General features: G+C 71.1%; 51 protein-coding genes and 4 pseudogenes. 31 read left to right on the top strand and 24 right to left on the bottom strand.

Going from position 1 to position 55,260, the window contains the following annotated elements:
* Positions 1-1,277 (bottom strand): serine/threonine-protein kinase (locus ACWBNA_RS42105; protein ID WP_482709874.1); only part of this gene is annotated, 1,277 nt, incomplete at its 3' end.
* A gap of 94 nt (positions 1,278-1,371) precedes the next feature.
* Complete coding sequence (locus ACWBNA_RS42100) at positions 1,372-2,802, bottom strand: DUF6986 family protein (protein ID WP_482709873.1); 1,431 nt, start codon at positions 2,800-2,802, stop codon at positions 1,372-1,374.
* Positions 2,803-2,994: 192 nt separating this feature from the next.
* Between ACWBNA_RS42100 and ACWBNA_RS42095 the strand changes: the two genes are divergently transcribed.
* Positions 2,995-3,885, top strand: a complete 891-nt coding sequence (locus tag ACWBNA_RS42095) for an endonuclease/exonuclease/phosphatase family protein (protein WP_482709872.1) — start codon at positions 2,995-2,997, stop codon at positions 3,883-3,885.
* A 70-nt stretch (positions 3,886-3,955) separates the two neighbouring features.
* Here the strand turns inward: ACWBNA_RS42095 and ACWBNA_RS42090 are convergent, their stop codons facing one another.
* From ACWBNA_RS42090 to ACWBNA_RS42075, 4 genes are all read right to left on the bottom strand, one after another.
* Entirely contained in the window at positions 3,956-4,918 is a 963-nt protein-coding gene (locus ACWBNA_RS42090; protein WP_482709871.1) for an electron transfer flavoprotein subunit alpha/FixB family protein, read from the bottom strand.
* 51 nt (positions 4,919-4,969) lie between these two features.
* The gene (locus ACWBNA_RS42085; RefSeq protein WP_482709870.1) at positions 4,970-5,758 is read right to left on the bottom strand and encodes an electron transfer flavoprotein subunit beta/FixA family protein; all 789 of its coding nucleotides are present in this window, start codon (positions 5,756-5,758) and stop codon (positions 4,970-4,972) included.
* Between the two features lie 219 nt (positions 5,759-5,977).
* Positions 5,978-6,487 (bottom strand): flavin reductase family protein, encoded by a 510-nt coding sequence (locus ACWBNA_RS42080; protein WP_482709869.1) that lies wholly within the window; start codon positions 6,485-6,487, stop codon positions 5,978-5,980.
* A 229-nt stretch (positions 6,488-6,716) separates the two neighbouring features.
* Positions 6,717-7,130 (bottom strand): TlpA family protein disulfide reductase, encoded by a 414-nt coding sequence (locus ACWBNA_RS42075; RefSeq protein WP_482709868.1) that lies wholly within the window; start codon positions 7,128-7,130, stop codon positions 6,717-6,719.
* Between the two features lie 77 nt (positions 7,131-7,207).
* Here ACWBNA_RS42075 and ACWBNA_RS42070 point away from each other — a divergent pair, with 77 nt between their 5' ends.
* Both ACWBNA_RS42070 and ACWBNA_RS42065 read left to right on the top strand, forming a co-directional pair.
* Complete coding sequence (locus tag ACWBNA_RS42070) at positions 7,208-7,624, top strand: DUF4395 domain-containing protein (protein WP_482709867.1); 417 nt, start codon at positions 7,208-7,210, stop codon at positions 7,622-7,624.
* A gap of 192 nt (positions 7,625-7,816) precedes the next feature.
* Positions 7,817-8,545: a lysophospholipid acyltransferase family protein gene (locus ACWBNA_RS42065; protein ID WP_482709866.1), complete on the top strand. Its 729-nt coding sequence runs from the start codon at positions 7,817-7,819 to the stop codon at positions 8,543-8,545.
* A 24-nt stretch (positions 8,546-8,569) separates the two neighbouring features.
* Here the strand turns inward: ACWBNA_RS42065 and ACWBNA_RS42060 are convergent, their stop codons facing one another.
* The 5 genes from ACWBNA_RS42060 to ACWBNA_RS42040 all read right to left on the bottom strand — a co-directional run bounded on the left by ACWBNA_RS42060 (position 8,570) and on the right by ACWBNA_RS42040 (position 13,231).
* Positions 8,570-9,265 carry a B3/B4 domain-containing protein gene (locus tag ACWBNA_RS42060; protein ID WP_482709865.1) on the bottom strand — a complete coding sequence of 232 codons (696 nt, stop codon included), beginning with the start codon at positions 9,263-9,265 and terminating at the stop codon, positions 8,570-8,572.
* Positions 9,266-9,273: 8 nt separating this feature from the next.
* Positions 9,274-9,846 carry a transglutaminase domain-containing protein gene (locus ACWBNA_RS42055; RefSeq protein ID WP_482709864.1) on the bottom strand — a complete coding sequence of 191 codons (573 nt, stop codon included), beginning with the start codon at positions 9,844-9,846 and terminating at the stop codon, positions 9,274-9,276.
* A 99-nt stretch (positions 9,847-9,945) separates the two neighbouring features.
* On the bottom strand, positions 9,946-11,016 hold the full coding sequence (locus ACWBNA_RS42050) for a threonine aldolase family protein (RefSeq protein WP_482709863.1): 1,071 nt from the start codon (positions 11,014-11,016) through the stop codon (positions 9,946-9,948).
* An 11-nt stretch (positions 11,017-11,027) separates the two neighbouring features.
* Positions 11,028-11,783, bottom strand: a complete 756-nt coding sequence (locus tag ACWBNA_RS42045) for an SDR family NAD(P)-dependent oxidoreductase (RefSeq protein WP_482709862.1) — start codon at positions 11,781-11,783, stop codon at positions 11,028-11,030.
* 50 nt (positions 11,784-11,833) lie between these two features.
* Complete coding sequence (locus tag ACWBNA_RS42040; RefSeq protein ID WP_482709861.1) at positions 11,834-13,231, bottom strand: DUF6421 family protein; 1,398 nt, start codon at positions 13,229-13,231, stop codon at positions 11,834-11,836.
* Between the two features lie 287 nt (positions 13,232-13,518).
* On the opposite strand from ACWBNA_RS42040, the gene ACWBNA_RS42035 reads away from it, so the two are divergent.
* A complete protein-coding gene (locus ACWBNA_RS42035; RefSeq protein WP_482709860.1) occupies positions 13,519-14,202 on the top strand; it encodes a glycerophosphodiester phosphodiesterase in 684 nt (227 codons plus the stop codon).
* Positions 14,203-14,205: 3 nt separating this feature from the next.
* Here ACWBNA_RS42035 and ACWBNA_RS42030 read toward each other — a convergent pair whose 3' ends face one another.
* On the bottom strand, positions 14,206-14,736 hold the full coding sequence (locus tag ACWBNA_RS42030) for a GNAT family N-acetyltransferase (protein WP_482709859.1): 531 nt from the start codon (positions 14,734-14,736) through the stop codon (positions 14,206-14,208).
* 71 nt (positions 14,737-14,807) lie between these two features.
* On the opposite strand from ACWBNA_RS42030, the gene ACWBNA_RS42025 reads away from it, so the two are divergent.
* The gene (locus tag ACWBNA_RS42025) at positions 14,808-15,200 is read left to right on the top strand and encodes a VOC family protein (RefSeq protein ID WP_482709858.1); all 393 of its coding nucleotides are present in this window, start codon (positions 14,808-14,810) and stop codon (positions 15,198-15,200) included.
* 200 nt (positions 15,201-15,400) lie between these two features.
* Here the strand turns inward: ACWBNA_RS42025 and ACWBNA_RS42020 are convergent, their stop codons facing one another.
* Both ACWBNA_RS42020 and ACWBNA_RS42015 read right to left on the bottom strand, forming a co-directional pair.
* Positions 15,401-15,943, bottom strand: a complete 543-nt coding sequence (locus tag ACWBNA_RS42020; RefSeq protein ID WP_482709857.1) for a MarR family winged helix-turn-helix transcriptional regulator — start codon at positions 15,941-15,943, stop codon at positions 15,401-15,403.
* On the bottom strand, positions 15,940-17,634 hold the full coding sequence (locus ACWBNA_RS42015; RefSeq protein WP_482709856.1) for an FUSC family protein: 1,695 nt from the start codon (positions 17,632-17,634) through the stop codon (positions 15,940-15,942). The genes ACWBNA_RS42020 and ACWBNA_RS42015 overlap by 4 nt, the downstream gene beginning before the upstream one ends.
* A gap of 185 nt (positions 17,635-17,819) precedes the next feature.
* Here ACWBNA_RS42015 and ACWBNA_RS42010 point away from each other — a divergent pair, with 185 nt between their 5' ends.
* The 5 genes from ACWBNA_RS42010 (at position 17,820) to ACWBNA_RS41990 (ending at position 22,514) form a co-directional block, all read left to right on the top strand.
* A complete protein-coding gene (locus tag ACWBNA_RS42010) occupies positions 17,820-18,368 on the top strand; it encodes a DUF5134 domain-containing protein (protein ID WP_482709855.1) in 549 nt (182 codons plus the stop codon).
* A 120-nt stretch (positions 18,369-18,488) separates the two neighbouring features.
* Positions 18,489-19,424: a M56 family metallopeptidase gene (locus ACWBNA_RS42005; protein WP_482709854.1), complete on the top strand. Its 936-nt coding sequence runs from the start codon at positions 18,489-18,491 to the stop codon at positions 19,422-19,424.
* A gap of 68 nt (positions 19,425-19,492) precedes the next feature.
* Positions 19,493-20,164, top strand: a complete 672-nt coding sequence (locus ACWBNA_RS42000; protein WP_482709853.1) for a phosphatase PAP2 family protein — start codon at positions 19,493-19,495, stop codon at positions 20,162-20,164.
* A 766-nt stretch (positions 20,165-20,930) separates the two neighbouring features.
* Entirely contained in the window at positions 20,931-21,623 is a 693-nt protein-coding gene (locus ACWBNA_RS41995; protein WP_482709852.1) for an HAD family hydrolase, read from the top strand.
* 189 nt (positions 21,624-21,812) lie between these two features.
* The gene (locus ACWBNA_RS41990; RefSeq protein WP_482709851.1) at positions 21,813-22,514 is read left to right on the top strand and encodes a TetR/AcrR family transcriptional regulator; all 702 of its coding nucleotides are present in this window, start codon (positions 21,813-21,815) and stop codon (positions 22,512-22,514) included.
* Here ACWBNA_RS41990 and ACWBNA_RS41985 read toward each other — a convergent pair.
* Complete coding sequence (locus ACWBNA_RS41985) at positions 22,502-24,004, bottom strand: LVIVD repeat-containing protein (protein WP_482709876.1); 1,503 nt, start codon at positions 24,002-24,004, stop codon at positions 22,502-22,504. The two genes, ACWBNA_RS41990 and ACWBNA_RS41985, sit on opposite strands and share 13 nt — an antisense overlap.
* A 192-nt stretch (positions 24,005-24,196) precedes the next feature.
* On the opposite strand from ACWBNA_RS41985, the gene ACWBNA_RS41980 reads away from it, so the two are divergent.
* Positions 24,197-24,850 carry a DUF305 domain-containing protein gene (locus ACWBNA_RS41980; RefSeq protein WP_482709850.1) on the top strand — a complete coding sequence of 218 codons (654 nt, stop codon included), beginning with the start codon at positions 24,197-24,199 and terminating at the stop codon, positions 24,848-24,850.
* 116 nt (positions 24,851-24,966) lie between these two features.
* Here ACWBNA_RS41980 and ACWBNA_RS41975 read toward each other — a convergent pair whose 3' ends face one another.
* Positions 24,967-25,431, bottom strand: coding sequence for a DUF6214 family protein (locus ACWBNA_RS41975; RefSeq protein WP_482709849.1), 465 nt, complete (start codon positions 25,429-25,431; stop codon positions 24,967-24,969).
* Positions 25,432-25,640: 209 nt separating this feature from the next.
* Here ACWBNA_RS41975 and ACWBNA_RS41970 point away from each other — a divergent pair, with 209 nt between their 5' ends.
* Together ACWBNA_RS41970 and ACWBNA_RS41965 are read left to right on the top strand one after the other, a co-directional pair.
* The gene (locus ACWBNA_RS41970) at positions 25,641-26,987 is read left to right on the top strand and encodes an FAD-dependent oxidoreductase (RefSeq protein WP_482709848.1); all 1,347 of its coding nucleotides are present in this window, start codon (positions 25,641-25,643) and stop codon (positions 26,985-26,987) included.
* 139 nt (positions 26,988-27,126) lie between these two features.
* The gene (locus tag ACWBNA_RS41965; protein ID WP_482709847.1) at positions 27,127-28,512 is read left to right on the top strand and encodes a nucleobase:cation symporter-2 family protein; all 1,386 of its coding nucleotides are present in this window, start codon (positions 27,127-27,129) and stop codon (positions 28,510-28,512) included.
* Here the strand turns inward: ACWBNA_RS41965 and ACWBNA_RS41960 are convergent.
* Entirely contained in the window at positions 28,435-28,785 is a 351-nt protein-coding gene (locus tag ACWBNA_RS41960; RefSeq protein ID WP_482709846.1) for an ArsR/SmtB family transcription factor, read from the bottom strand. The two genes, ACWBNA_RS41965 and ACWBNA_RS41960, sit on opposite strands and share 78 nt — an antisense overlap.
* 124 nt (positions 28,786-28,909) lie before the next feature.
* On the opposite strand from ACWBNA_RS41960, the gene ACWBNA_RS41955 reads away from it, so the two are divergent.
* Positions 28,910-29,974: an NADH:flavin oxidoreductase/NADH oxidase gene (locus ACWBNA_RS41955; protein WP_482709845.1), complete on the top strand. Its 1,065-nt coding sequence runs from the start codon at positions 28,910-28,912 to the stop codon at positions 29,972-29,974.
* A gap of 92 nt (positions 29,975-30,066) precedes the next feature.
* On the opposite strand, the gene ACWBNA_RS41950 is transcribed toward ACWBNA_RS41955, so the two are convergent.
* Both ACWBNA_RS41950 and ACWBNA_RS41945 read right to left on the bottom strand, forming a co-directional pair.
* Positions 30,067-31,344, bottom strand: a complete 1,278-nt coding sequence (locus tag ACWBNA_RS41950; RefSeq protein WP_482709844.1) for an extracellular catalytic domain type 1 short-chain-length polyhydroxyalkanoate depolymerase — start codon at positions 31,342-31,344, stop codon at positions 30,067-30,069.
* Positions 31,345-31,463: 119 nt separating this feature from the next.
* The gene (locus tag ACWBNA_RS41945) at positions 31,464-32,561 is read right to left on the bottom strand and encodes a glycoside hydrolase family 62 protein (protein ID WP_482709843.1); all 1,098 of its coding nucleotides are present in this window, start codon (positions 32,559-32,561) and stop codon (positions 31,464-31,466) included.
* Between the two features lie 296 nt (positions 32,562-32,857).
* Here ACWBNA_RS41945 and ACWBNA_RS41940 point away from each other — a divergent pair, with 296 nt between their 5' ends.
* Together ACWBNA_RS41940 and ACWBNA_RS41935 are read left to right on the top strand one after the other, a co-directional pair.
* A complete protein-coding gene (locus ACWBNA_RS41940; protein WP_482709842.1) occupies positions 32,858-33,835 on the top strand; it encodes a pectate lyase family protein in 978 nt (325 codons plus the stop codon).
* A gap of 33 nt (positions 33,836-33,868) precedes the next feature.
* The gene (locus ACWBNA_RS41935) at positions 33,869-34,672 is read left to right on the top strand and encodes a pectate lyase (protein WP_482709841.1); all 804 of its coding nucleotides are present in this window, start codon (positions 33,869-33,871) and stop codon (positions 34,670-34,672) included.
* A gap of 66 nt (positions 34,673-34,738) precedes the next feature.
* Here ACWBNA_RS41935 and ACWBNA_RS41930 read toward each other — a convergent pair whose 3' ends face one another.
* Positions 34,739-35,500, bottom strand: a complete 762-nt coding sequence (locus ACWBNA_RS41930) for a PaaX family transcriptional regulator C-terminal domain-containing protein (RefSeq protein ID WP_482709840.1) — start codon at positions 35,498-35,500, stop codon at positions 34,739-34,741.
* 73 nt (positions 35,501-35,573) lie between these two features.
* On the opposite strand from ACWBNA_RS41930, the gene ACWBNA_RS41925 reads away from it, so the two are divergent.
* Together ACWBNA_RS41925 and ACWBNA_RS41920 are read left to right on the top strand one after the other, a co-directional pair.
* The gene (locus ACWBNA_RS41925) at positions 35,574-37,229 is read left to right on the top strand and encodes an acyl-CoA dehydrogenase family protein (protein WP_482709839.1); all 1,656 of its coding nucleotides are present in this window, start codon (positions 35,574-35,576) and stop codon (positions 37,227-37,229) included.
* 119 nt (positions 37,230-37,348) lie between these two features.
* Positions 37,349-39,415 (top strand): HEAT repeat domain-containing protein, encoded by a 2,067-nt coding sequence (locus ACWBNA_RS41920; protein WP_482709838.1) that lies wholly within the window; start codon positions 37,349-37,351, stop codon positions 39,413-39,415.
* 299 nt (positions 39,416-39,714) lie between these two features.
* Here ACWBNA_RS41920 and ACWBNA_RS41915 read toward each other — a convergent pair whose 3' ends face one another.
* Positions 39,715-40,299 (bottom strand): Rv1733c family protein, encoded by a 585-nt coding sequence (locus tag ACWBNA_RS41915; RefSeq protein ID WP_482709837.1) that lies wholly within the window; start codon positions 40,297-40,299, stop codon positions 39,715-39,717.
* 288 nt (positions 40,300-40,587) lie between these two features.
* On the opposite strand from ACWBNA_RS41915, the gene ACWBNA_RS41910 reads away from it, so the two are divergent.
* Both ACWBNA_RS41910 and ACWBNA_RS41905 read left to right on the top strand, forming a co-directional pair.
* Positions 40,588-41,673 carry a WD40/YVTN/BNR-like repeat-containing protein gene (locus tag ACWBNA_RS41910; protein WP_482709836.1) on the top strand — a complete coding sequence of 362 codons (1,086 nt, stop codon included), beginning with the start codon at positions 40,588-40,590 and terminating at the stop codon, positions 41,671-41,673.
* Positions 41,670-41,995, top strand: a pseudogene (locus ACWBNA_RS41905) (hypothetical protein); the annotation flags it as partial. The gene ACWBNA_RS41910 and the pseudogene ACWBNA_RS41905, both read left to right, overlap by 4 nt.
* Here the strand turns inward: ACWBNA_RS41905 and ACWBNA_RS41900 are convergent.
* The 3 pseudogenes from ACWBNA_RS41900 to ACWBNA_RS41890 form a co-directional block, all read right to left on the bottom strand.
* Positions 41,969-42,244: pseudogene (locus ACWBNA_RS41900) on the bottom strand (hydroxyisourate hydrolase); the annotation flags it as partial. The pseudogenes ACWBNA_RS41905 and ACWBNA_RS41900 overlap by 27 nt on opposite strands.
* 1 nt (position 42,245) lies before the next feature.
* Positions 42,246-42,559, bottom strand: a pseudogene (locus ACWBNA_RS41895) (2-oxo-4-hydroxy-4-carboxy-5-ureidoimidazoline decarboxylase); the annotation flags it as partial.
* A 43-nt stretch (positions 42,560-42,602) separates the two neighbouring features.
* Positions 42,603-42,842, bottom strand: a pseudogene (locus ACWBNA_RS41890) (hypothetical protein); the annotation flags it as partial.
* A 217-nt stretch (positions 42,843-43,059) separates the two neighbouring features.
* Between ACWBNA_RS41890 and ACWBNA_RS41885 the strand changes: the two are divergent.
* The 11 genes from ACWBNA_RS41885 to ACWBNA_RS41835 all read left to right on the top strand — a co-directional run bounded on the left by ACWBNA_RS41885 (position 43,060) and on the right by ACWBNA_RS41835 (position 55,106).
* Positions 43,060-44,130, top strand: a complete 1,071-nt coding sequence (locus ACWBNA_RS41885) for a lytic transglycosylase domain-containing protein (RefSeq protein WP_482709835.1) — start codon at positions 43,060-43,062, stop codon at positions 44,128-44,130.
* A gap of 121 nt (positions 44,131-44,251) precedes the next feature.
* Positions 44,252-45,328: an RNA polymerase sigma factor gene (locus tag ACWBNA_RS41880; protein WP_482709834.1), complete on the top strand. Its 1,077-nt coding sequence runs from the start codon at positions 44,252-44,254 to the stop codon at positions 45,326-45,328.
* A 112-nt stretch (positions 45,329-45,440) separates the two neighbouring features.
* Positions 45,441-46,385 carry an ABC transporter ATP-binding protein gene (locus ACWBNA_RS41875; RefSeq protein WP_482709833.1) on the top strand — a complete coding sequence of 315 codons (945 nt, stop codon included), beginning with the start codon at positions 45,441-45,443 and terminating at the stop codon, positions 46,383-46,385.
* Positions 46,382-47,152 carry an MlaE family ABC transporter permease gene (locus ACWBNA_RS41870; protein ID WP_482709832.1) on the top strand — a complete coding sequence of 257 codons (771 nt, stop codon included), beginning with the start codon at positions 46,382-46,384 and terminating at the stop codon, positions 47,150-47,152. The genes ACWBNA_RS41875 and ACWBNA_RS41870 overlap by 4 nt, the downstream gene beginning before the upstream one ends.
* Before the next feature lie 4 nt (positions 47,153-47,156).
* A complete protein-coding gene (locus tag ACWBNA_RS41865) occupies positions 47,157-47,960 on the top strand; it encodes an MlaE family ABC transporter permease (RefSeq protein ID WP_482709831.1) in 804 nt (267 codons plus the stop codon).
* 14 nt (positions 47,961-47,974) lie between these two features.
* Entirely contained in the window at positions 47,975-49,231 is a 1,257-nt protein-coding gene (locus tag ACWBNA_RS41860; RefSeq protein ID WP_482709830.1) for an MCE family protein, read from the top strand.
* Positions 49,228-50,265, top strand: coding sequence for an MCE family protein (locus ACWBNA_RS41855; RefSeq protein WP_482709829.1), 1,038 nt, complete (start codon positions 49,228-49,230; stop codon positions 50,263-50,265). Before ACWBNA_RS41860 ends, ACWBNA_RS41855 begins: the two co-directional genes overlap by 4 nt.
* 179 nt (positions 50,266-50,444) lie before the next feature.
* Entirely contained in the window at positions 50,445-51,422 is a 978-nt protein-coding gene (locus tag ACWBNA_RS41850) for an MCE family protein (protein WP_482709875.1), read from the top strand.
* The gene (locus ACWBNA_RS41845) at positions 51,422-52,552 is read left to right on the top strand and encodes an MCE family protein (protein WP_482709828.1); all 1,131 of its coding nucleotides are present in this window, start codon (positions 51,422-51,424) and stop codon (positions 52,550-52,552) included. Before ACWBNA_RS41850 ends, ACWBNA_RS41845 begins: the two co-directional genes overlap by 1 nt.
* Positions 52,549-53,832: an MCE family protein gene (locus ACWBNA_RS41840; protein ID WP_482709827.1), complete on the top strand. Its 1,284-nt coding sequence runs from the start codon at positions 52,549-52,551 to the stop codon at positions 53,830-53,832. Before ACWBNA_RS41845 ends, ACWBNA_RS41840 begins: the two co-directional genes overlap by 4 nt.
* Positions 53,829-55,106, top strand: coding sequence for an MCE family protein (locus ACWBNA_RS41835; RefSeq protein WP_482709826.1), 1,278 nt, complete (start codon positions 53,829-53,831; stop codon positions 55,104-55,106). The genes ACWBNA_RS41840 and ACWBNA_RS41835 overlap by 4 nt, the downstream gene beginning before the upstream one ends.
* The last annotated feature ends 154 nt before the right edge of the window (positions 55,107-55,260 follow it).

The raw sequence follows: 55,260 nt of genomic DNA, 5'->3' as shown, positions 1-55,260 counted from the left end.
GGACCGCCCGTGCGGCCGGCCGCGGCCCGGTCCGCCGCCGAGGAGGCGCCGGCCGAGCCGGCCGACGCGGTGGGCCGCGCACCGGCGTCGGTGTCTTCCTGGCCGTTCAGCAGAGCGAGGGTGGCCCCGGCCGTGGCCAGGACAACCGCGACGGCCGCGGCGGCGAGAAGGGCGGCGCGGCCCTTGCGGCGAGGTCCGGTGGTGGCGGACATGTGGCCGGTGGGAGGGGAGGCTCCGGGTGGCACGGGAGCCGCCACGGGTACGGGAGCAGGTGCGGGCGAAGCCGCGGCTTCGGGCCCGGCGGCCTGCTCGGACGCCGGCGGTACCGGGACGCTTCGCTTCGTCTCCCCCGTCGTCGGCTGCGCGGCCCCCGTCGCGACCGCCGCCCCCCGCAGCGTCGTCGTCGGAGTGTCCGTCCCGCCCGAGTCCGCCACGGCCTGCAGCAACTCTCGCGCCTCGTCCGCTTGCGGGCGTGACTCGGGCTGCTTGTCCAGCAGGCGTTGCAGGACCGGGCCCAGGCGCCCGGCGCGGCGGGCTTCGGGGAGGGGCTCGCTGACGATGGCGGTCAGGGTGGAGAAGGTGGACGTACGGCGGAAGGGCGAGGCGCCCTCGACGGCCGCGAACAGCGTGGCGCCCAGCGCCCAGATGTCGGAGGCGGGGCCGGGGTCGGCGCCCTGCGCGCGTTCGGGCGCCAAGTAGTCCAGGGAGCCGACGAGTTCGCCGCTGCGCGTGAGGTGGGTGGCCGAGCCGTCGCCCGGGTCCTCCATGGTGGCGATGCCGAAGTCGGTCAGGACGACCCGGCCCGAGCGGTCGAGCAGGATGTTGCCGGGCTTCACGTCGCGGTGCAGGACGCCGGCGCGGTGGGCGGCGGCCAGCGCGTCCATGACCTTGGCGCCTATCCCGGCCGCCTCGTGGGCGTCGAGGGTGCCGCGCTCGCGCAGGACGTCGTCCAGGGACGGCCCGTCCACCAGTTCCATCACGATCAGCGGGCGGCCGTCGACCTCGGTGACGTCGTGGACGGCCACGACCCCGGGATGCCGCACCCGGGCCGCCGCACGGGCCTCGCGCTGCATCCGCAGTCGCAGGCCGTCGAGTTCGGGCCCGTAGGCGTCCGTGTACGTCCGCAGCTCCTTGACGGCGACCTCACGTCCGAGGACCTCGTCGACGGCCCGCCACACGACACCCATACCGCCGCGCCCGAGCCGGCCCACCACTCGGTAACGCCCGGCCAGCATCCGCCCGGCCCCGTCCGCCTGTGCGTTCTCCCCCGAAGACACTGCCGCCCCGTTCCTGTGACCCGTCCGTGGTGGCGTACAGACTACGGGGCGGGGGTGACAACGTCGGCCGACGGTGACCGTTGTGACAGGCCCGCTACTTCCCGAAGGCCGTGAGGTCGCCCCGCCTGGGTGCCGCGAAGCCCTCGAGGTCGGCCCGGGTCAGGCCGGCGAGGCGGGCGACCTCGGCGATGTCGAGGGCGCCGCAGTCGAGGCCGCGCAGGAGGTAGCCGCTGAGGGCCTTGGCGGTGGCGGGCTCGTCCATGACGTCGCCGCCGGTGCGGTTGGCGTAGCGGGACAGGCGGGCGGCGGCCTGTGCGAAGCCCTCGCGGTAGAAGGCGAAGACGGCCGCGTAGCGGGTCGGGATGTGGCGCGGGTGCATGTCCCAGCCCTGGTAGTAGGCGCGGGCCAGGGCGCGGCGGGTGAGGCCGTAGTGCAGGCGCCAGGCGTCGTGGACCTTGGCGGTCGGGCCGACCGGGAGCACGTTCGTCGAGCCGTCCGACACGCGTACGCCCGTCCCCGCGGCCGCGACCTGCATGATCGCCTTGGCGTGGTCGGCGGCCGGATGGTCGCTCGCCTGGTAGGCGGCGGACACGCCCAGACAGGCGCTGTAGTCGAAGGTGCCGTAGTGCAGCCCGGTGGCGCGGCCCTCCGCCGCCTGGATCATGCGGGCGACCGTGGCGGTGCCGTCGGTGGCGAGGATGGACTGGCTGGTCTCGATCTGGATCTCGAAGCCGATCCGGCCGGGCTCCAGGCCGTGCGCCTTCTCGAATGCCTCCAGGAGCCGGACCATGGCGCCGACCTGCTCGGGATAGGTCACCTTGGGCAGCGTCAGGACGAGTCCNATCTGGATCTCGAAGCCGATCCGGCCGGGCTCCAGGCCGTGCGCCTTCTCGAATGCCTCCAGGAGCCGGACCATGGCGCCGACCTGCTCGGGATAGGTCACCTTGGGCAGCGTCAGGACGAGTCCGCCGGGCAGGCCGCCGGCCTCCATCAGGCCGGTGAGGAAGATGTCGAGGGTGCGGATGCCCCGGTCGCGGACGGCCGCCTCCATGCACTTCATGCGGATCCCCATGTACGGCGCCGCCGTGCCGTTCTGGTAGGCCTCGGCGATCAGCCGTGCGGCGCGGGCGGCCGTCTCGTCCTCCTCGGCGTCCGGGCGGGGGCCGTAGCCGTCCTCGAAGTCGACGCGCAGGTCCTCGACGGGCTCGTGCTCCAGCTTGGCGCGGACGCGGGCGTAGACCGGTCCGGCGAGTTCGTCGGACAGGCCGAGGACCGCGGCGAAGGAGGCGGCGTCCGGGGCGTGTTCGTCGAGGGCGGCGAGGGCCTGGTCGCCCCAGGACCGGATGGTGTCGGCGGCGAAGACGTCGCCGGGGACGTACACGGTGTGGACGGGCTGGCGGGTACCGGGGTCTCCGGGATAGCGGCGCTCCAGCTCGGCGTCGACCGGGGCGAGGGAGGCGCTGATCTCCTCGCTCACGGCGCCCGCGAGGCTCGTCGCGACCTGCTCCTGCTGACCCTGACCCATCCCACACCCTCCAGTTTTCCGCTCTACGGAATCAACAATCCGTAGAGCGAAGCTATCGGTGGAGCTTCCCGCCGGTCAACACCCGTCCGCAGCGTGATCCGCCGGGCCACTCCAGCCCCTAAGCCTTTCTCACGCCTTCTTCCGCACGACAGGGCTCATCCCTCATCCTGACTCGCGGGGGAAGGGGATCGCGTGTCGGACGTGAAGAGAGTGACCCGTCGGGCGGGCCTGCGGACGGTGGTGGCCGCCGCCCTGGCCGTGCCCCTGTTCACCACGTCGTCCGTCTCCGCCCTGCGCCGAGGCAACCGCAGGCTGGAGGTGATGACCCTCAACCTCCGCTTCGCGAGCACCCGGGAACCCAACAGCTGGGCAGCCCGGCGTCCGGTCCTGCGCGAGCTGTTACGCCGTGAGGCCCCGGCGGTCATCGGCACCCAGGAGGGGCTCTACCAGCAGCTGCGTGACATCAGGTCCGACCTCGGACCGCACTACGACTGGATCGGCACCGGCCGCGCCGGCGGCAGCCGCGACGAGTTCATGGCCGTCTTCTACGACACCCGCCGGCTGGTCCCGCGGGAGTACGACCACTTCTGGCTCTCCGACACTCCGGACGTGATCGGCTCGAACACCTGGGGCGGCGCCTCCATCCGGATGGTGACCTGGGTCCGCTTCTGTGATCTGCGCGACGGGGGCCGGGAGTTCCACGTCCTGAACACGCACCTCGACAACGCCAGTCAGTACGCACGCACGCGTGCCGCGTCGCTGATCACCCAGTGGATCGCCGGACTCGACCGGCTCCCGCTGCTGATGACCGGCGACTTCAACGTGGCCGCCCACCAGAACGCCGTCTACGACACGATGCTGGGCGCGGGTCTGGTCGACACGTGGGACGGCGCGGCCGAGCGGAGCAGGCTGTTCGGCACCTTCCACGGCTACCAGCCGCTGATTCCCGACGGCGAGCGCATCGACTGGATCCTCGCCTCGTCGGGCGTCACGACCCACCGCGCCTGGGTCAACACCTTCGCGCCGGGCGGGCAGTTCCCGAGCGACCACCTGCCGGTGCAGGCGTCCGTGACCCTGGGATGACAGGGGATGACGAAGGCCCCCGTGACCGCCGCGGAAGCGGTCACGGGGGCCTCGTACACCCGGAGCGGGATCAGCCCTTGCGGGTCTTGATCTCCTCGGTGAGCTGCGGGACGACGTCGAAGAGGTCGCCGACCACGCCGTAGTCGACCAGGTCGAAGATCGGGGCCTCGGCGTCCTTGTTGATCGCCACGATCGTCTTCGAGGTCTGCATGCCGGCGCGGTGCTGGATCGCGCCGGAGATGCCGGAGGCGATGTACAGCTGCGGCGAGACCGACTTGCCGGTCTGGCCGACCTGGTTGGTGTGCGGGTACCAGCCGGCGTCGACGGCGGCGCGCGAGGCGCCGACGGCCGCGCCGAGGGAGTCGGCCAGCGCCTCGATGACCGAGAAGTTCTCGGCGCCGTTGACGCCACGGCCACCGGAGACCACGATCGCTGCCTCGGTCAGCTCCGGACGGCCGCTCGACTCACGCGGCGTGCGCGCGGTGACCTTGGTGCCGGTCGCCTGGGCGGAGAACGTGACGCTCAGGGCCTCGACGGCGGCGTTGGCCGGGGCGGCCTCGACCGCGGCCGAGTTCGGCTTGACGGTGATGACCGGGGTGCCCTTGGCGACACGGGACTTGGTGGTGAAGGAGGCGGCGAACACCGACTGGGTGGCCACCGGGCCCTCGTCGCCGGCCTCGAGGTCGACGGCGTCGGTGATGATGCCGGAGCCGATGCGCAGCGCCAGACGGGCGGCGATCTCCTTGCCCTCGGCGGAGGACGGCACGAGCACGGCGGCCGGGGAGACGGCCTCGTACGCGGCCTGGAGGGCGTCCACCTTCGGGACGACCAGGTAGTCGGCGTACTCGGCGGCGTCGTGGGTGAGGACCTTGACCGCGCCGTGCTCGCCGAGGACGGCGGCGGTGTCGGCGGCGCCGCTGCCGAGGGCGACGGCGACCGGCTCGCCGATGCGGCGGGCCAGGGTCAGCAGCTCCAGGGTGGGCTTGCGGACGGCGCCGTCCACGTGGTCGACGTAGACGAGAACTTCAGCCATGGGAATGCTCTCCTGCGTTGCGAAGTCTGAGGGGCGGTAAGGGGGTCGGACCTAGATGAACTTCTGGCCCGCGAGGAACTCGGCGAGCTGCTTGCCGCCCTCGCCCTCGTCCTTGACGATCGTGCCGGCGGTGCGCGCCGGGCGCTCGGCCGCGGAGTCGACGACCGTGTAGGCGCCCTCCAGGCCGACTTCCGCGGCCTCGATGTCGAGGTCGGACAGGTCCCAGGACTGAACCGGCTTCTTCTTGGCCGCCATGATGCCCTTGAAGGACGGGTAACGCGCCTCGCCCGACTGGTCGGTGACCGACACGACGGCCGGCAGGGCGGCCTCGAGCTGCTCGGAGGCGGAGTCGCCGTCGCGGCGGCCCTTGACCGTGCCGTCCTCGACCGAGACCTCGGACAGCAGGGTCACCTGCGGCACGCCGAGGCGCTCGGCGACCAGCGCGGGCACGACGCCCATGGTGCCGTCGGTGGACGCCATGCCGGAGATCACCAGGTCGTAGCCGGCCTTCTCGATCGCCTTGGCCAGCACCAGGGAGGTGCCGATGGCGTCGGTGCCGTGCAGGTCGTCGTCCTCGACGTGGACCGCCTTGTCGGCGCCCATGGACAGCGCCTTGCGCAGCGCGTCCTTGGCGTCCTCGGGGCCGATGGTCAGGACGGTGACCTCGACGTCGTCGTCGGAGTTCTCCGAGATCTGCAGCGCCTGCTCGACCGCGTACTCGTCCAGTTCGGAGAGCAGACCGTCGACGTCGTCCCGGTCGACGGTCAGGTCATCGGCGAAGTGCCGGTCGCCAGTGGCGTCGGGCACGTACTTCACAGTGACAACGATCCTCAAGCTCACGCCGGCTCTCCTACTGCATCGTCAGTTTTCGGCTGCCTACTTGCAGGCAGCATAGGCGCCCCAAGCGGCCGATCCCGGTCGGGGCGACCCGCGCTCCGACCGAAATATTACTCGTCAGTACACCCAGTTCGTTCCCGCTAAGCAAGCGCTTTGAACTGTGACCTTTGCAACGCAGCGTAATCGGAACTCGACGGCTTCGCAGAAGAGGGGCCGAGCCGGTCAGTCGCGCAGCCCATGGAACCGTCCCTGGTGGTAGAGCAGCGGGCGGCCCGGGCCCGTGGAGTCGCCGAGGACGACCTCGGCCAGCACCAGGCGGTGGTCTCCGGCGGGCACGCGGGCGGCGATCCGGCACAGCAGCCAGGCCTGGACGTCGTCCAGGACGGGGACGCCCTCGGGGCCCTCGCGCCAGGCGGTCGCCCCGCCGAAGCGGTCGGCGCCGCTGCGGGCGAAGGTGGCGGCCAGGTCCTGCTGGTGCTCGCCGAGTATGTGCACCCCCACGTGGTCGGTATCGGCCACCGCGGGCCAACTGGAGGCGCCGGTGCCGATGCCGAAGGACAGCAGCGGGGGCTCGGCGGAGACCGAGGTGAGGGAGGTGGCGGTGAATCCGACGGGGCCCGCGTCGCCGCGGGCGGTGATCACGGCGACTCCCGCCGCGTGCCGCCGGAAGACGGAACGCAGCAGGTCGGGCGAGGCGAGCCGGGCGCTGTCGAGATCGGGGATGGCCGTCATGGAGCTGTCCGTCTGCGAGGAGTGGCGGGGGCGTCCTTGGCTGCTCAACAGCCCGGACAGCGCGCGCTCGCGGTACGGACCAGGTCGACGTGGACCCGCCCGTGGAGAAGGAGTTCCGAAGGCATACGGTCAGGCTGACGATAGGTGGTGCACGCAGTCAAGTACGTCCCGGCATATGGGAGGTGGCTCACCACGCCCATGGGAGATGCCTCACTCCGGTCGTCTGCCCTCAGACCGCCTCACCCAGTGCGGCGATCACGTCGGCCTTGCGCGGCTGCCCGACGGCACGCCGGACGACCCGGCCGTCGGCGTCCAGGACCAGCACGGTCGGGGTCTTGAGGATGTCGAGTTCCCGGACGAGTTCCAGCCGCTCCTCGGCGTCGATCTCGACGTGGGTCACGCCCGGGACCAGGCCGGCCACCTCGCCCAGGACCCGTCGGGTCGCCCGGCACGGAGCGCAGAAGGCGCTGGAGAACTGGACGAGGGTGGCGCGCTCACCGAGCGGGCCGCCCAGTTCCGCCGTGCCGAGCCGTTTTCCGTCGTCGCGCCCGCGCACCCGTACCCTCCCGCTCCGCCGCCGCTGCAGCACTCCGTAGGCGCTCGCCACCGCGAGCACCGCCACGCACACCACCAGTCCGGTCATCGTCTGCACCAGCGTTCACGAGACTGCAAAGATTCCCGCCACCCGGAAACCCGTCCGTTGCGGAATCCTTGGTTCCCATGGACATCGATGCAAGAGGGCCGCGCTTCGGGGCGGCCGTGACGACCGTCGTACTGGCGGTCGTGCTGATCACGGGGAGCGTCTGGCTGCTGGCCTGGCAGACGCTGGCGTTCGCGCTGGGCGCGGCGGGCGGAGTGAGCCGTTCACCGTACGGCCGGCTGTTCCGCGGCGCCGTACGGCCCCGGCTCGGGCCCCCCACCGAGTTCGAGGCACCCGAGCCGCCGCGGTTCGCCCAGGCGGTGGGCCTGGTCTTCGCGGCCGTGGGCCTGGCCGGCTACGCGCTGGGGGCCGAGTGGCTGGGACTCGCCGCCACGGGGGCAGCGCTGGCCGCGGCGTTCCTGAACGCCGCGTTCGGGTACTGCCTGGGGTGCGAGATGTACCTGCTGGTGCGTCGGGCGACCGTACGGGCGGAGTAATGGGGGCGCAAAACCCCGAGGTGGATCATGGGGTGAGGGACGTGACGAGAATCTCGCCGTTGACGGGCGCGAAGGCTGGCTCCTCGCGCGTTCTTGGGGCACGATCTGCGAGATGCCGTAAACCTACGGCTGCGTAGCTTTCCCGCCCGGGAGTCCTTTTTCCAGGCAGAGAAGGAAGGGTCCACCCCGTCCATGGCAGAGCTTGTCTACCGTCCCGTCGTCGGTCTCGCCCAGGCGTTGTTCAAGGCGTGGGACCTCAAGATCGACTGCAAGGGTTCGGAGAACATCCCGCGCTCGGGCGGTGCCGTGCTGGTGAGCAATCACATCAGCTATCTGGACTTCATCTTCAGCGGGCTCGCGGCACTCCCCCAGAAGCGTCTCGTGCGCTTCATGGCGAAGGAGTCCGTCTTCCGCCACAAGGTCTCCGGCCCGCTGATGCGCGGGATGAAGCACATCCCGGTGGACCGCAACCAGGGCGAGACGGCGTACGCCCACGCGCTGGACTCGCTCAGGTCCGGCGAGATCGTGGGCGTCTTCCCGGAGGCGACGATTTCGCAGTCGTTCACGCTGAAGAGCTTCAAGTCGGGCGCCGCGCGCATGGCCCAGGAGGCCGGCGTCCCGCTGATCCCGGTGGCGCTGTGGGGCACCCAGCGGCTGTGGACCAAGGGCCACCCGCGCAACTTCAAGCGCAGCCACACCCCCATCACCATCCGCGTCGGCGAGGTGATCGAGGCCTCCCGGGACAAGTACGCGGGAGCGATCACCCGCCAGGTGCGCGAGCGGGTGAACGAGCTGCTGGAGGCGGCCCAGCGCGCCTACCCGGTGCGCCCCAGGGACGAGGACGACACCTGGTGGATGCCGGCCCACCTCGGCGGCACCGCCCCGACCCCGGAGCAGGTCCGCGAGGCCGAGGCGCGCTGAGCCCGAAGGCTCCGCCGAGCGGGATCAGGACACCGGGGACCCGACCACGATCCGGGCCCCCGGGCTGAACTTCTCCAGCAGCTCGGCGAGTTCGGCCGCCGCCGCCTCGACGTCGGCGACCGGCATCGGGGCCAGGCTCTCCAACAGGAAGATCCCGGAGACGGTGTCCTCGGTGAGCCTGGTGCGCGGACCCTGGCGCCAGTTCCAGCGGCGGCAGGTCACACCCGTGTCGTCGCGCCAGACCACCTCGCCCGCGTCGGGGTGCTCGACGACCTGCTCTCCGCCGGCGGCGGTCACGAAGCTCTCGTCTCCGGTGGCCCGCACGAGGTGCATGCCTCCCTCGATGCGGTCGACGTCCTCGCCGCCCACCGGGATCAGGTGGGCGACGCTGATCGCGTTGTAGAGGTCGACGAGCAGGTTGATCCGCGGAAGTCCGCCGTCCGACAGGGCCCTCTTCGCCAGCGCCTCCGCCGAGTTGCGCGTCCGCGAGGGCTTGGACCCGAACGCCGTGTAGACCTCGCGCCACGCCACCATGTGCGCGTCCTCGTGCGGGGCACGCCCGTCCAGGCGAACGGCGAGCCGGCGGGCCGCGTCGTCGAGGAGGGCGGAACTGGCGTCGGTGCTGGGCCCGTTGACCAGGCCGTGCGCCTCGATCGCGAGGTGGGTGAAGCCGGGCGCGAGGAGGCGCACCTCGTCGGACACGGTCAGGGTGAGAGTCATCGCCTGCCTCAGAGTGCGGTGGGGAGCGTCTTCCAGAGGTACGGCCGGTCGGGGGCGGCCTTGAGGACGCCGAGGACGACCGGGTGAGGTTCAGCGTACAGGACCGGATAGTCCAGCTCATTGGACCGAGGGTCGGGCGTGAAGGCCAGTCGCTCGCCGTCGAGGGAGAACTGCGCGTTCACTCCGGGCTTGTTGCCGCGCGGATCCTGCCGATGCCAGGCGCCGTTGAAGCGCACGGCGACCAGGCCGTGCACCACATCGAGCTTCTGGTAGCACAGGGCCGTCGGGATGTCCTCGGCTCGCAGCAGGGCGGCCAGGGCGTGGGCCTTGGCGTAACAGATGCCGGTGCCCTGCTCCAGCACGTCGGAGGCCCGCCACGTGACCCGGAGGTCGCCGCTGTCGGCGGAGTGCGGGATGGTGTCGCGCACGAACTCGAAGGCCAACCGCGCATAGTCATACGAGTCCCCCGCTTTCCGGGCGAGTCGCGCGGCCGTGTCACGGACCAGCGGATGGGCATGGTCGATGACCTCGTCGGGGGCCAGGTACGCGGACAGGTCGAGGGTGTTCTGGATCAGCTCCATGCCCGCAGAGCATAGGAATGCGATCACCCGCCAGTCAATGACTTTTCAGGTGAACGCATATCTATGCACTTCTCGGCCGCGTCCGCGACTGCTGTGCCGCTAGCGCGCCATCTCCTCCTTCACCGCCGCCACGAACGCGTCCACGTCCTCCTCCGTCGTGTCGAACGCGCACATCCAGCGCACCACACCCGCGCTCTCGTCCCAGAAGTAGAACCGGAACCGCTTCTGCAGGCGCACGCTCACCTCGTGCGGCAGCTTCGCGAAGACCCCGTTGACCTGCACCGGGTGGAGGACCTCCACGCCGTGCACGGCCCGGACGCCCTCGGCGAGCCGCTGGGCCATCTCGTTGGCGTGGCGGGCGTTGCGCAACCACAGGTCCTTGGCGAGCAGCGCCTCCAACTGCACCGAGACGAAGCGCATCTTGGAGGCGAGCTGCATGGACAGCTTGCGCAGGTGCTTCATGTGGCTGACGGCGTCCTGGTTGATGACGACGACCGCCTCGCCGAACAGGGCGCCGTTCTTCGTGCCGCCCAGGGAGAGGATGTCGACACCCACCGCGTTGGTGAACGTCCGCATCGGGACGTCCAGCGCGGCCGCGGCGTTGGCGATCCGGGAGCCGTCCAGGTGGACCTTCATGCCGTGGGCGTGGGCGTGGTCGCAGATCGCCCGGATCTCGTCGGGCGTGTACAGGGTGCCCAGTTCCGTGCTCTGGGTGATCGAGACGACCTGCGGCATCGCGCGGTGCTCGTCCTCCCAGCCGTACGCCTGCTTGTCGATCAGCTCGGGGGTGAGCTTGCCGTCCGGTGTGGGCACGGTGAGCAGCTTGAGGCCGCCCATGCGCTCGGGGGCGCCGCCCTCGTCGACGTTGATGTGCGCGCTCTCGGCGCAGATCACCGCGCCCCAGCGGTCGGTGACCGCCTGGAGGGCGACGACGTTGGCGCCGGTGCCGTTGAAGACCGGGAACGCCTGGGCCGTGGCGCCGAAGTGGCTGCGGACGATCCGCTGGAGGTTCTCGGTGTAGTCGTCCTCGCCGTAGGCGACCTGGTGCCCGCCGTTGGCCAGGGCCAGGGCGGCGAGCACCTCCGGGTGGGCCCCGGCGTAGTTGTCGCTGGCGAAGCCGCGGACGTCCGGGTCGTGGTGGCGCCGGGCGTCGGTCCTCGGTGGGTTCACGGCTTCTCGTATCACGGCTTCTCGGTCAGCCACAGACGCTTTCCGTTCACTTCTGCGGCGGGCTTCTCCCAGACCCCGACGATCTCCTCGGCCAGGTCCTTCACGTCGGTGAAGCCCGCGAACTTCGCGTTGGGGCGCTCGGCGCGCATCGCGTCGTGCACCAACGCCTTCACCACCAGGATGGCAGCGGCGGAGGTCGGACCGTCCGCGCCCTCCGAGATCCCCGCCTTGCGGAAGTAGTCGGCGAGTGCGAGCGTCCACGCCTCGGCGGCGGCCTTGGCCGCGGAGTACGCGGCGTTGCCCGCGGTGGGCTTGCTGGCACCCGCGGCGCTGATCAGGACGTACCGGCCCCGTTCGCTGTGCTGCAACGCCTCGTGGAAGGCGAGGGAGGTGTGCTGCACGGTGCGGATCAGCAGCAGCTCGAGCAGGTCCCAGTCGTGCAGGTTGGTCTTGGCGAAGGTCTCGCTGCCGCGCCAGCCGCCGACGAGGTGGACCACGCCGTCGACCCGGCCGAACTCCTTCTCGGTGTGGGCGGCCCAGTCGCGGGTCGAGTCCAGGTCGAGCAGGTCGACCGTCTCCCCGGTGACCGTAGCGCCGCCGGCGCTGTAGCGGGCCGCGTCCACGGCCTCCGCCAGTCGCTCGGGATCGTTGTCCGCGCCGACGACGGTCGCGCCCGCCTCGGCGAGCCTGAGCAGCGTCGCGCGCCCCGCGGGTCCGCCCGCGCCGGCCACCGCGATCACAGCACCGCTGAGTGCCCCGTTCCCCATGGTCTTCGCCTCCTGAGCAGTGTGCGCTGGTTCACCGTGCACGCGGTCGCTCACGCGGCGACCCGCTCGGCACTCTTGGCCGTGATGCCCTTGGTGGAGGCGATCACGGTCTTCAGCTTCTTGGAGAGTGCTTCATAGAACATGCTCAGCGGAAACTCGTCCGGAAGCACGTCATCGACGAGTTTCCGCGGCGGCTGGCTCAGGTCGAGGGCGTCGGGGCCCTTGGCCCAGCGGGAGCCGGGGTGCGGGGCGAGGTAGGTGGAGACCAGCTCGTATCCGGCGAACCAGTGGACGAGCTTGGGGCGGTCGATGCCGTCCCGGTACAGCTGCTCGATGTCGGCGCACAGCTCGTTCGTGACCTGCGGGGCGCGCTGCCAGTCGATGAACAGCTTGTTGTCGGTCCAGCGGACGACGTCGTGCTTGTGCAGGTAGGCGAACAGGAGCTGGCCGCCGAGTCCGTCGTAGTTGCGCACGCGCTCGCCGGTGACCGGGAAGCGGAACATGCGGTCGAACAACACCGCGTACTGCACGTCACGGGCCTGCGGGACGCCGTCGGCCTCCAGCTTCACGGCCTCCCTGAAGGCGGTGAGGTCGCAGCGCAGCTCCTCGAGGCCGTACATCCAGAACGGCTGGCGCTGCTTGATCATGAACGGGTCGAACGGCAGGTCGCCGTGGCTGTGGGTGCGGTCATGAACCATGTCCCACAGGACGAAGGCCTCCTCGCAGCGCTTCTGGTCGTGGACCATCGCGGCGATGTCCTCGGGCAGCTCCAGGCCCAGGATGTCGACGGCGGCATCCGTGACCCGGCGGAAGCGGGCGGCCTCGCGGTCGCAGAAGATGCCGCCCCAGCTGAACCGCTCGGGGGCCTCGCGCACGGCGATGGTCTCGGGGAAGAGGACTGCGGAGTTGGTGTCGTAACCCGCGGTGAAGTCCTCGAACCTGATGCCGCAGAACAGCGGGTTGTCGTAGCGGGTGCGCTCCAGTTCGGCCAGCCACTCGGGCCAGACCATGCGCAGCACGACCGCCTCGAGGTTGCGGTCCGGGTTGCCGTTCTGCGTGTACATCGGGAAGACGACCAGGTGCTGCAGGCCGTCCGCGCGGTTCGCGGCGGGCTGGAAGGCCAGCAGCGAGTCCAGGAAGTCCGGCACCCGGAAGCCGCCGTCCACCCAGTGGTGCAGGTCCTTCACGAGGGCCTGGTGGTAGGCGCTGTCGTGCGGGAGCAGCGGGGACAGCTCCTCGACGGCGTGGACGACACGCCGGACGGCGAGTTCGGCCTCGGCGGGATCCGGGGCGCCCTGCGCGTCGAAGTCGATCGATCCGTCCTTGGACTGCCATGGCCGGATCCGCTCCACGGCATCCTTGAGCACGGGCCACGCCGGATGCTCCACCACCCTGGCCACGGGAGGAACCTGGCCCCCCGAACCCACCTGCACAAGAATTTCCGTCATGTCCCATCCTCCACGGGAGAAGCTCACGTCAGGACACCGTAGGCATACGAGGATTCTCCCAGCAAGTGGAGCCTCGGGAAATTATCCTGCACCACCCCGACGGTCACAGGATTTTTTCCTGCCGGACACGCGTGCGGCAAACGCTTCCGCTTCGCACACCCGCTCCCGTCGCAGGCGTGGGTTCATCGCGGGGCCGGGCCGATAGGCTTCGGACCTGCCCACACGGCCGTCCGCCCCGGCCGCGTGGGACGCCCCCACCGCCACCCCCGACGGAAGCGAGTCTCGTCTTGAACTTCCTCACCATCGGTCACCGCGGAGTCATGGGTGTCGAGCCCGAGAACACCCTCCGTTCCTTCGTCGCCGCCGACCAGGCGGGCCTCGACGTCATCGAACTCGATCTGCACCTGAGCAAGGACGGCGCCCTCGTCGTGATGCACGACACCGACGTGGACCGCACGACCGACGGCACCGGCCCGATCGCCGAGCTGACCCTCGCGGAGCTGCGTGCCCTGGACGCGGGCCGCGGTGAGCGGGTCCCGGTGTTCGAGGAGGTGCTGGACGGCGTGCACGCGCCGCTGCAGGCCGAGATCAAGGACGTGGCGGCGGCCCGCGCGCTGGCGGAGGTCATGCACCGCCGGGACCTGACCTCCCGCGTGGAGGTGTCCTCGTTCCACGACGAGGCGATCGCCGAGATCGCCCGGCTGGTGCCCGGCGTACGCACCGCGCTGATCGCCAGCAGGTTCGGCCCCGACATCGTGGACCGCGCCGTCGCGGTCGGCGCCTCGACCGTCTGCCTGAACATCCGCCGGCTCACGCTGGAGGTCGTCGAGGACGCCCGCAAGGCCGACCTGAAGATCATCGGCTGGGTGGTGAACACGCAGGACCATCTGCGGCTGGTACGGGCCCTGGGGCTGGACGGCGCCACCACCGACTATCCGGAGATCAAACGCACCGGCCGCTTCACGGCGTAGAGATCATGCGAGCTCCTTGACCAGCAGCTCGAACCGCAGGTCGTCGCGCTGCGGCACGCCGAAGCGCTCGTCGCCGTACGGGAAGGGGGTCATCCTTCCCGTACGGCGGTAGCCGCGGCGCTCGTACCAGGCGATGAGGTCGTCGCGTACGGAGATCACGGTCATGTGCATCTCGGCGACGCCCCAGGTCTCGCGGGCGATCCGCTCCGCCTCCGCGATGATCACCTTGCCGAGGCCCGCGCCCTGGAGAACCGGGCTGACCGCGAACATCCCGAAGTAGGCGTGCGGGCCACGGTGTTCGAGCTGGCAGCAGGCCACGATCCGTCCCTCGCGCTCGACCGTGAGCAGCCGGCTGTCGGGTGACTTGATGACCTCCAGCACGCCCTCCGGGTCCGTCCGCTGCCCTTCGAGGATGTCCGCCTCGGTGGTCCACCCGCTCCGGCTGGCGTCCCCCCGGTACGCCGACTGGATCAGCACGACCAGCGCGTCCACGTCGGCGTCGGTGGCGTCGCGGAAGGTCAGGGCGGTTTCCATGGTCGGCTCTCCGGTTCTCGCGCGGCTCGGGCACCGATGAGAGTAACGCCCTGCCACTAGGCTCCGGATGCATGGTTCACGTACTGAGTGGCCGGACACTGCTGCGGCCCACCGATCCGGAACGGTCCCGCGTTTTCTACGGCGCGCAGCTGGGCCTCGCGGTCTCCCGCGAGTTCGGTACGGGGCCGGAGCGCGGGACCGTCTACTTCCTCGGGGGCGGTTTCCTGGAGCTGTCCGGCCGGTCCGACGTGGCACCGTCGCCGGCCATGCGGTTGTGGATGCAGGTGGAGAACGTGTCCGCGGCGCACGACGAGCTGCGGGCCAAGGGGGTCGAGATCGTGCGGCCGCCGGTGCGGGAGCCGTGGGGGCTGATCGAGATGTGGATCGCGGATCCGGACGGGACGCGGATCGTGCTGGTGGAGGTTCCGGCAGACCATCCGCTGCGGTACCGGGCCGGGATCTGAGCCACCGGAGGTGCTGCCGGTGGCGGTGGGCGAGACCCCGGCCTGAGCCTCGAGAGTGAACACCTACGGCGACCGGTGGCCCGAGATCGACGACCGGCGCTCGACCTGTCGCCGCACCGCAGGGCCACCCGGCCGTTCTCCACGGGCAGTTCCTCGTCCCGCAAGCGCAACGGTTGGCCCACACCGGCCCGTTGGACGAGTCAGGGACGCAGTACCCCGGCGAGCCCTTCCAGCCGGCCCAGCAATCCGGAGAGCAGGACGGCCAGTTCGTCCCGCTCGGCCGGATCCATGGCGGACAGGACGGTGGTCTCGTAGGCGAGCTGTTCGGGCAGGATTCCGTCGACCAGGTCGCGTCCGGCGTCGGTGAGGCGGAGGTGGGCCACGCGGCGGTCGCGGCTGTCGCCGCGGCGCTCGACCAGGCCGCGTTCGGTCAGGGCCTTCAGGCGCTTGGTGACGGCGGCGCCGGAGGAGAAGGTCTCGCGGGCCAGTTCACCGGGGGTGAGCTCGTGTCCGGTGCGGCGCAGCGCGCCCAGCAGGTCGAACTCGGCGCGGCTCAGACCCGCCCGCCGCAGCGGGGCGTCCTCGGCCTGCTGGAGGAGCGCGGCGCAACGGTTGACGCGGCCGATGACCTCCATGGGGCCGGTGTCGAGGTCGGGGTGGACGGTCTGCCACTGCCGGACCACCGCGGCGACGGTGTCGCTCCTCGTCACTCCGGGGGCGCCCGCTGCGTTGCTCGCCGTCATGGCCGTACGTCCTCCGTCGCCTGGTCGGTATGACGGTCCGGGCCCAGGTGGAGTCCCTGGCGCCGTACCGTCGCCGCGAGCGTACGGTGTCCGGACTGCTCGGCGAGCACGACCCTCTCGTGGGGCAGGGCGCGCTGCCACCATTCGCCGGACGCGGCCTCGACGGTGGCGCGCAGGTCGACCAGGGCGGCGGCGAGGCCGCGGCGGGCGGATTCCAGGGTTCTGGGCGCGGGCCGCGGCTCCGCCAGGAGACGGGCGGCGTGCTCGCGGGAGCGCTCCACGGCGGCCAGCGCGCGCTCGACGCCGGTGCCCGCGCGCCGGTTGGTGACGGCGACGGCCGCCACGAGGCCGACCAGGGCGCCGACGACGGTGTCGACGAGGCGCTCGGTGATGAGCCGGCCGGGCTGCTGGTAGCCGGCGAACTCCGTGATGAGCAGGGCCATCGGGGTCACGCAGACGCTGCCGAGCCAGTAGTTGCGGCTGATCAGGGCCTCGGCGCCGAAGTTGAAGGCGAGGCAGCACAGGACCAGAGCCGCCGGACCGAGGTGGGCCAGCGGCGCCACGGCGGCGAAGAGGAGGACACCGACGAGGTTGCCGACGACCCGCTGGACGCCCCGGCTCCAGGTCAGGGTGAGGTTGGCCTGGTAGAGGGAGGCCGCGGTGACCAGGGCCCAGTAGGGGCGGCCGACGCCGAGGGCGAGGGAGGCGTAACCGGCGAGGGCGCAGCCCAGGGCGGTGCGTACGGCGAGCGGGGTCAACGGTCCGAGCCGGCTCCACCACGGCCGGTGCGGGGAGGCGAGTTCGGCGTCCACGCCGAGGAGTTCCTCGGTCTCGGCGGGCAGCCGCTCGGCCTGCGGGACCGCTACGGTGCCGCGCAGGGCGCGGGCCCAGGTCCGCAGCGGTTCGGGGTCCGTGTCCGCCGGGGCGGCGAGTGCGACCTCGGCGCGCACGACGAGCCGTTCGAGGGCGCGCCGGGGCTCGGTGGCGGCTCCGGCGGACAGCAGCGACTGCCAGGCGGCCTGCACGGCGGCGGCCGCCGCGGCGCGGGCCTTGGCGTGCCCGTCGCCGGTGCCGTGCGTGGCGGCGTACGCGGCCGCGGCGTTCAGCGCGTGTGCGGTGGCGCGGCGCTCCGGGCCGTGCGGGCGCAGCAGGCCGGGTGCCATGCCGATGAGCCAGGCCCAGACGCCCGCCGCTCCGGCCAGTGCCAGGTGGGCCGGGATCTGCCCGAGGGTCTGGGGCGTGAACAGGGCGGCGGAGCTGATGAAGGTGAGGACCACGTTGCCCGGCGGTCCGACACGGGTGGCGTCGCACAGCACCTTCTGTACGGCGGCCAGGACGGCGCCGACACTCACCAGGACGACGGCGCTGGTGGTGAGGGAGGCGGCGAGCAGAGCGACGCCGAGGCCGCTGATCATGCCCAGGACCACCCATGCCAGGGCTCGGGCCCGTGCGGCGTAGGGGCGGTTGTGGGTGTAGAGCGCGCACAGGGATCCGGCCATGGTGTACATCGCCAGGTCGAGCCGGCCGAGGGCCAGCAGGAGCAGGTTGGGCGGGGCGACCGCGACGACCACGCTCAGGGCGGGCTTGAACCAGATGTCGGAGGGCCGTCCCAGCCGCAGCACGCCGGCGAGTGGGAGGCGTCGGGCGGGCGGGGCGGCAAAGGCGAGGGTGGTCGGACGGCTCATAGACATAAGCTTAGCAGGTGTTTTACCTGTAAAAGATAACCGCTCACGTGCTGTGCTCCGCCGAATGCTCCCCGTGTACATCCTTGCGCTCGCTTGCGCGCCGCATGACGAGGGCATCCCTTGACCGACCGTCGAGCACCGAACGTCAGGCACCGAAAACCAGGCACGGACCGTCGATCGGGGAGGTGGGCGTGCACGGACCGGCTTCACCTGGCTGGCTGCTGGTGGCGCTGTGTGCGGCGACCGGGGCTTACTGCCTGCTGCGGATGCGCAGCACCGTGGAGGCGCAGCGCCGGTCCGCGGGCGGCGAGGCGCTGATGGGCTTCGGCATGGCCGCGATGGCCGTACCCGCCGCCGTGTTCACACCCCCGTCGTGGGCCTGGCCGGCCTACGCGGTCGTGTTCGGCGCGGCGGCGCTGCGCGCCGTGTGGGCGGCCCGGGCGAGCGCCCACCACCTGCACCACCTCGTCGGGTCCGCGGCGATGGTCTACATGGCGGCGGTCATGGCCGCCTCCCCCGGACACCAGGCCGGACACCACCCCGGACCCGGCGGCGGCATCCCGCTGCTGACGGGGGCACTGCTCCTCTACTTCACCGGATACGTGCTGCTGTCCGGCCTGCGCCTGGTCCCCGTCGCCGCGGGCGGCGGCGCCGGGGGGTGGGGCGACCGACCGGAGCTGGTGCGGGCGTGCCGGCTGTCGATGGGGATCGGCATGGTCGCCATGCTGCTGACGCTCTGACGCGGCGCACGTGCTCCGGCACCAGGTCACGCGGAACGCCGTACGCACGCGACCGTTGCCTGCGTCACTTCCCGTGGCAGGCCGTACCTTCACGTGCCCGGCGCTCATAGGCTGCCCCCCATGATGGTCCCCGCGGCACTGTTGCTGCTCGGCGCCCTGACCGCCGTCGTCGCGCCCCGGCTGCTGGCCCGGGCCGACTGGGCGGACCGCGAACCGGTGCTCGCCCTGTGGGCGTGGCAGTGCGCGGTGGCGGCCGTACTGCTGTGCTGCGCGCTGTCGATGACGCTCAGCGCGGCGACCGCCTGGCAGGCGGTGGGCGGTCATGTGTTCGCCCCGGCACCGCACGTCGTGGTGGAGGCGTACACGCTGGGCACGGCCGAGCCGTGGGCCGCGGCGACGGCGGTGGCCCTCGCGTGCGGCGGCATGTGGAGCGCGGCGATGCTGGTCCGGGAAGTCGTCCGGGCCCGTGCGCGCCGTCGGCGGCGCCGAACCGAACTCCTGGTGCGCGCCCCCCTGTTGCCCGGTGAAGAGGCCGCAGGCAGCCGGCTCGTGATCCTTGAGGGCGAACGGCCCGACGCCTGGTGGCTGCCGAGCACGGCCCCCCGGCTCGTCATCACCACGGCCGCACTGCGCCGCCTGAAGGGCCGCCAGCTGGACGCCCTCGTCGCCCACGAGGAGGGTCACGCGCAGGCCCGGCACGACTGGCTGCTGCACTGCTCGGCCGCGCTGGCCGCCGGTTTCCCGCAGGTACGGGTCTTCGCCGCGTTCCGGGACGAGATGCACCGGCTGGTGGAGCTGGCCGCCGACGACATGGCCTCCCGCCGATTCGGCCGGCTGACCACCGCCCTCGCCCTGGTCGGACTGAACGAGGACCGGGGTGTGTTCGGCCCGTGCCCGACCCCGCAGGCCCACGTGCCGCAGCGGGTCCACCGGCTGCTCACACCCCCGGACCGGCTCACCGCGGCCCGCCGGCTGCGGCTGACGGCGGCCGCCGCGCTGGTGCCGGTCGTGCCGGTGCTGGTCGCCTTCGTGCCGGGGTTGCGGGCCCTCGGGTAGCGCCGGCCCAACGGGTTTATCGGCCCCGGAATTGGCTTCTCGGCCCACGGTTCGGCGAGGATCGCAGCATGCACACTTCGCCCGTCGACTCCCCGCCCCGCCCGTCGGCGCATCGCAGCGCCGCCCGCGCCGCGGGCATCCTCGCGCTGTGCTCCGCGCTGCTGATCGCTCTGGTCGCCGCCGACTGGCATCCCCTGTTCACGCTGGACGGCGACATCTCCCGCACCACCCATCGCTGGGCCGTGGACGACCCGGACGTCACCCAGACCTTCCGCATCCTCACGGACTGGGTCTGGGACCCCTGGACGATGCGCATCCTGTGCGCGGTCGTCGTGGTGTGGCTGGTGTGGCGGCATTCCGCCTGGTGGACGGCCGTCTGGCTGGCGGTGACCTGCGCGCTGGGCTCGCTGGTCCAGCAGTCCCTGAAGGCCGCGGTCGGGCGCCCGCGGCCCGTCTGGCCCGACCCCGTCGACTCCGCGCACTACGCCGCCTTCCCCTCCGGCCACGCCATGACCGCGACCGTCGTGTGCGGCCTCCTGCTGTGGCTGCTGCACCGCCGCGGCGCCGACCGCGTCCTGTGGCGTACGGCCGTGACCGTGGCCGTGATCTCCGTCGTCGGCGTCGGCCTGACCCGCGTCTGGCTGGGCGTGCACTGGCCCTCGGACGTGATCGGCGGCTGGCTGCTGGGCGCGATGCTGGTGGCCCTGGCGGTCGCGGTGCACCAGCGGCAACGCCCGTGAACCCACCCGCGCGCGGCTACCGCTACCACCGTGCCGGGGCGTGACCGACGCCTTCGTCCCGGTCGGTCTCCGGCGCCACCGCCGCACGATCCCCGTCGTGGACGAAGGTCCCGGCAACACGACCCCACCCGACCGCCCGCTTGAACGCGCGGTTCACCGACCCTCCCGGGCCGAGATCGACGGTACGGCCGGACACCCGGGCCCAGCTCGTCGGCTCCGCTGACAACCCCACCGCCCGGCTGTCCCAGCACGAGACGACCAAGAACGCGGAACCGTTCACCATCACCGCCGACCCCGACGGTCCGCTGCCGCTCGCGCCCCACGGACCGGCCCATCCACACCGCCGACAACCCCACCGCCCGGCTGTCCCAGCGCGGGACGGCACAAGATCGCGGAGCCGTTCACCATCTCCGTCGGCCTCGACGGTCCCGCTGCGGCTCGCGCCTCGCAGCAGCGGACACGTGGCGTGGGCGGGCGGCGACGTGTCGTCCGCGGGCGATATCGGGTTCCATCACGACGGCGGGTCCTGGACGGTCCGCGAGGTGACCAACCAGTTCACCGGGTACCGCCCGGACCTCGACGCGTGGCACACCGTCGCCCGCGAGCCGGATCTCGCGGGCATCGGCCCGTCCCGGCCGCTTCAGGGACGAGGCCGTGTTCCGACCCGTGCCGGGTGTGCTCCGTCGCACGCGAGGGCTACATGGTCTGCGTGTTCCGCGGCAGCGCTCTTCCCTCGGCGTGGAATGTCGCCCCTTAAGATCACCCCATGGCCGCCGTGTTGTTCGACTTCTCCGGAACGCTCTTCCGCATCGAGTCCGCCGAGTCCTGGCTGCGTGCAGTCCTGGCCGAGACCGAACTCTCCGTCGAGGAGCCCGAGTTCCTCCAGAAGGCGCAGGCCCTCGAAAGGGTCGGCGCGCTGCCCGGCGGGACCCATCCCGTCGAAGCGATCCCCGACGAGCTCGCCCACCTCTGGGAGATCCGCGACAAGAGCGCCGAGCTGCACCGGGCCGCGTACACCGGCGTCGCCCGCCAAGTGCCGCTGCCTGAACCCGCGTTGTACGACGCTCTGTACGACCGGCACATGACCCCGGCCGCCTGGTCGCCGTACCCCGACGCCCTCGAGGTGCTGCGGACACTGCGCGAGCGCGGGATCGGCGTCGGCGTGGTCAGCAACATCGGCTGGGATCTGCGGCCGGTGTTCCGCGAGCACGGCCTCGATTCCTGCGTCGACACGTACGTCCTGTCGTACGAACACGGCATCCAGAAGCCGGACCCCCGGCTGTTCGCGACCGCCTGCGCCGCTCTCGGCGTCGAGCCGCGGGACACCCTCATGGTCGGCGACGACCGGCGGGCGGACGGCGGCGCGGCGGCCCTGGGCTGCGGGGTGCACTTCGTGGACCACCTGCCGGTGAGCCAACGGCCGGACCAACTGCGGCCGGTGCTGGATCTGGTGGGCTGATCCCGGCATCCGAGGGCGGGCGCCCCGGCCCTCGAAGTTGCCCGAGGCCACCATCGGGGAATGCCCGACCGTCCTGGACGATCCCCCGCGTCGCCCAGGACGGCGGCAACCCGACCAGGCCCTTTCGGGGGCCGGACCGGACCCGCTGAGTATAGTTGGCTGATAGCCAGTCAACGCAGGAGTTACAGCATGTCCCCGCGCAGCGCCTCGGTCAATGAAGAGTTGCGCCGACGTTCCCGGGAGCGGCTTCTGCAGGCGGCGGTCGAACTGGTCGGCGAGCGCGGCTACGAGGCGACCACACTCGGCGACATCGCAGACAGAGCCGGTTCGGCGCGCGGGCTGGTGTCGTACTACTTCCCCGGCAAGCGCAGACTCGTGCAGTCCGCCGTGCACCGGCTGATGCACCGCACCCTGGAGGAGGCCCTGGAGCGCGAGCCGCGCACCGAGGACGGACGGGAGCGGATGGCGCGGGCCATCGACGCGATCCTGGGGCTGGCGCGAGATCACCCGGTGCTGATGCGCCAGCACATGGCCGGGATCCTGCAGGCCGAGGGCTTCGTGCAGTGCCCGGAGCAGCAGCGTCTGTCCCAGTTGCTGCGGGACACCGTCGCCCGGCACGGCTCCGACGACGTCGACGCGGACTACGCCATGCTGCGCGCCCTGTTGATGGGCGCGGTCTTCGCGGCCCTGGTGCCGGGGGTGCCGATGTCCGTGCCGGTGCTGCGGGCCGAGTTGTTCAAGCGGTACCGGCTGGAGCGGGAGTCGGGGCTCCCGCCGGACACCGAGCCGGCGTCCGGCGGGACCGGCGACAGGGATCTGTCACGGTTCTTCGCCACCGGGGCCGCACCAAAGGGCGGCCCCGAGACCCGTACGACGACTCAGTCGAAGTAGTCCGGCTGTGTCTGGACGTTGAGTTCGCCGAGGCGGACCCGCTTCGCCGGATCGGTGCGCCGGTCGTTGAGCTTCAGCACGTCGAAGCCCTTGGCGATGTCGTTCGAGTAGATGTAGCCGTTGTAGTAGTACGCCGACCAGGAACCGGCCGTCGTGAGCCGCTCGGTGTTGACCGGGCCGCGCTCGAAGTAGGCGATCTCCTTCGGGTGGGCGGAGTCGGTGAAGTCCCAGACGGAGACGCCGCCCTGGTACCAGGCCTGGACCATGAGGTCCTTGCCCTTGACCGGGATCAGCGAGCCGTTGTGGGCCACGCAGACCTCGACGGCCGCCTGGTGGCGGGCGATCTTGAAGTAGCTGCGGAAGACGAGCTTGCGGTTATCGCCCTTGCCGACGATGTCGTAGATGCCGTCGGCACCCTTGTTCGGACCGATCTCCGCGTTGCAGGTGGCCGCGCCGCCGCCGCCCAGCTCGTCGGTGAAGACGACCTTGTCGGCCTTCTGGTTGAAGGTCGCCGAGTGCCAGAACGCGAAGTTCACGTTGTCCTGCACCCGGTCGATGACCTTCGGGTTCTCCGGATCCTTGAGGGAGAAGAGGATGCCGTCGCCCATGCAGGCGCCCGCGGCCAGGTCCTTCGAGGGCAGCACGGTGATGTCGTGGCAGCCGGTGGTCTTGGAGACACCCGGGTTGGTGGGCGCACCCGGGTTGCCGCCGCCGTCCGGGCCCTCACCGGGGAAGAGCACCGGGAAGCCCACGACCGCCGCCTTCTCGGGGGCCTTGCGCGGCACCTTGATGACGGAGATGCCGTCGTGCGGCGGTTGGCAGTCCGGGTAGGTGGCGTTGGGCGAGTACGAGGAGACGTAGACGTAGACGTTCTTCCGCTCGGGCACCAGCGTGTGGGTGTGCGAGCCGCAGGCGGTCTCGACGGCGGCGACGTACTTCGGGTTCGTCTTGTCGCTGATGTCGAAGACCTTCATGCCCTCCCACGACGACTTCTCGGTGGCGGGCTGCGTGGTGCTGCTGCAACTGCTGTCGCTGCGCGAGGAGTCGGTCGACAGGAAGAGCAGGTCGCCGGAGACGGAGATGTCGTTCTGCGAGCCCGGGCACAGCACCTGGGAGACGGTCTTGGGCGCCTTCGGGTTGCTGATGTCGAAGATGCGGAAGCCGTCGTAGTTGCCGGAGAAGGCGTACTTGCCCTGGAAGGCCAGGTCCGAATTGGTGCCCGGCAGGACGTCCTTGGGGATGTTGACGAGGTGTTCGATGTTGTCGGAGTGGACGATCTCGTCCTGGCCCGGTATCTCGCCCTCGGCGATCGCCGCGCGGACCTCGGCCTCGTCGCTCTTGGACACCTCCTCACTCGTGGCCGGAGCGTCCCCGGGGTCGGGGGTCGCGGCCGCCGGGCCGGCCGTCAGCAGCGCTGCCAGGAGACCCACCGCTGTGGCGGCAACTCCCAGTCGTCTGTGACGCGTTCGGGGTTCTTTCAACAGGATCACTGTTTCCTCCCTGGTGCCGTTCGTGGGGGAACGGTTCACGCACCACCGAAGTATCGTCTTCACCATGCACATATCAACAGGGGGCAACGAAGACGTAATGAAGGTTTTTGATCAGTCACGCACCCGGGCGTGCTAGGACGGTCTTCGACACTCACGAGGTGTCCACCATCACGCCTGCCACAGGAGGTCGTTGTGCCCTTCCGTCGTGCGTACCGCGCACCCTTCGCCGCGGCCTCACTGGCCGCCCTGGCCGTGCTCGGCCTCGCGGGCTGCGACTCCGGGCCGGATGCGAAGTCGGCCTCGGCGACCGGCCCTTCGGTGCTCGTGCCCGGCAAGCCCGGGGAGGCGAACCGGACGATGTCCGCCGAGGACGCCGCACGGCAGCGCACCGACGACGACTCCCCCAACTCGGCCGACATCGCCTACGCGCGGATGATGATCGAGCACCACGCCCAGGCCCTGGAGATGACCCGGCTGGTCCCCGATCGCGCCGAGTCGTCGAAGCTCAAGAAGCTCGCCGAACGGATCGCCGCCGCCCAGGGCCCGGAGATCGAGAGCATGCGGGCCTGGCTGGCGGAGCACGGTGAGGACGAGAAGGGCGACGGCCACGCGCACGCCTCGATGCCCGGCATGGCGACCGAGGCCCAGCTGAAGAAGTTGCGCGCGGCGAAGGGTGAGGCGTTCGACGCGTTCTTCCTCACCCTGATGATCACGCATCACGAGGGCGCGATCACGATGGCCACGGACGTGAAGGGGCAGGGCAACAACATCCGGATCGAGGAGATGGCCGACGAGGTGGTGGCCCAGCAGACCAGCGAGATCACGCGGATGCGGGACATGGGGTGACCCTCTGGCGGGTTACCGCCCGGCATCTCCGCACAGCGAGATGCCGCCTCACGGGTCTGATCAACCGCGAGACCGCCCAACGGACCGGCACAGCGAGACACCGCCCAACGGCCGGCTCAGCGCCGCGCGTGACGGGGCGTGAGATAGCCCGCGTCTCGCGCCTGGGCGATCAGCCGCAGCGACTTGCGCCGGCTGTGCCCGGTCGCGCTCATCACCGCGAGTACGGGGTCGACGCCCTCTTCCTGGGCCGCCCGGTACTCCTGCGCGACGAGCCGCCGCCCCTCGATGCCGCGCGGCCAGGCGGGGCGGGCGCGGCGCGGCGCGGCCGCCTCGGGTTCGGGCTCGGGCCCGACTCCGGAGACCTCGGCGAGCGGGTCCTCGATCCAGTCCGCGAGCACGGCCAGGTCGTCGAGGGACAGGGCCGGCTGGGCCCGGACGTCCTCCAGGGAGACACGCCCCTCGGACACCACGGCGAGCGCCTCGACCCGGGCGCCGTCGCCGAACTCCAGCCGGACGTCGAACCATGCCGTCGTCACAGCGCCCTCGTTCTCCCGCACTTCCCACGCGGGCCGCACGGACACGGTGCCGTCCGTCGGACACCGGTCGGAAAGATTAAGAAAGGATGCTTCTAGCACACACGCAACGTAACCGCATGATCACATTCCATACGAACGGACACGCGTGCTCGTCCGGCGCACAGCACCCTGTCAGCGGAGCGCCGGTGGTGCGATGCTGGACGTGACAGCGATCTCCCGTCGACCCCCCGGGTCCCTGGGTGAGGAGTTCCGCCGTGCTGCATGTCGCCGTCGTCGGCTCGGGACCGAGCGGGTGCTACACCGCCCAGAGTCTCGTCCAGCAGGACCAAGAAGTGCGCGTCGACGTCCTGGACCGGCTGCCGTGCCCGTACGGCCTGGTGCGGTACGGCGTGGCGCCGGACCACGAGAAGATCAAGTCGCTGCAGAACAATCTGCGCATGGTCCTTGAGCACGAGCGGGTGCGCTTCCTCGGTGGCGTTCCGGTCGGTCCCGGGGGCGTGCCGGCCACCCGACTGCGGGAGCTGTACCACGCCGTCGTGTACTGCGTGGGCGCCGCGACCGACCGGCACCTCGGGATCCCCGGTGAGGACCTGCCGGGCAGCTGGTCGGCGACCGAGTTCGTGTCCTGGTACAGCGCGCACCCCGACTCCGCCGCCGACGGCTTCGTGATCGGTGCCCGCTCGGCAGTGGTCATCGGGGTGGGGAACGTCGCCGTGGACGTCACGCGGATGCTGGCCCGGGGCCTCGCGGAGCTGAGCCCCACCGACATGCCGCAGTCGGCGCTCGCCGCGCTGGCCGCGAGCCAGGTGACAGAGGTCCACATGGTGGGGCGGCGCGGCCCTTCCCAGGCCCGCTTCACCACCAAGGAGCTGCGCGAACTGGGCGCCCTGCCGGGCACCGAAGTCGTGGCCGACCCGGCGGAGCTGGCCCTGGACCCGGCCTACGTCGACCCGTCCGGGCTGCCCGCGGCGCAGCGGCGCAACGTGGAGGTGCTGCGCGGCTGGGCAAAGGCTCCGGCGCGGGACTCCGCGCCCCATCGGATCCGGCTGCGCTTCTTTCTGCGGCCCGTCGAACTCCTCGCCGACTCGGGGCGCGTGGGCGCGGTGCGGTTCGAGCGGACGGCGCCGGACGGGCGCGGCGGGGTGACGGGCACCGGCGTGTTCGAGGAGATCGAGGCCCAGCTGGTGCTGCGCTCAGTGGGCTATCGCGGGGTGCCGCTGGAGGGGCTGCCGTTCGACGCGGCGAGCGGCACGGTGCCCAATGTCGCCGGACGGGTGCTGCGCGAGGGGGCGGTCGCGCCGGGCGAGTACGTGGCGGGCTGGATCAAGCGGGGCCCGACGGGCGTCATCGGCACCAACCGTCCGTGCGCCAAGGAGACGGTGACGTCACTGCTGGAGGACGCCCCCGTGCTCGTACGCGAAGATCTGCCCGACGACCCGCTGGCGGCACTGCGCGCCGAGGGGATCCGTCCGGTCCAGTGGGCGGGCTGGCAGGCGATCGAGCGGGCAGAGGCCGAGCTCGGGGCGTCTCTGGGGCGGGGCGTGGTGAAGCTGCCGGACTGGGAGTCCTTGCTGATGGCGGCGCGATCGGCCACTTCCTAGCCGCTTCCCAGCTGCTTCGCGGACAACTGGGTGGGCATGACACACATCGGCAACGGCATCGAAATCAACAAACTGTTCAAGCACCTTACGGTCTCGTGCTGTTCGCATGTTTCCAGCCATCCGCCGCTCTGGAGTGCCCATGGCAACGACCGCACCCGCGCATCCCGTCGACGAGGTCCCACCCGTACGGCAGCTGGCCGCCTTCGGTCTGCAGCACGTGCTCGCGATGTACGCGGGGGCGGTGGCCGTGCCGCTGATCGTCGGCGGTGCGATGAAGCTGTCGGCCGCGGACCTGGCGTATCTGATCACCGCCGACCTGCTGGTGTGCGGTGTCGCCACGCTGATCCAGTGCATCGGCTTCTGGCGGTTCGGTGTGCGGCTGCCGATCATGCAGGGCTGCACGTTCGCCGCCGTGTCGCCGATGGTGCTCATCGGGACGACGGGCGGCGGGCTGCCGGCGATCTACGGCTCGGTGATCGTCGCGGGGCTCGCCATCGTGCTTCTCGCGCCGGTCTTCGGCAGGTTGCTGCGGTTCTTCCCGCCTCTCGTCACGGGCACGGTCATCCTGGTCATCGGCATCTCGCTGTTGCCGGTCGCGGGCAACTGGGTCGCCGGCGGTGTCGGCGCGGAGGACTTCGGGGCACCGAAGAACATCGCTCTCGCCGCCTTCGTGCTCGCGGTGGTGCTGGGCGTGCAGCGCTTCGCGCCGGAGTTCCTGAGCCGGATCGCGGTGCTGATCGGCATCGCGGTCGGCCTGGCGGTCGCCGTTCCCTTCGGCTTCACCGACTTCGACGGGGTCGGGAACGCCGACTGGGTCGGCATCAGCACGCCGTTCCACTTCGGGGCGCCCACCTTCGAGGCGTCGGCGATCATCTCGATGCTGGTGGTGGCACTGGTGACGATGACCGAGACGACCGGTGACCTGATCGCGGTCGGCGAGATGACCGAACGCAAGGTGGACCCGCGCTCGCTGTCCGACGGGCTGCGCGCCGACGGCCTCTCCACCGTCCTGGGCGGTGTCTTCAACACCTTCCCGTACACGGCGTACGCGCAGAACGTCGGTCTGGTCGGCATGACCCGGGTCCGCAGCCGCTGGGTCGTCGCCGTCGCGGGCGGCATCCTCGTGCTGCTCGGCCTGTTGCCCAAGCTGGGCGCGGTGGTGGCGGCCGTCCCGGCTCCGGTGCTCGGCGGGGCGGGCCTGGTGATGTTCGGGACGGTCGCGGCGAGCGGCCTGAAGACCCTGGCCCAGGTGGACTTCAAGGGCAACAACAACCTGACGGTGGTGGCCGTCTCGGTCGCCATGGGTGTGCTGCCGGTCGGCGTGCCGACGATCTACGCGAAGTTCCCGGACTGGTTCCAGACAGTGATGACCAGCGGTATCAGCGCCGGCTGTCTGACGGCGATCGTGCTGAACGTGCTCTTCAACCACCTGCCCGGCAAGGGCGGTTCAGTGGCCGAGGCGGACGGCCTGCCGGTCGGCGGCGGCGAGCAGGGCGCCGAGAAGCCCCGGGAAGAGGTCGTCTAGGTCGTCCCGGCGCAGGCCGTTCATCTTGGCCGTGCCCCGGTAGATCTGCCGGATCACTCCGGCCTCCCGCAGCACCCGGAAGTGGTGCGTGGTCGTGGACTTGGTGACGGGCAGGTCGAAGTGCGAACAGGAGAGCTCGTCGCCGACGGCGGCGAGCTCTCGCACGATCCGCAGCCGCATGGGGTCCGACAGCGCGTGCAGCACGGATTCCAGCCGGATCTCCTCGGCCGCCGGATGCGGGAGGTCTCGGCTGCTGACGGCGGGGGAGGTCACGGCTGCTCCACATGCTCGGGGTGTCCCATTGTACGAGAGGTCTCGTAGTTTGACATCTCCCGTACTACGATGCCTATCGTACGAGTCGTCCATCGGCCCCGCGAACGATCGGAGCAGCTCTGCCATGAGCGCCCTCTTTCAGCCCCTCAGCCTGCGTGACGTGACCGTCCCGAACCGGGTGTGGATGCCCCCGATGTGCCAGTACTCGGCGGCACCGGACGGGCCGGACACCGGCGCACCCGGCGACTGGCACTTCGCGCACTACGCTGCCCGCGCGGCCGGCGGCACGGGCCTGATCGTCGTGGAGGCCACCGCCGTCAGCCCCGAGGGCCGGATCTCCCCGTACGACCTCGGCATTTGGAACGACACCCAGGTCGAGGCGTTCCGCCGGATCACCCGCTTCCTGGTGGCCCAGGGCACGATCCCGGCCATCCAGCTCGCTCACGCGGGCCGCAAGGCCTCGACCGACCGGCCCTGGACGGGCGGCGCGCCGCTCGGGCCGAACGCGTACGGATGGCAGCCGCTGGCACCGAGCCCGCTGGCGTTCGACGAGAACCACCCGGTGCCGACCGAGCTGACGGGCGACCAGATCCGCGAAGTGGTCGGCCAGTTCGCGGACGCGGCCCGTCGCGCCCTGGCCGCCGGCTTCGAGATCGTCGAGATCCACGGCGCCCACGGCTATCTGATCGGCAACTTCCTCTCCCCTCACTCCAACCACCGCACCGACGCCTACGGCGGCTCGTACGAGAACCGCACCCGCTTCGCCCTCGAAGTCGTCGACGCCGTACGGGAGGTGTGGCCGGACGACAAGCCGCTGTTCTTCCGTGTCTCGGCGACGGACTGGCTGGAGGAGGGCGGCTGGACGCCGGACGACACCGTCCGCTTCGCCCGCGACCTGCACGCCCACGGCATCGACCTGCTCGACGTCTCCTCCGGCGTCCGCATCCCGACCGACCCCGGCTACCAGGTGCCCTTCGCCGCCCGCGTCAAGGCCGAGACGTCCCTCCCGGTCGCCGCGGTCGGTCTCATCACCGACGTCGAACAGGCGGAGAAGATCCTGGTCAACGAGGAGGCCGACGCCGTACTCCTGGGCCGCGAGCTGCTGCGCAGCCCTTCGTGGGCCAGGCAGGCGGCACGGGAACTGGGCGGTGACGTGCACGTGCCGGACCAGTACCACCGGTCGGTCTGAGCATCGCCGGCCCAATGCGGGCGCTTCCTGCCGTACCGGCACGACACGGTCGTACGGCGGCCGGGACCCCGGCCCCCGTACGACCTGGCACGTCACCCCGTGCAGGCCGTCCCGTTGAGCGTGAACGCAGCCGGAGCCGCGCTGTTCCCGGTGTGGTTCGCCTGATAGCCGAGGGTGACGCTCGCGTTGGGGGCGAGCGTGCCGTTGTACGAGGCGTTCGTCGCCGTCACCGCCCCGGAGGACGGCGTGTACGTGGCGCCCCAGCCGTTGGTGATGGTCTGGCCGGCCGGAAGCGTGAAGCCGAGTGTCCAGCCGTTGATCGCGGTCGTGCTGGTGTTGGTGAGGGTGACGGAAGCGGTGAGGCCCGTGTTCCAGACGTTGGTGGAGGCCGTCACCTTGCAGGCGCCGGGCTGGGGTTGGGGTGCCGGACCCGAGCTGTCCAGGCCGAAGAAGGTGAGGGCGCGGGCCGCCATGCCGGTGACGTAGAGGTTGTGGCCGATGCCCTGGAGGCTGATCGCCTCGACCGGGGCACGGTCACCGGTGGCGCCGTAGCGGGTGCGGGTCCAGCCGGAGACGGGCGTGTCGGTGGCGGCCGGGGTCTGACTGACGCCCAGGACGTTCGTCCACTGCTTGATCTCCTCCCCGAAGTTGGGGTAGCGCAGCACGTCGTCCTCGGTGCCGTGCCAGACCTGCATGCGCGGCCGGGGCCCGGAGTAGCCGGGGTAGGCGGCGCGGACCAGGTCGCCCCACTCCTGAGGGGTGTGGGTCACCGTGCCGCCGGAGCAGGCGCTGTTCCACTCGGAGCCGTCGGTGGTGGCGAAGCAGCCGAACGGTACGCCGGAGAAGGCGGCGCCCGCCGAGAAGACGTCGGGGTAGTCGCCCAGCAGGACGTTCGTCATCATCGCGCCGGACGAGATGCCGGTGGCGAAGACCCTGCTGGTGTCGGCGGAGTAGGTGCGCGTGACCCAGTCGACCATCGACTTGATGCCGACGGGGTCGCTGCCACCGCCCCGCTTCAGCGCCTGGGGCGAGGAGACGTCGAAGCACTTGCTGGCGCGGGTGACCGAGGGGTAGACCACGACGAATCCGTACCGGTCGGCCAGTGAGGCCCACTCGGTGCCGGAGTACATGGCGGGGCCGGAGCCGGTGCAGTAGTGCACGGCGACCACGACCGCGGGGTTCGCGGTGACGCTGTCCGGCACGTACAGGTACATCTGGAGGTTGCTGGGATTGGTACCGAAGTTCGTGACTTCGGTGAGCGTCGCGGTAGGGGCCGCGGCGGCCCGTTCGGGGCGGGCCGAGGCCGTCGGCGCGGCGAGAAGGCCGGCCGCGAGCAACGGCAGCAGTACCGCGAGCAGCGTCACGAGCACCGAACGCGGGGATCTTCTCTGGGGGTTGCGGGGGTTTCGGGGGATGAGGGGCACGTCCTTGTCCCTTTCTGGTCGCGGCTCTGGGGACGTGGTACGGCGTTTCCTTGGCCTGTGACTGTTCAGCAGGCCGAGTTCGTCTGGGTCAACAGGGCCAATCGCCACGGCAGTTGGGAGTAGTCACCGCTCGCCGCCGGGTCCAGGCCCTGGTAGAGGAACCGCAGCCGGCACGGGTCGATCGTGAGCGTCTGGTCGACGCCGTCGCGGATCAGCTCGCCGTGGCTGAAGTCCTTGGTCCAGGCCGGCTGCCCGGCCTCGAAGGTCACGTTGTTCGCGCGGATGAAGGCGCTCGCCTCGGTGTCCGCGAGCGGGGTCCAGGTGCCGTCCAGACTGTCGGCCGTCCAGGCCCGGAAATAGCGGCGCCAGTCGGAATTGGTGGCGAGCGCCTCGACGAGCATGAGGTACTTGCCGCTCGTGCCGAGACGGTAGACGTTGCTCGCCTCGAACAGGTCGAAGCGGTTGGGTTCGGCCAGCACGATCTCGGTGTCGCGGAACCCGTTCGGGAACTCGGCGCGCGTGGTCCGGGAGCGGTACTGGTGGCCGTTGTCGTCGGAGAAGAACAGATAGCAGTCGGCCTTGTCGCAGATCGTCCAGAAGTCCAGCCAGAACCCGTCGCCCTTGTTCTCCGTGAGCACCGGTGGCTCGCTGTCGAAGAAGTAGCGCGGGGCGCTCCAGCTCTCCGGCTTGGAGGGGTCGGTGGTGGTGGAGTAGGACGGCGGACCCGTCTGGTAGACCATGTACCAGAGCTTCTGCGGGGCGAAGTAGAACACCTGGGGCGCGGCGGCGTACCGGTTGCCGATGTTCGCGTTGGCGTCCAGGAAGGTCTGCGGTGCGGCCGCCGCCTGGGACCAGTCCTTGAAGCTGCTGTACGCCAGGCTCCAGCGGCCGGCGGTGTCGGCGGTGGTCGCGTAGACGTGCCAGCGGTTCTTGTAGCTGAAGACCGTCGGGTCCTTCACGGAGACGATCGGGTGGCCGGCGTCCGGCTTGGGAGCGATCAGCGGGCCGGTCGAGGACCAGGTGAAGGAGCCGGTCAGCGGGCCGGACCGACCGGCCCCCACGTCACCGGCGGCGGCCGGGCCGGGCGACAGGGCCGCCAAACCGACGGCCAGTAAAGCGAGCACAAGCCCGCTGATGTACGTACGCATACGTGGAGTCGTCATCGACCGGCCTCTCACGGAAGGAAAGCATCCGCCGAGCATCGTGGCATGCACATGCCTGCCATGGAAGCGCTCCCACGCAACGAAAGAATTCGCTCGCGCCCCCCACCAGGAGTGGCCGAAGGTGTTCTGCGCAAAGCGTTGACTAGAAAGCGCTTGCCCCCTACGTTCCGTTCAGCAGTGTGACCGTCTGGGACCACCCCACGCCCAGACAGCCACCCTGAGCGCGCGCGGCGATCTGTATGGCGAACAACGATCACGTACATGAACCATCAGGCAGCTTGAAGGGACGCACCCGCATGCGTACTCTCCCCCCACGTACACACGCGCAAAGATCGGCAACAGCGGTAGGCGCGGTCGCTCTCGCGACGGTCGCCGTGCTGGCCTTCCCCCAGTCGGCCACAGCCGCCGAGAGCTCGCCGGTCGGGTTCGGCGCCGGGACGACCGGCGGCGGCAGCGCCACGGCGGTCACCGTCTCGTCGCTGTCCGCCTTCAAGACGGCGGTCACCGGCAACTCGGCCAAGGTCGTGAAGGTCAACGGCCTGATCTCCCTGAGCGGCCAGGTCGACATCGGCTCCAACACCACGGTGGTGGGCGTCGGTTCGGCGTCCGGGTTCACCGGGGGCGGTCTGCGGCTGAAGAGCGTCAGCAACGTCGTCGTCCGCAACCTGAACATCAGCAAGCCGCTCGCACCGGCCGACGGCATCGAGGTGCAGAGGTCGACGAAGGTGTGGATCGACCACAACTCCTTCTCGGCCGACCGGGACCACGACAAGGACTACTACGACGGACTGCTGGACATCAACCACGGCTCCGACAACGTCACGGTGTCCTGGAACACCTTCAAGGACCACTTCAAGGGCTCGCTCGTCGGTCACAGCGACAACAACGCGAGCGAGGACACCGGGCACCTGAAGGTGACGTACCACCACAACCACTTCAACAACGTCAACTCGCGCATCCCGAGCCTGCGCTTCGGTACCGGGCACTTCTACGACAACTACGTCGTCGGCGCCGAGACCGCCGTGCACTCCCGTATGGGCGCTCAGATGCTCGTCGAGAACAACGTCTTCCGTTCGACGGCGGTCGCGGTCACCACGAACCGCAGCAGCGACGTCGACGGATTCGCCAACCTGCGTGGCAACGACCTGGGTGGAGCCGCCACCGAGGTCTCGCGGGTCGGCACCTTCACCACCGCTCCGTACAGCTACACGGCAGAGCCCGCCTCCTCCGTCGTCGCCTCGGTGACGAGCGGCGCGGGCACCGGAAAGCTCTGACCGACCCCCCAACACGGAAGAAGGATTCGGGACATGACTTCTTCGGCTCCCCCGCTCGCCCGAAGGCGCGCGGTGACCGGCTCGCTGGCCGCACTCGCTCTCTCGGCTGGCATGATCATGACACTCAACGCCCCGCAGGCGGCTGCCGCCACCTGGCCCAGCGCCAACGGCAGCCAGGCCGTCTCCTCCACCATCGCGCTGTCCGGCACCAAGGACTACGGGATGAAGCGCCTCTACGGCTCCGGCGCCCTGGGCAGTGACAACCAGGACGAGGACCAGGGTCCGATCCTGGAGCTGGCGGCCGGCACGGTCCTCAAGAACGTCATCATCGGCGCCCCGGCGGCCGACGGCATCCACTGCAAGGGCAGCTGCACGCTGCAGAACGTCTGGTGGGAGGACGTCGGCGAGGACGCGGCGACGTTCCGGGGCTCCTCGTCGTCCAACGTGTACACCGTCTCCGGCGGTGGCGCGCGGGCGGCCAGCGACAAGGTGTTCCAGTTCAACGGCGCCGGGACGCTGAACGTCTCCAACTTCGCGGTGCAGAACTTCGGCACCTTCATCCGCTCGTGCGGCAACTGCTCGACGCAGTACAAGCGGACGATCAACCTCAACACCATCGAGGCGACCTACTCGGGAAGCAAGCTCGTCGGCATCAACACCAACTACGGCGACAGCGCGACCCTGAGGGGCATCACGATCGTCGGGGACAGCGGCAAGAAGATCGTCCCGTGCCAGAAGTACATCGGGAACAACACGGGCAAGGAGCCGACCACCAACGGCAGCGGCCCCGACGGGACCTACTGCAAGTACGCGTCCTCCGACATCACCTACAAGTAATCCCCCCACGGTAGGTGAGGCGGCCGTCCGAAGCGTCCCCGCACGGCGCTTCGTACGGCCGCCCTGTCATGCGCCGAGACCGCGCTGCGGCACCGTGTCCGCCAGCTCCGCCTGGTAGCCGGTGTACGCGGTGCGCAGTTCCGTTCCCGGCCAGTCCTTCGGCAGCAGTCCGGGCGGCAGGACGGGATCGGCCAGCAGGTGACGTACGACGGCCGCGAAGGCGGTGAGCCGGTCGGCGGGCCGGTCCGGGCAGGCCACATGGGTGACGTGGTGCAGCAGTGCCCGGGCAGTCGCCGCCCAGCCGTCGAGGGGCCACAGGCTCGCCGCCAGCTCCGGCGCGGGGCGGTCTGGACGGGCCCGGTAGTGCTGGGCCACCTCGTCGAGGTCGTCCGGGAGCGGCCTGAGCAGATTGGCCGGCCGGAGCCAGACGCCTTCGCGGAGTTCGGCGAGCCTGAGGGCGGTCAGGCGGGCTCGCAGGTCGGCGCGCTCGGCGGGCCCACGGCCGGTCGCGGTGATCACGACCATCTCCCAGTCGCCGACCCACGCGCGCGTGCGGGGGTGTACGGCCTCGTCCTGACGGTGTTGCCGCGCGAGCAGCCGGTCGCTGAGGCGGTGGACGGAGTCCGTGCGCCGCAGGTCTCCGGCGGCCACCATCCGGCTGAGCGCGGCCCGCAGCGTGGAGCCGCCGACCCCGAAGGGCTCCACCGCGCGGACGAGGTCCTTGACGGGAAGCTCCGGCGGATGCGCGCCCAGCAGCAGGCTCAGCACGACCGACCGGGCGGACAACGGCCGCAGGTCGACGTCGCCGGTCTGCACGTTCCTTCGCATGGTCACGTACTGTACGAGCCGTCTCTCATATTGCATCATTGCTACAACCGCAGCGAGCGTGCAACATAGCCGTATGGTCTCGACACCCGCGCACGAACGGTCCACCACGCACGACGTCACCAACCAGCCCCCTCCCCTGGCCCCCTACGACGCGTCCGAGGACACGGCCCTCCTTGAGGGGCTGCGCCGGGAGGGTGCCGGATGGGCCGAGGAGGACATCCGTCGGCTCGGCCTCAGGGCCGGTAGCGCGCAGGCCCAGGAGTGGGCCGAACTGGCCAACCGCCATGAACCCGAACTGCGGACGCACGACAGGTACGGCAACCGTGTCGACGAGGTCGAGTTCCACCCGAGCTGGCACCAGCTGACGCGGGTCGCGGTCGACGCGGGGCTGGCGGGCGCGCCCTGGGCGGACGACCGGCCCGGAGCCCATGTCGCCCGTACCGCCGGCGGCTTGGTGTGGGGGCACACGGACGCCGGTCACGGCTGCCCGACCTCCATGACGTACGCGGCGATCCCCGCGCTGCGTCGCCAGCCGGAGCTCGCGAAGGTCTACGAACCGCTGCTGACCGGCCGCGAGTACGACCCGGAGCTCAGGGTGCCGACCGAGAAGCGCGGTCTGCTGGCGGGCATGGGGATGACGGAGAAGCAGGGCGGTTCCGACGTCCGCACCAACACGACGGCGGCCACGCCCACCGCCGAACCGGGCGTGTACACGCTGCGCGGGCACAAGTGGTTCACGTCGGCGCCGATGTGCGACCTGTTCCTGGTGCTGGCGCAGGCCCCGGACGGACTGTCGTGCTTCCTCGTGCCGCGGGTGCTGCCCGACGGGAGCCGCAACACGTTCCGCATCCAGCGACTGAAGGACAAGCTGGGCAACCGGTCCAACGCCTCCTCCGAGCCCGAGTTCGACGGGACCGTCGCCTGGCTGGTCGGTCCCGAGGGGCAGGGCGTCAAGACGATCATCGAGATGGTCAACTGCACCCGGCTGGACTGCGTGATGATGTCGGCGACGCTGATGCGCAAGACACTCGTCGAGGCGGGCCACCATGTGCGCCACCGCAGCGCGTTCGGCGCACGGCTCCTCGATCAGCCGCTGATGCGCAACGTCCTTGCCGACCTCGCGCTGGAGTCGGAGGCGGCGACGACACTCAGCCTGCGACTGGCCGGCGCGGCCGACCGTGCGGTGCGGGGCGACGCCGACGAGGCGGCGTTCCGCCGGATCGCGACCGCGGTGGGCAAGTACTGGGTCACCAAGCGGGGCCCCGCCTTCACCGCGGAGGCCCTGGAGTGTCTCGGCGGCAACGGGTACGTCGAGGATTCGGGCATGCCCCGCCACTACCGCGAGGCCCCTCTGCTGTCGATCTGGGAGGGCTCGGGGAACGTCAACGCCCTGGACGTCCTGCGGGCGTTGCGGCGCGAGTCCGGCAGCGCCCAGGCCCTCTTCGCCGAACTCGCCCTGGCCCAGGGGGCGAATGCCCGCCTGGACGCGGCCGTGACGCGGCTGAAGGGGCAGCTGGCGCAGACCTCCGAGGCCGGTGCGCGGCGGCTGGTGGAGCTGATGGCCCTGACCTTGCAGGCCTCACTTCTGGTCCGGCACGCCCCGCCCGCCGTCGCCGACGCCTTCTGCGCGAGCCGGCTCGGAGGCGACTGGGGGCACGCTTTCGGCACTCTTCCCGACGCCGCCGACCTGGACACGGTCCTCGCCCGGGCACTGCCCGACGGCGGCTGAAACTCCGCCAAAGGAGCCTTCTCGGCCGGTTCGCACACAGTGACCCCTTGATTCCACTTCGTTGTCAGTGCCGTGGTGCAGACTCACGATCAGTTGGGACTTCGCCTGGGGAGGACAACGTGTTCACGGGGATCGACGAGGTCGACTGGGCCTCATTGCGGCACGCGTACGGCAGTGCGGAGGACGTGCCCGGTTGGCTGCGGGGGCTCGCCTCGCCGGACCCGGCGGAGCGGGAGGCCGCGCTGGACCGGATGTACGGCGCGGTGCACCACCGGGGAGACGTGTACGACTCGACGCTGGCCTGCGTTCCGTTTCTGTTCGCGCTCGTGGGCAGGGCGGAGGTGCCGGACCGGGGCGGCATCGTCGAACTCCTGGTGAGCATCGGGCAGGAGAGCGGGGATTCGGTGGTCGCGCGGGAGAGCGGGGGGCGGGAGCCGGACGGTCCCCGCGGGCCGGCCGGTCACGCGGTCCGCACCCGTGCCGAGGTCTTCGCCGACCTGAGCCGGGACGCGGACGCGACGGTGCGCGGTGCCGCCGCGGGCGCTGTCGTACGGTTCGTCGACGAACCGGCCCGGGTGCTGGACCTGCTGCGGGAACGGATCACGGCGGAGCGGGACGACCGGGTCCTGATCGCCTTGGCGGAGAGCCTCGGCCTGTTCGTACGACGGCACCCCGATCACTGTGCCGAGGCGTTGGAGCTGCTGGTCGCGCAGAGCGCGGCGCCCCGCGGACCGGCCTTACGGCTCGCCGCGCTCGGCCGGCTGGCGGAATGCGCCCCCGACCGGCTCCCGTCCGACCTGGTCCCCCTCGCCGTCCGGCTGCTCAGGGAGAGGTCCGCGCGGCGGCCCTCGCGGCCGGAGGAGGCCGAGGGCCCCGGCACGGACACGCTCGTCGGCCGGTTGCGGCGGCTGCGGCCCTCGGACGAGGAGGGCTCGCAGTTGCTGCGGACCCTGCACAAGGCGCTCGACGACCGGGTGGGCGACCGGATCGCTCTTCTGGAAGGGCAGTTGACCTGCCCGGATGCGACCGACCGGTGCAACGCCGTGTGGATCTCGGCGGGGCTGATGCGCGAGTGGCGGGCGGACTGCACGGGGCTCGTCGCGCTGATCGGGGCACAACTGGGTTCCCCGCAGGACCGGTTGCGCGATGCCGCGGTGTCCGTCCTCACGGACCTCTTCGAACTGGCCGCCCCCGCCGCCGACGACCTGGCCGCGCTGGTGTCCGACCGTCCCGACCTGTGGGTGCGGCGATGGGGGCAGGGGGTGCCGACGCTCGGCGGGCCGCTCAAGGCGCTTGCCCACAGCGGGGATCCACGGGCGGTGCCGGTGCTGGCCGAGGTGCTGGCCGGGCCGGTCGTGCCCGGCGATCTCGGGCAGACGGTCCGCCACCTGGGGCGGCACCTGGCCCCGCTGGTGCCCGTGGTGCGGCGCAGGCTCGGGGAGATATCCCTGGACTCACCTGAGACGTCCGCCCGTGCCGTGCCGTTGCTGTCGGTGCTCGGCGCACTGGGGGACGCCGACGCGGGTGGCATGTCCGGAGGTGCCCGAGAGACCTTCCCTGAGGCCCTGCGGCTGGTACGGGGAATTCTTCTCGGGCCGCGGTCGGGGGACGTCCGTGTGGAGGCCGCGCTTCGGGCTCTGGGCACGTTCGGGTCCGCCGCGCGAGAAGCGGGGCCGCTGCTGCGAGGGTTGCTGGACACCGAGTACGCGAGCGCTGCGGCACGTGCGCTGTGGGAGGTGGAGGGGGACGCGACGGTCGTACTGCCCGTCCTGCTGAGGGAGTCGGCGGGCACGGAGCCTCGTCGTCGCCGGTCAGCCGTGGAGGCACTGTCGCGCATGGGTTCTGCGGCGCGCCCCGCGGCGCGGGTCCTGCGGTCTCTGACGGAGTCCGGCCACCCACGGGACCGGGCCACGGCCGCGTGCGCCTTGTGGCGGATCGACGGTGACACCGAGACCGTGCTTCCGACGCTGCGTACGGTCTGGGTGGAGAGCCCGGACGCGCGTGCCACGATCGCCGAATGTCTCGCCGGAACGGGATCGGCCGGGGGACCCCTTCGTGACCTGGTGGAGGCCGAGCTGTCGGCGCGGCGACGCCACTTGGCGCTGCCCGGACGCTGCGGCAGCCACGACATCCGGAAGGACGAGCGGTTGCTGGAGCTGTGCCGCGCGGCGCTGGGCGACGGGTAGGCGGGCGGGCCGGGCGATCGCCGGGCCGTGGAGATCGCCCACACCGCGTCGGTGCGCTCGGCCCACCGCCGCGGCAACCGCGCCCGATCCTCGGCCATCGCCTGCTGCCGGCCGGGACCGCGGCCTCGGCGGTGTCCGTCGCGACGAGCGCGCGATGGCGGGGTGCGCTGCGTGGTGCCCGTTCCCGGTCGACCGGGCCAAGCGGGCCGGCCGACGCGTTCGCGGCCCGGCCGGCGAAGGGCGCCCGCCGCCGGCGGAGAGCGCCTCCTGCCGGTGGCATGGCCACGCCGGCCTGTGCGTCAGCCTGTCGTACGCCCCCACAGCGGGCCGAGCAGCGCCCACTCCGCGTCCCACCGCTCCATGCGCCGGCGCTCCAGACGGCCGCACACCACCCGGCCGCACACGAAGGGGACACCTCCGGCGCACACCCCGATCAGGCCGCCGATCAGGGCGGCCCGCAGCCGCGCCTGCGACTCGGTGGCGGGCTTCGAGACCAGGCGGCCCTCCGGATCCGTCCACACCGTGACCGGGGCCCCGAACGTGCTGCCGGGCGGGACCCGGACCTGGCCCGTGTGCGTGGAGCCGTCCGCCGTGCTCCAGCGCACCTCGGCCCACACCCGCTCACCGCTCGCCGTCTCGGAGGACGTGTCGGACGTTCCGGGCGCCTGCTCGGTGAGGCGGGCCGCGACGGGCCGCCACTCGGCGCGCTCCCGGGCCAGTTCGTGTTCGACGGACCAGGTCACCGCCAGGCCCGCGAGCACTCCGGCGAGGACGGTGAGCACCCAGGCGCCGAGCACCACCCAGGCCTCCAGCACGTCGGCCCCGCGTTTGAGCGGATTGCGCCGCCAGCGCCACAGCCACACCCTCGGACCACGGAACGCCATCGAAGGCATCCTCCTCATCAGCGCCAGAAGTGAGCGCACGAACACGCCGTACCGCACTCGCACTCCCATACGGGAGACGCCCCTTCTATGCTCACGCCAACTTCTCCGCTCTGCCCGTCCGCGGGTCCCCCGACGGTGCGGAATCTGCCCGAAACGAACCCAAGAACCTCCCCCGCGAGCTACCCTCGCCGCGCTGACCTGCGGCGAAGCTCTTTCCGGGGGTGACTGTCAGTGGTGGGGTGCAGACTGGCGGGTGTCTGAGACGAAGACGTCGCGGAGGTGATCGGCATGACCGAAGTACTGCTGACCGTGGGCACCCGAAAAGGCCTGTTCATCGGACGCAGACGGGGTGGCGCCTGGGAGTTCGACGAGAGTCCCTACTTCAACGCGCAGGCCGTGTACTCGGTCGCCATCGACACCCGGGGTGAGCGTCCGCGGCTGCTGGTCGGCGGCGACAGCGCGCACTGGGGGCCGTCCGTGTTCCACTCCGACGACCTGGGCCGGACCTGGACCGAGCCGGCGCAGCCGGCCGTCAAGTTCCCACAGGACACCGACGCTTCGCTGGAGCGGGTCTGGCAGCTCCACCCGGCGGCCGCCGAGCCGGACGTGGTGTACGCGGGCACGGAACCGGCCGCGCTGTACCGCTCCGAGGACCGCGGCGAGACCTTCGAACTGGTCCGCCCCCTGTGGGAGCATCCCACACGGTCCAAGTGGGTGCCGGGCGGCGGCGGCGAGGGCCTGCACACCGTGCTCACCGACCAGCGGGATCCGCGCGCGGTGACGGTGGCCGTATCCACGGCGGGCGTGTTCCGTACGAAGGACGGCGGCGCCAGCTGGGAGCCGTCCAACTCCGGCGTCTCGGCCGTGTTCCTGCCAGACCCGAACCCGGAGTTCGGCCAGTGCGTACACAAGGTCGCCCGGGACGCCGCGGCCCCCGACCGGCTGTATCTGCAGAACCACTGGGGGGTGTACCGCAGCGACGACGCGGGCGCGCACTGGACGGACATCGGCGAGGGGCTGCCGTCCACGTTCGGCTTCGCGGTGGCCACCCATCCCCGCCGCGGCGACACGGCCTACGTGTTCCCGATCAACGCCGACGCGGACCGGGTGCCCGCCGACCACCGATGCCGGGTCTTCCGTACGGCGGACGCGGGCAAGAACTGGGAGCCGCTCACCGCGGGCCTGCCCCAGGAGGACCACTACGGCACGGTCCTGCGGGACGCCATGTGCACGGACGACGCCGACCCGGCGGGCGTGTACTTCGGCAACCGCAACGGCGAGGTGTTCGCGTCGGCGGACGACGGCGACAGCTGGCGGCAGTTGGCCTCGCACCTGCCGGACGTGCTGTGCGTGCGGGCCGCGGTCGTCGGATGAAAGGGAATCGGTTACCGAACGGCCTGGGAGAAATCGTCGAACCGGGCTGGGCGCAAGCCTTCGAACCCGTCGCCGGGCGGATCGCCGAGAACGTCTTGCGGCCTTCCAGCAGCCCTTCGGCGAGGTGCGGTTCCTGATTGCCGGACAGGACTCTTACCCGACGCCGGGACACGCGGTGGGCCTCGTGCTCCGGCGAGGCCCGGTAGCCGCGTCGGCCCGCACCATGTCCGCCACGGATTCGAAACGGGGCCCCGGCCGCTGTCCCGCGGCCAGGACGGCACACGCAGATCCAGGGCTCGCCGGGCCGGACAGCGAAGGTGATCGCCGCTCCCGGGACGAACACTCCCGTGGCACCGCTGTCCGGATTCACTGTGGGCGTCCGGCTGCGCGTCGGCTTGCTTCCTCTCGAAGTACGGCTCCACCGCGACGTCGGCTCGCACGCCGGTCGTGCCCTCCAGGAGGGCCGGGAGGTCCTTGCACCGGCCGTCGGCGTCGGTCGCGGAGCCGCCGAGCGTCCCCAGTCCGCCATGCGTCCGGAGCGGGCGGACAGCCGAAGGGCGACGGCCCCGGCGACGGATGCGGTTGATCTTGCGCAGTTCGGGGCGGACGATCTCGTGTTCCCGCTCCGGCGCGTCGGCGATCCGCTCCTTGACCGCGTCCCGCGTCTGCTCCCCGGTCAGGCCGGGGTGCGCAGATCAGGAAGGCATGGCGGAACTTGTCCTGGTAGGCCAGGTTCAGTGCGAGCTTTTACGGCGTGATGGTCGTCGGAGGCCCCGGCCATGCCGCCCTGTCCCCGGGCCGAGGTGGGATGCTCCGGCTCGGGTCGCCCGATCGGCGAGTGGCCGGCCAGTCGCCTGCGCCAGGTCCTCGCCTCCGCCAGATCCTCGCCTCCGCCAGATCCTCGCCTCCGCCAGGTCCTCGGCCATCTCCTCCTCCCCGATCACGTCGACCTGCGGCGGGACACGGGTGGCGCCGACCTCCACGGCCTTGCACAACAGGGCGTCGACCGCGGTGAGCACGGCGTCGCAGCCGCTCTCCGTGGTACTGCCGGACTAGCCCACGTCCACGGCGTCCAGGTCGGCGGCCTCGATGACGTCCCGCCCGAGGGGCGCCTGCCAGGGCTCGCCAAGGTCGAAGGGTTCCGTCGTGAACTCCACACGCCATCGCAGCCTGCTCCCGACACCGCCCCCCGACCGCGGTTCCCCCCGAGGGCCAAGGGCTCCACGGCGGCGGAATCGGTTCGTCCGTCATCAGGTGCTCCTGGCCGACACCGCCGCCCTCGACAGCACGAGCGTTCACGAGGTTCCGGTTCACGGCGACGGACCCGCCACCGCGCCGCGTAGAGCAGGAGACGGATCCACAGCGGGAGGGGAGTACAAGGTGGCAGTGCGCGTACGTGGAGGTGCCCTGAGAGGCGCGAGGGGTACGGCGATCGCGGCGGCGGCGATGGCCGCGCTGACCGCGTCACAGGCGCCGGGGACACTCATCGCACAGGTTGCCGCGCCCGCGCGGCAGGCACCCCCGGGGCACGGGCCGGGCGTGTCCGGCGGCTCCCCGTATCGCACCGAACTCCCTCCGCTGCGGCCCGCCGAGGTGCGGGTCGCGAAGCAGCGGCCGAAGGAGGCACCCGTGGCGGGCGGTGCGCTGCCCGCGACCGTGTTCGCCGCCTACCGGCACGCCGAGTCGGAGCTCGCGCGTACCGCGCCCGGCTGCCGGCTGCGGTGGCAGTTGCCGGCCGCGATCGGCCAGGTGGAGTCCGGGCAGGCGCGCGACGGACGGGTGTCGTCCGACGGTACGACCCTGGCGCCGATCCTCGGGCCGCGGCTGGACGGCGGCGCCTTCGCCCTCATCCGGGACAGCGACGGCGGGGCGTACGACGGGGACCCGGTGTACGACCGCGCGGTCGGGCCCATGCAGTTCATCCCGTCGACCTGGGCCGTGTGGGGCGCGGACGGCAACGGCGACGGGCAGGCGGACCCGAACAACGTCTTCGACGCGGCGCTCGCCGCCGGACGCCATCTGTGCGCGGGCGGGCGCGACCTGTCGGACCCCGCCGACCTGAACCGGGCGATCCTCGGCTACAACCACTCGGCGGCGTATCTGCGCACGGTCAGGGCCTGGTACACGTACTTCCTGGACGGACACCGGGTGGTGCCGGACCGGGCCACCGAGTCCCCGGGGGACGGAAAGTCGTCCCGGCCGAGCCGCACCACACCGGAACCCTCGCCGAAGCCGTCCGGCGGGCCGGGCGTCGCCCCGCCGCGTAGGCCGTCCCCCTCGCCCTCCCCCTCCGGAGCCCGGCCGGCCGACGGTGGAGCATCCGGGGCGGAGGAGCCGGCAGCGCCTGGCGAGTCCGCTTTCCCCGTACCCGGCCCGGGAGTTGAGCTTCCAGGCGACGACATACTGCCCGGTATGGACCCGCTGGCCAGTGAAGGGAGGGCCGACGCCGTCGATTAGACGATCGGACAACAGTGCGGACTCGATGAGTGCCACCCTCTCCACAACCGCCACTACCGGGCGGTAATGTCGCCCCCCGCCGGACGGCACGAGACCGGCGGGTGAGCGCGAAGGGGCCCTCATGGCGACGGACATGCCTGCGGAGACGGCAGCAGCCGACGAGCGTTGGGAACGCATGTGGAGCCACCGCGAGCAGTTGCTCAAGGTGGCCCGGCGCAGGTCGATGAGTCCGGAGGACGCCGAGGACGCCGTGCACGAGGCGATGCTGCGCGCCGCCGAGCGCCCGGACCTCGACGACGAGCGCCTCGGTGCCTGGCTGACGACCGTGACCATGCGGCTGTGCGTCGACCGGTACCGCCAGGTGAACCGCGAGACGCAGGTGCGCAGCAGCCCCATGCTCGTCGCATCGGTTCCGGTACCCGTCGAGGAGGCGGTGTGCGACCGGGCCGAGGCCAGGTGGCTGGCCGTGCGCAGCGGGGAGTTGCCCGCCCGCCAGGCGGAGGCGCTGCGCCTCAAGTCCGAGGACCTGGACGTGGGCCAGGTCGCCGTGCGGATGGGCCTGAGCTACCGCACGGTCGAGTCGCTGCTGGCCCGTGCCCGGCGCACCCTGCGCGCCTCGCTCGCCGGGACGCTCGGGCTCGTGCTGTTCCTGCTGGGCCGCGGGCGCCCGCGCTCGGGCGGGAAGGTGCAGGCCGTGGCGGCCGCCTCGACCGCCGCGACCCTGGCGGTGGCGGTGTTCGTGCTGCCGTACTCACTCGACGGTCACGAGAACGGGAGCGGCAGGACTCCGCGGCCGCCCGTGGGGAGCCCCGCCGAGGCGCTCCGGTCCGACGGCGCCGGCCGGAGGGAGGCAGCGGACACGCGCGGCGCCTCGAAGGCCACGCCCCCCGCCCGGCCGGCGCCCCCTCAGCGGTCGGACGCCCGGCCGCTCGTACCGCTGTCCGTGCCACCCCTGGCGGACGTCCCGCTGCCGACACCCGAAGTCCCGCGCGTGCCCGACGTGCCCATGGTGCCCGAGGTGCCGGACGTGCCCGAGGTGCCGGACGTGCCGGACGTCCCCCAGGTGCCGGACGTGACGGATCTTCCGGGCCTTGCGAACATGACGGACGCATCGACGGAGTCATCGGTCCCGAATGTCTCGGATGTTCTGAACACCCCGGCCGACACGACCGACCTGGACGTGCCCCCGCCGAGCTGAGCACGCTCCCGCGAACCCTTTCGAAAAAAATCCGCCTCCCCAGCGACGGACACCCCTCTCCTCCCCGTAGAGCACATGTCGGAGCTGCTCCACGGGCCGAAGGGTGTACCGGATGGGTGTCGAGATCTGTGTGGAAGGGCTGACCAAGTCCTTCGGTCAGCAGGTCATCTGGCAGGACGTCTCGCTGACGCTGCCCGCCGGGGAGGTCTCGGTCATGCTCGGCCCCTCGGGCACGGGCAAGTCGGTGTTCCTCAAGACGCTCGTCGGGCTGCTGAAGCCGGACCGCGGTTCGATCACCATCGCGGGCCGGGACATCACGAAACTCCGTGAGCACGACCTGTACGAGGTGCGAAAGCTCTTCGGCGTGCTGTTCCAGGACGGCGCGCTGTTCGGCTCGATGCACCTGTACGACAACATCGCGTTCCCTCTGCGCGAGCACACCCGCAAGTCGGAGAGCCAGATCCGGCGGATCGTGCTGGAGAAGATGGACATGGTGGGGCTGATCGGCGCCGAGGAGAAGCTGCCCGGTGAGATCTCCGGCGGGATGCGCAAGCGGGCCGGGCTCGCCCGAGCCCTGGTCCTCGACCCGGAGATCATCCTCTTCGACGAGCCGGACTCGGGCCTCGACCCGGTGCGCGTGGCGTACCTCAACCAGCTCATCGTCGATCTCAACGCGCAGATCGACGCGACCTTCCTGATCGTCACCCACGACATCGCCTCGGCCCGTCAGGTGCCGGACAACATCGGGCTGCTGTTCCGGCGCGAGCTGGTGCTGTTCGGCCCCCGCGAGGAGCTGCTGACCAGCGACGAGCCCGTTGTACGGCAGTTTCTGAACGGCCGGATGCAGGGGCCGATCGGCATGGCGGAGGAGAAGGACGCCGCCCAGGTCGAGGAGGAGCTGGCGCAGCTCGGCGACGGCGAGCGGGCGAAGACCGCCGGCAGTCGGGCCCTGCCTCCCCGCCTGCTGCCGGGCCTCGGCATCACCCGCCCGCCGCGCTGGCAGTCGATCGCGAGACGCGAGGAGGAGCTGCAGCGCAGGGAGGTGGCGGACGTATGAGCCTGTCACCCACCGGAGCGCTGCGGCATTCGGGGAGTCTGTTCGCGATGGCGCTTGACGTGCTCCGGACGATCTTCCGGCGGCCTTTCCAGGCAAGGGAGTTCATCCAGCAGGCGTGGTTCGTCGCGAGCGTCACGATCCTGCCCACGGCTCTCGTGTCGATCCCCTTCGGCGCGGTCATCGCGCTGCAGATCGGCAGTCTGACCCGGCAGCTGGGGGCGCAGTCCTTCTCGGGTGCCGCCTCCGTCCTCGCCGTGCTGCGGGAGGCCTCGCCGATCGTCACCGCGCTGCTGATCGCGGGCGCGGGCGGCACGGCGATCTGCGCGGACCTCGGCGCCCGCAAGATCCGTGACGAGATCGACGCGATGCAGGTGCTCGGCATCGACCCCATCCACCGGCTGGTCGTACCGCGTGTCCTCGCGTCGATGCTGGTGGCCGTGCTGCTCAACGGTCTGGTCTCGGTGGTCGGCGTCGCGGGCGGCTACTTCTTCAACGTGATCCTCCAGAACGGCACGCCGGGCGCGTACCTGGCGTCCTTCACCACTCTCGCCCAGCTCTCCGACCTGTGGGCGGCCGAGCTGAAGGCACTGGTGTTCGGGGCGATCGCCGCGATCGTCGCCTCCTACAAGGGACTCACGGCGAAAGGCGGCCCGAAGGGCGTGGGAGACGCCGTCAACCAGTCAGTGGTGATCACCTTCATGTTGCTGTTCGTGACGAACTTCGTGATGACCGCCGTGTACTTCCAAGTCGTTCCCCAGAGGGGCTGAGGGCATGGCGCTGTTGCATCGCCTGGAGCAGCTGGGCTCCCAACTCTCCTTCTACGGCCGATCGTTGGCGTGGACGGGCCGTACCCTGCGCCGCTACAAGAAGGAGGTGCTGCGGCTGCTCGCCGAGGTGAGCTTCGGCCGTGGCGCGCTCGCGGTGGTGGGCGGCACGGTCGGCGTCATCGCCTTCCTCTCCTTCTTCACGGGCACCGAGGTGGGACTCCAGGGCTACGCGGCCCTCAACCAGCTCGGTACCTCCAACTTCGTGGCCTTCCTCTCGGCGTACTTCAACACCCGTGAGATCGCACCGCTGGTGGCCGGACTCGCGCTGTCCGCGACCGTCGGAGCCGGGTTCACCGCGCAGCTCGGCGCGATGCGGATCAGTGAGGAGACGGACGCCCTCGAGGTGATGGGCGTGCCTTCGCTGCCGTTCCTGGTGACGACGAGGATGATCGCCGGCTTCGTCGCCGTCATCCCGCTGTACGTGATCGGGCTGCTCTCCTCGTATCTCGCCGCCCGCACCATCACCACCGTCTACTACGGGCAGTCGACGGGCACGTACGACCACTACTTCCAGCAGTACCTGCCACCCGTCGACGTGCTCTGGTCCTTCGGCAAGGTGATCGTCTTCGCCGTCCTGATCATCCTGGTGCACTGCTACTACGGCTACTACGCGAGCGGCGGACCGGCGGGGGTCGGCGTGGCGGTGGGCCGCGCGGTGCGGACGTCGATCGTCGCCATCAACGTCCTGGACTTCTTCCTGAGCCTCGCGATCTGGGGCGCCAGCACGACCGTACGGATCGCGGGGTGAGCGGGGTGAGTGAGGTGAGCCGAGTGAGACTGCGGCTGTACGGAATCGCTTTCGTCGTCGTGATGGCGCTGTTGCTGTCACTCGCCATCGCCGTCTACCAGCAGGCGTTCACCACCGTCGTACGGATCACCCTGGAGGCCGACAGCCTGGGCAACCAGCTGGATCCGCGCGCCGACGTGAAACTGCGCGGGCTGCTGGTCGGTGAGGTGCGGGCGGTGCGCGCGGACGGCGCCAAGGCCACCCTCGACATCGCGCTCAAGCCGGAGCACGTGCGCTTCATCCCGGCCGACGTGCACGCGCGGCTGCTGCCCAAGACGCTGTTCGGCGAGAAGTACGTCGACCTCGTGGCACCCGCCCGCACCGCACGGTCATCGGCTCGGCCCATCCGCGCCGGGGACGTCATCACCCAGGACCGCACGACGGTCGGCATCGAGCTGCAGCAGCTGATGAACGACCTGCTGCCGCTGTTGCGCACCGTCGAGCCCGGTGAACTCAACGCCACCCTCTCGGCGTTCGCCACCGCGCTGGAGGGCCGCGGCGACCGGATCGGGGACAACCTCACCCGGGTCGAGGGCTATCTGCGCCGCCTCAACCCTCATCTGCCGTCCCTGAAGGAGGACATCTCACGGTTCGCCGACGTCGCCGAGGTCTACGGCGACGCCGCACCCGACCTGATGAGGATCCTGCGCAACACGGTCACCACCAGCCGCACCCTCGTGGAGAAGAAGGACCGGCTGTCCGCCGCGCTCCGCACGACCGCGACCGTCGCCGGCACCGCGGACCGCTACCTCGACGACAACGGCGACCGGCTGATCACCCTCGGCCGGGTCTCCCGTCCCACCCTGGAGCTGTTCGCCCGCTACTCCCCCGAGTACCCGTGCCTCCTCGAAGGACTGGTCCGGCAGGAGGCGGCGGCCGAGGAGACGTTCCGGGGCGGCGAGATGCGCATCACCCTCGAGGTCGTCCGCCCGCGGCCCGCGTACGAGCCCGGCGAGGAACCGCGCTACGGCGAGCGGTCGGGCCCGAACTGCCGCGGCCTGCCCCGTCCTGCGGTGCCCGCGCCGCACACGAAGCTCAACGACGGAACGTCGTCGGGGAGTTCGGGTGGCGCGCTGCCCGGGAATGCCGATGTGTCCGCCACCAGGGCCGAGCAGCGGGCCGTCGGCTCGCTCGTGGCCCCCGTCATGGGAGTGCCCGCCGATGAGGTGCCGCCCGTCGCGACCCTGTTGTTCGGCCCGCTGGCGAGGGGAACGGCGGTGAGCAACGCATGAGGGCGACAGGAGCCCGGCAGACCGTGGCACCACTGGTCAAGTTCTCTCTCTTCGCTCTGGTGACGGTCCTGGCGACGGCGCTGCTCGCCGCCACCATCGTCAACGTGTCCTTCGAGCCGAAGCACACCTACCGGGCGGTCTTCAGTGACGTCACCGGACTGGAGGAGGGCGACGACATCCGGGTGGCCGGAGTACGGGTCGGCGAGGTCGAGGGCATCCGGATCAAGGACCGGATTCTCGCCGAGGTGACTTTCACCGTCACCGCGAACCGCCCGCTGCTGACCGGCACCGGCGCGGTCGTCCGCTACCGGAACCTGCTCGGGCAGCGGTACGTCGCGCTGACCGAAGGGCCGGGCGACGGCAGCCGGCTGCGGCCCGGCGGCACCATCCCGCTGTCCAGGACCCGGCCCGCGCTGGACCTCAACGCGCTGCTGAACGGCTTCAAGCCACTGTTCGCCGCGCTCAGCCCGGGCGACGTCAACCAGCTCGCCACCGAGATCATCCGAACCCTGCAGGGCGAGGGCGGCACGGTGAACAGCCTCCTCGCGCACACGGCGTCGCTCACCACGACGCTGGCCGACCGCGACGAGCTGATCGGCTCCGTGATCGACAACCTCAACTCCGTGCTGGAGACGCTCGACAAGCGCGGCACCCGGTTCTCCGGACTGCTCAAGCAGCTGCGGCGGGTGATCTCGGGGCTGTCCGCCGACCGCAAGCCCATCGGGAAGTCCCTGGAAGGCATCGGCGACCTCACCGAGGCCACCTCGGGGCTGCTGGAGGACGCCCGGCCACCGCTGAAGGACGACATCACGGAGCTCGCCGAGCTCACCGGAACCCTGAACAGGAACGAGAAAACCGTGGAAGGCGTGCTGAATCGGCTGCCGAACAAGCTCACCGAGCTGACGGGAACGGCCTCCTACGGCTCGTGGTTCAACTTCTACCTCTGCGACTTCGACGGCCGGATCGTGCTGCCGAAGACGAAGCAGGCGGTCACTCCCGAGCTGCACGTGGCACGGGCGAGGTGCGGCTCATGACGAAACGCGTCCGGGGGGCCCGTCCGGAACCACTGGTCAGGGTCCGCATCGACCCGCCGAAGCTCCCGAAGATATGGCTCCTGCCGCGCCGGGCACCGCGCCCACGCCGTCCGGAACCGCTGATGAAGGTACGGATCGAGCCGCCCAGGCTGCCACGCGTACGCCTGAGCCGCCCGCGCCTGATCCCGTTCCGGGAGCGCAACCCCGTGACGATCGGCGCCGTCGGCCTCACCACCCTCGCGCTGCTGGCCGTCGCCGCGTTCAACGCCGACAGTCTCCCGCTGATCGGCGGCGGCGAGACGTACAGCGCGGCCTTCTCCGAGGCGGGCGGCCTCAAGCCGGGCGACGAGGTACGGATCGCCGGGGTGAAGGTCGGCAAGGTCGAGGAGGTCGACCTGGACGGCGCCCACGTCAAGGTGACATTCAAGGTCAAGGACCACCCGGAGTTCGGCACCGCGACCGGCGCGTCGATCCGGGTCAGGACGATCCTCGGCGCGAAGTACCTGGCACTGCACCCGAAGGGCCCCGGGCGATTCCGGCCCGGCGGCGAGATCCCGCTGAGCCGGACGGTGTCGGCGTACGACGTCGTCGAGGCCTTCAGCGATCTGACGACCACGACGGAGGAGGTCGACACGGAGCGGCTCGCGAAGGCGCTGGACACGATCTCCACCGCCTTCCAGGACTCGCCCGAAGAGGTACGGGCGTCCCTGAAGGGACTGTCGCGGATCTCCCGGACGGTCGCCTCACGCGACAAGGCGCTGCGCGGCCTCCTCGACCACGCGCACGGGGTCACCGGCGTGCTGGCCGAGCACACCGAGGACTTCTCCGCGCTGGTCGAGGACGGCGACAAGCTGTTCCAGGAGATCAGCAAACGGCGCACGGCTATCCACCGGCTGCTCAAGAACTCCGCCGCGTTGGGCATTCAGCTGTCCGGCCTGGTCGAGGACAACCGCGAGCAGATCGGGCCCGCGCTCAAGAACCTCAACACGTTCGTGAAGATGCTCGAACGCAACCAGGCGAGCCTCGATCGCAGCGTGAAGCTGCTCGCCCCGTACGTCCGGGTCTTCACCAACACGCTCGGCAACGGCCGCTGGTTCGACGGCTACATCCAGAACCTGGTGGCGGCTCCCGTGGTGCCGCGGAAGGGGGGTTCGTGATGATCGGCCGGCTGAGGAGCAGGCGTCTGGCCCTGCTCACCGCGCTCGCGGTCGTCGCCGCGCTCGTCGTCGTCCTGTGGCCGCGCCAGGAAAAGGTGCGTATCACCGCGTACTTCCCGCGCACGGTCGGCATCTATCCCGGCTCGGACGTACGCGTCCTGGGTGTCCGGATCGGCGAGGTCACCGAGATCGCACCGGAGGGCGGCCGGGTACGCGTGGAACTGGAGTACGACGAGGGCCGCGAGGTACCGGCGGAAGCGAAGGCCGCGATCATCAACTCCTCGGTGGTCAGCGACCGTTACGTGCAGTTGCTGCCGGTGTACCGCAAGGGCCCGGTGCTGCGGGACGGCGACGTGATCCCCGAGTCGCGGACGGCCGTCCCGGTCGAGCTGGACCGGATCTTCGACAGTCTGCACACGACCGCCGAGGCGCTCGGCCCGCAGGGCGCGAACAAGGACGGCTCCCTGTCCCGGCTGCTCGGCGTGAGCGCCGACAACCTGGAGGGCCAGGGCCAGAACCTCCACCAGACGGTCGAGGACCTCTCACAGGCGGTCACCACACTGTCCGACGGCCGGGGCGACCTGTTCGGCACCGTACGGAACCTGCAGGTGTTCACGGCCGCGCTGGCGGCGGACGACAAGGGCGTGCGCTCGTTCAACAGCAGCCTCGCGACGGTGGCGGAGCAGCTCGCCGGGGAGCGGGGGGACCTCGCGGCGGCGCTGAAGCACCTGGGCACCGCCCTGCGTGAGGTGTCCACCTTCGTGCGGGAGAACAAGAAGTCGCTGACCTCGAACGTCGAGGGCCTCAGCAAGGTCACGAAGGTGCTCGTCACCCAACGAGCCGCACTGGAGGAGCTGTTGGAGGTCGCGCCCACCGGGCTGTCCAACCTGCAGAACGCCTACAACCCGGCGGCGGGCACCCTCGACACCCGCAACAACCCCGACCAACCGCAGGACCCGGCCGCGCTGTTGTGCTCCCTGCTGAAGACCACCGGGGACGAGGGTGGCAAGAACCCCGACTGCGCGGAGCTGGACAAACTCTTCGGCTCCCTGCCCGAGGTACCCGCGGCCGCGCCGGTGACCGGCACGGTCGACCGGAGTCTCGGCGGAATCCTGGAGGCCGGCGCATGAGCGGAGCACACACGGCCCGGGCGGTCACCTGGACGGCGGCGGGTTCGTTGCTGCTGTCGGGCTGCGGGTTCAACGGCTGGTACGACGTCCAGCTCCCCGGCGGCGCCGCAGCCGACGGCCACGCCTACCGGGTCACCGTCGAGTTCCGGGACGTACTGGACCTGGTGCCGCAGTCGGCGGTGAAGGTCGACAACGTCACCGTGGGCGCCGTCGAGAAGGTGGAGCTGAACGGCTGGCACGCCCGGGTGCGGCTACGGGTCGCCGACTCGGTGAAGCTGCCCGGCAACGCGGTCGCCGAGCTGCGGCAGACCAGCGTGCTCGGCGAGAAGTACGTGGCGCTGTCCGCGCCGCCCGACGGCGAACCCGTGGGGCGACTGCGTGACGGCGACCGCATCCCGCTGTCCCGCAGCGGCCGGAACCCGGAGATCGAGGAGGTGCTGTCCGCCCTGTCCGCACTTCTCAACGGCGGCGGGGTCGCCCAGCTCAAGACGATCACAGTGGAGCTGAACAAGGCCCTCGAAGGCCGCGAGAACCGGGTCAGATCCTTGCTGGAGGAACTCGACACGTTCCTCGGTGGCCTGGACGACCAGCGCGCCGACATCGTCCGCGCCCTCAGAGGAGTCGACCGGCTGGCGAAGCGGCTCCGCACGGAACGGAAGACGATCGCCACGGCCGTCGAGACGCTGCCGCCCGCGCTGAAGGTCCTCGCCGACCAGCGGCGCGACCTGACGAGGATGCTCACCGCCCTGTCCACGCTCGGCAAGACCGGCACCAGGGTCGTGAACGCCTCACACGGCGACACGGTCGCGAACCTCAAGCGGCTGAAGCCGATCCTGCGGCAGCTGAACAAGGCGGGCGACGACCTGCCCAACTCCCTCGAACTGCTGACCACCTACCCGTTCCCGCGCAACGCGGCCGACGCCGTCAAGGGCGACTACGTCAACCTCAAGGTGACCGCCGACCTCGACCTGTCCGGCATCTACGACAACCTCACCGACGAACCCGGCGGTTCCGGCGACCCGGGCGGAGGTGACACCGAGGTACCGGACACCCCGGGCCTCCCCGACCTGCCGGACGTCCCCGGGGTTCCGACGCCGACCGCGCTCCCGGACTCCCCGGACCTGCCGGACACGCCCACCGGTCCGTCGGCGCCCTCGGACGACGACCTGCTGTGCCCGCCGGTGTGCACAGCCGCTTACGGTGCCGCGGGTTCCCGGCGCCTGCCCGCGGGGATCGACCTCGCGCTCGCGGAACTCATGCTGAAGGGGATGCAGCCGTGATCACACGTACGGTCAAGGCCCAGTTGCTCGCCTTCGCCACCATGACGGCCGTCGGGGTGTCGTACGTCGGCGCCGAATACACCGGTCTGGTCGACGAGGTCCTCGACCGCGGCTACACCGTGCGCGCCGACTTCGCCGAGTCCGGGGGCGTCTTCCCCGGCGCCGAGGTCACCTACCGGGGAGTGCCGGTGGGCCGGGTGGGCGAGCTGCGCTTGTCGGGGGCCGACGGTGTCCTGGTGGCGCTGGAGATCGAGGACGACGCGCCCCGGGTCCCGGCGGACACCCTCGCCGTCGTGGCGAACCGCTCGGCGGTGGGCGAGCAGTACGTCGACCTGCAACCGCGCCGGTCCGACGGCCCGTATCTGCTGGACGGCAGCACCATCCGGCGCCAGGACACGCGCGTCCCGCTGGCCACCACGGACCTCGTGCTCGGTCTGGACCGGCTGGTCAAATCCGTACCCAAGGACGACCTGCGCGTCACCGTCGACGAGTTGGGCAAGGCCTTCTCCGGCACCGGGCCGCGTCTGAGCCGCCTGGTGGACTCCGGGAACGAGCTGGTGGAGTCGGCCTCCGCGTCCCTCCCCGAGACCGTCGCACTGATCGAGGACTCGCGGAAGGTCCTCAAGACGCAGGCCGACCAGGGCTCGGCGATCAAGTCGTTCTCCCGCGATCTCGCCGCCCTCACCGCCGAGTTGAAGTCGAGCGACGGGGACCTGCGCCGACTCGTCGGCAACACGGCCCCCGCCGCACAGGAGGTCGACTCGCTGCTGAGGTCCACCCGGCCGCATCTGCCGGTCCTGCTCGCCAATCTCATCAGCGGCGGCCAGGTGACACTGGCCCGGCTGCCCGGCGTCGAGCAGGCCCTGGTCACCTTCCCGGTGGTCGTCGCGGGCAGCTACACCGCCATCCCGGGCGACGGCACCACCCACTTCGGGCTGGTCGTGGGCGCCGACGACCCGCCGCCGTGCACACAGGGGTACGACACCCGGCGGCGCGACCCGGCCGACACCAGCACACGCCCCGCAAACACCGACGCCCGCTGCACGGCACCGCGCGGCAGCGACACCTCGGTGCGGGGCGCGCAGAACGCCCCCGGAGCGTCGTCCGGTTCCGGCGGCGTCGACCGGGCCGCGTACGTCACTCCGTACGACCCGGAGACCGGCGCCGCGACCGGCCCGGACGGAACGCCCGTCGAGATCGGCTCGACGGGCGGGGAACAAACCGTGTTCGGAAAGGACTCGTGGCAATGGCTGCTCGTCGGACCGATGGCATGAGCGCGGGGTTCCTCACGGGGACCCGCGCATCCCTCACCCGGGCGGTACGACCGCTGCGCCGGTTGCTCGCCGGGCGCGCGGACGCCCGGCGCGACAGGGCCGGGCGCGCGGACGCCGGGAGCGGTGCGGCGTCGCCGTCCGCGGGGCGCCGCAG

The sequence above is a fragment of the Streptomyces sp. Q2 genome (genome assembly GCF_056820935.1).
The sequence above is the reverse complement of the archived record's forward strand: the minus strand, read 5'-3'. Positions and strand labels throughout refer to the sequence as shown.

What these genes read in the sequence shown, in the direction of transcription:
- ACWBNA_RS42090 (WP_482709871.1), bottom strand. Translation starts at nt 4,918, where the DNA reads ATGGCTGAAGTTCTCGTCTACGTCGACCACGTGGACGGCGCCGTCCGC.
- ACWBNA_RS42080 (WP_482709869.1), bottom strand. Translation starts at nt 6,487, where the DNA reads ATGACGGCCATCCCCGATCTCGACAGCGCCCGGCTCGCCTCGCCCGAC.
- ACWBNA_RS42075 (WP_482709868.1), bottom strand. Translation starts at nt 7,130, where the DNA reads ATGACCGGACTGGTGGTGTGCGTGGCGGTGCTCGCGGTGGCGAGCGCC.
- ACWBNA_RS42070 (WP_482709867.1), top strand. Translation starts at nt 7,208, where the DNA reads ATGGACATCGATGCAAGAGGGCCGCGCTTCGGGGCGGCCGTGACGACC.
- ACWBNA_RS42065 (WP_482709866.1), top strand. Translation starts at nt 7,817, where the DNA reads ATGGCAGAGCTTGTCTACCGTCCCGTCGTCGGTCTCGCCCAGGCGTTG.
- ACWBNA_RS42060 (WP_482709865.1), bottom strand. Translation starts at nt 9,265, where the DNA reads ATGACTCTCACCCTGACCGTGTCCGACGAGGTGCGCCTCCTCGCGCCC.
- ACWBNA_RS42055 (WP_482709864.1), bottom strand. Translation starts at nt 9,846, where the DNA reads ATGGAGCTGATCCAGAACACCCTCGACCTGTCCGCGTACCTGGCCCCC.
- ACWBNA_RS42045 (WP_482709862.1), bottom strand. Translation starts at nt 11,783, where the DNA reads ATGGGGAACGGGGCACTCAGCGGTGCTGTGATCGCGGTGGCCGGCGCG.
- ACWBNA_RS42040 (WP_482709861.1), bottom strand. Translation starts at nt 13,231, where the DNA reads ATGACGGAAATTCTTGTGCAGGTGGGTTCGGGGGGCCAGGTTCCTCCC.
- ACWBNA_RS42030 (WP_482709859.1), bottom strand. Translation starts at nt 14,736, where the DNA reads ATGGAAACCGCCCTGACCTTCCGCGACGCCACCGACGCCGACGTGGAC.
- ACWBNA_RS42025 (WP_482709858.1), top strand. Translation starts at nt 14,808, where the DNA reads ATGGTTCACGTACTGAGTGGCCGGACACTGCTGCGGCCCACCGATCCG.
- ACWBNA_RS42020 (WP_482709857.1), bottom strand. Translation starts at nt 15,943, where the DNA reads ATGACGGCGAGCAACGCAGCGGGCGCCCCCGGAGTGACGAGGAGCGAC.
- ACWBNA_RS42015 (WP_482709856.1), bottom strand. Translation starts at nt 17,634, where the DNA reads ATGTCTATGAGCCGTCCGACCACCCTCGCCTTTGCCGCCCCGCCCGCC.
- ACWBNA_RS42005 (WP_482709854.1), top strand. Translation starts at nt 18,489, where the DNA reads ATGATGGTCCCCGCGGCACTGTTGCTGCTCGGCGCCCTGACCGCCGTC.
- ACWBNA_RS42000 (WP_482709853.1), top strand. Translation starts at nt 19,493, where the DNA reads ATGCACACTTCGCCCGTCGACTCCCCGCCCCGCCCGTCGGCGCATCGC.
- ACWBNA_RS41995 (WP_482709852.1), top strand. Translation starts at nt 20,931, where the DNA reads ATGGCCGCCGTGTTGTTCGACTTCTCCGGAACGCTCTTCCGCATCGAG.
- ACWBNA_RS41990 (WP_482709851.1), top strand. Translation starts at nt 21,813, where the DNA reads ATGTCCCCGCGCAGCGCCTCGGTCAATGAAGAGTTGCGCCGACGTTCC.
- ACWBNA_RS41965 (WP_482709847.1), top strand. Translation starts at nt 27,127, where the DNA reads ATGGCAACGACCGCACCCGCGCATCCCGTCGACGAGGTCCCACCCGTA.
- ACWBNA_RS41955 (WP_482709845.1), top strand. Translation starts at nt 28,910, where the DNA reads ATGAGCGCCCTCTTTCAGCCCCTCAGCCTGCGTGACGTGACCGTCCCG.
- ACWBNA_RS41945 (WP_482709843.1), bottom strand. Translation starts at nt 32,561, where the DNA reads ATGACGACTCCACGTATGCGTACGTACATCAGCGGGCTTGTGCTCGCT.
- ACWBNA_RS41940 (WP_482709842.1), top strand. Translation starts at nt 32,858, where the DNA reads ATGCGTACTCTCCCCCCACGTACACACGCGCAAAGATCGGCAACAGCG.
- ACWBNA_RS41935 (WP_482709841.1), top strand. Translation starts at nt 33,869, where the DNA reads ATGACTTCTTCGGCTCCCCCGCTCGCCCGAAGGCGCGCGGTGACCGGC.
- ACWBNA_RS41930 (WP_482709840.1), bottom strand. Translation starts at nt 35,500, where the DNA reads ATGCGAAGGAACGTGCAGACCGGCGACGTCGACCTGCGGCCGTTGTCC.
- ACWBNA_RS41925 (WP_482709839.1), top strand. Translation starts at nt 35,574, where the DNA reads ATGGTCTCGACACCCGCGCACGAACGGTCCACCACGCACGACGTCACC.
- ACWBNA_RS41915 (WP_482709837.1), bottom strand. Translation starts at nt 40,299, where the DNA reads ATGGCGTTCCGTGGTCCGAGGGTGTGGCTGTGGCGCTGGCGGCGCAAT.
- ACWBNA_RS41910 (WP_482709836.1), top strand. Translation starts at nt 40,588, where the DNA reads ATGACCGAAGTACTGCTGACCGTGGGCACCCGAAAAGGCCTGTTCATC.
- ACWBNA_RS41880 (WP_482709834.1), top strand. Translation starts at nt 44,252, where the DNA reads ATGGCGACGGACATGCCTGCGGAGACGGCAGCAGCCGACGAGCGTTGG.
- ACWBNA_RS41875 (WP_482709833.1), top strand. Translation starts at nt 45,441, where the DNA reads ATGGGTGTCGAGATCTGTGTGGAAGGGCTGACCAAGTCCTTCGGTCAG.
- ACWBNA_RS41870 (WP_482709832.1), top strand. Translation starts at nt 46,382, where the DNA reads ATGAGCCTGTCACCCACCGGAGCGCTGCGGCATTCGGGGAGTCTGTTC.
- ACWBNA_RS41865 (WP_482709831.1), top strand. Translation starts at nt 47,157, where the DNA reads ATGGCGCTGTTGCATCGCCTGGAGCAGCTGGGCTCCCAACTCTCCTTC.
- ACWBNA_RS41855 (WP_482709829.1), top strand. Translation starts at nt 49,228, where the DNA reads ATGAGGGCGACAGGAGCCCGGCAGACCGTGGCACCACTGGTCAAGTTC.
- ACWBNA_RS41845 (WP_482709828.1), top strand. Translation starts at nt 51,422, where the DNA reads ATGATCGGCCGGCTGAGGAGCAGGCGTCTGGCCCTGCTCACCGCGCTC.
- ACWBNA_RS41840 (WP_482709827.1), top strand. Translation starts at nt 52,549, where the DNA reads ATGAGCGGAGCACACACGGCCCGGGCGGTCACCTGGACGGCGGCGGGT.